The following is a 57,671-nucleotide window of genomic DNA, read 5'->3' as shown; positions in this document are numbered from 1 at the left end:
TACTTAGAACGGCCTTGGCGACGAGCACTAACGCCAGCACAATCTAATGCACCGCGGATAGTGTGGTAACGCACACCCGGTAGATCTTTAACACGACCGCCACGGATTAGAATTACACTATGTTCCTGCAAGTTGTGACCTTCACCACCGATGTACGAAGTAACTTCGAAACCGTTAGTTAAGCGAACACGTGCTACTTTACGTAGTGCAGAGTTAGGTTTTTTAGGTGTTGTAGTGTAAACACGAGTACAAACACCACGTTTTTGTGGACACGAATCCAACGCTGGCACATTAGTCTTTTCGACTTTTGGCGAGCGAGGCTTACGTACCAACTGGTTTACAGTTGCCATGAATAGCTCCGTTCAGTTGAATAATCTCAACAATTTTGTGTGAAAAATCTATATCCCACTATGATGGGACGCGAAAGTTTAGAAAGGTAATGGCCAACTGTCAAGAAATAGACAACTTTTCGTGCAATTTCCAATAAAAAAGGCGCCAAAGGCGCCTTTTTTTAACATAACGTTTACTTTAGTCGGCACTTCCGGCCAAGTTAAGTAAGTCGGCTAAGTTCTTCTCTGCTTCACTAGCAGTGATAACCGGTGCTTCAGCACCTTCATCTTTAACATTAGCACGCGCTTCGTTACGAGCAGTGTGATACGCATAACCAGTACCGGCTGGGATTAGACGACCAACGATAACGTTTTCTTTCAGACCACGTAATTGATCACTCTTACCACCAACAGCAGCTTCAGTTAGTACACGCGTCGTTTCTTGGAACGATGCAGCTGAGATGAATGATTCAGTAGCCAAAGAAGCTTTGGTAATACCTAATAATTCACGCTCGAACTTCGCAGGCGCTTTACCTTGAGCTTCAAGCTCACGGTTAGCAATCTTCACGCGAGAAACTTCAGCTTGTTCGCCTTCTAAGAAGTTTGAATCACCAGCATCAGTGATTAAACACTTACGTAGCATTTGGCGAATGATAACTTCAATATGCTTATCGTTGATTTTTACACCCTGTAGACGGTAAACGTCTTGGACTTCATCAACAATGTAGTTAGCAACATGATGGATACCACGTAAACGTAAGATGTCATGTGCAGCTTCTGGGCCGTCAGCAATAACTTCACCACGTTCAACTTTTTCACCTTCGAACACATTAAGATTACGCCACTTAGGGATCATCTCTTCGTAGTGCTCGCTACCATCAGCTGGGCTGATGACTAGGCGTACTTTACCTTTTGTCTCTTTACCAAACGAAATGGTACCTGAGATTTCAGCAAGAATAGCGGGTTCTTTTGGTTTACGAGCTTCGAACAAGTCAGCAACTCGTGGCAGACCACCGGTAATATCGCGTGTTTTAGACGATTCTTGAGGAATACGTGCTAATGCGTCACCAACGTTGATTTGCGCGTTATCATCTTTAGCTACAATCGCGTTACCCGGTAAGAAGTATTGCGCTGGTACATCAGTACCAGGGATCATAAGATCATTGCCAGCAGCGTCGATTAGACGGATAGCTGGACGCATTTCTTTACCAGCAGTAGGACGAGCACCTGGATCGATAACGACAACCGAAGAAAGACCAGTTAAGTCGTCTGTTTGACGCGTCATAGTAACGCCTTCAATCATATCGACAAATTTAACCGTACCCGCAACTTCTGAAATGATAGGGTGAGTATGTGGATCCCAGTTCGCAATAATTGCGCCTGAAGTCACTTCCGTATCTTCTAGTTGCTCTAGCACTGTACCGTAAGGTACACGGTAACGTTCTTTCTCACGACCAAGTTCATCAATAATCGCTACTTCAGAAGAACGCGATACGATAACCAGTTTGTTCTCGATGCTAGTAACGTGTTTAGCGTTATGTAGCTTCAGAGTACCACTGTTTTTAACTTGAACATTGTTGTCAGCTGAGTCACGAGATGCAGCACCACCAATATGGAAGGTACGCATCGTAAGCTGTGTACCAGGCTCACCAATTGATTGAGCAGCCACAACACCGATTGCTTCACCGTGGTTAATAATATGACCACGTGCTAAATCACGACCGTAACAAGCAGCACACACACCAAAGTCGGTTTCACAAGAAATAACAGAACGAACGATAACTTCATCGACGCTATGTTCTTCAAGAAGATCACACCATGCTTCATCTAGTAATGTGTTACGTGGGGCAAGTACTTTTTCAGTACCTGGCTCAAGTACGTCAACAGACACTACACGACCTAGAACACGTTCACGAAGCGGCTCTTTAACATCACCACCTTCGATCAACGGCTTCATAGTCAAGCCACCCACTGAACCACAATCATCTTCAATTACAACTAAATCTTGTGCAACATCAACAAGACGACGAGTTAGGTAACCCGAGTTAGCTGTTTTCAGTGCGGTATCGGCAAGACCTTTACGCGCACCGTGAGTAGAGATGAAGTACTGTGATACGTTCAAACCTTCACGGAAGTTAGCTGTAATTGGGGTTTCGATGATTGAGCCATCTGGCTTAGCCATCAGACCACGCATACCAGCTAGCTGACGAATCTGTGCAGCACTACCACGAGCGCCCGAGTCAGCCATCATATAGATGCTGTTAAACGAATCTTGCTCTTCTTCCTCACCATCACGATTAATAACAACTTCTTTTTTCAAGTTGTCCATCATCGCTTTAGAGATTTTATCGTTGGTGCTTGCCCAAATATCGATAACTTTGTTGTAACGCTCACCGGCGGTAACAAGACCTGATTGGAACTGCTCTTGAATTTCAAGCACTTCACGTTCAGCTTCTTCAACTAAAGTATATTTCTCATCCGGGATAACCATATCGTTGATACCAACAGAGGCACCAGAGATAGTCGCATAACGGAAACCGGTATACATTAATTGGTCAGCGAAGATAACAGTATCTTTAAGACCTAGTGTACGGTAACAAGTGTTCAGCAATTTCGAGATCTGCTTCTTACCCATGTTCTGGTTAACCAGTTCAAATGGTAAGCCTTCAGGCAGGATCTGTGATAACAACGCACGACCAACTGTAGTATCAACTACATTCAGTGTTTGTGTTTTCTCGCCGTTAGCATCAATCGTTGTTTCAGTTAAACGAACTTTAACGCGTGCGTGCAATTCTGCAGCGCCGGTAGCGTAAGCCTTTTCAACTTCATCAACTGACATAAATGCCATGCCTTCACCGCGACCGTTAACACATTCACGGCTTGTGTAGTAAAGACCTAATACAACGTCTTGTGACGGAGTAATAACAGGCTCACCATTCGCTGGAGAAAGAATGTTGTTAGTCGACATCATTAACGAACGAGCTTCTAATTGAGCTTCAAGCGTTAATGGTACGTGCACAGCCATTTGGTCACCATCGAAGTCGGCGTTATATGCCGCACATACTAATGGATGCAATTGGATTGCTTTACCTTCAATAAGAACAGGTTCAAATGCTTGAATACCCAGTCTATGAAGTGTTGGTGCACGGTTAAGCATTACTGGATGTTCACGAATAACTTCGTCTAGTACATCCCATACTTCAGCCTGTTCACGCTCAACCATTTTCTTAGCAGCTTTAATAGTCGTAGCTAAACCGCGACCTTCTAACTTGCCATAAATGAATGGTTTGAATAGCTCAAGCGCCATCTTCTTAGGAAGACCACACTGATGCAGACGTAAAGTAGGACCTACGGTAATAACCGAACGACCAGAGTAATCTACACGTTTACCAAGTAAGTTCTGACGGAAACGACCTTGCTTACCTTTGATCATATCGGCCAAAGACTTAAGCGGACGCTTGTTAGAACCTGTAATAGCACGACCACGACGACCATTATCTAATAGTGCATCCACAGACTCTTGTAACATACGCTTTTCGTTACGTACGATAATGTCTGGTGCAGCTAGATCTAATAGACGCTTAAGACGGTTGTTACGGTTGATTACACGACGGTAAAGGTCGTTCAAATCAGATGTAGCAAAACGTCCGCCATCTAGTGGAACTAGAGGACGTAAATCAGGTGGTAGAACTGGTAAAACTTTTAAGATCATCCACTCAGGCTTGTTGCCAGAAGTGAAGAATGCTTCCATCAGTTTAAGGCGCTTAGTGACCTTCTTACGACGGGTTTCAGAGTTAATTGACGGTAACTCTTCACGCATTTGATCGATTTGTTCTTCTAAATTGATTGCACGTAGCAAGTCTAAGACTGCTTCAGCACCCATTTTAGCTTCGAACTCGTCACCGTATTCTTCTAATGCATCAAGATATGTTTCTTCTGTCAGCATTTGGCCGCGTTCAAGGCTGGTCATGCCAGGCTCGATCACAACGAAAGATTCAAAATACAGTACGCGCTCAATATCACGTAACGTCATATCAAGCATCAAACCGATACGACTCGGAAGTGATTTCAAGAACCAAATATGTGCCACTGGGCTTGCAAGATCAATATGACCCATACGCTCACGACGTACTTTAGTCTGTGTAACTTCAACGCCACACTTCTCACAAATAACACCACGGTGCTTTAAACGTTTGTACTTACCACACAAACATTCGTAATCTTTTACAGGACCGAAAATACGCGCACAGAACAAACCTTCACGTTCAGGTTTGAAAGTACGGTAGTTAATGGTTTCTGGCTTTTTAACTTCACCAAAAGACCAAGAACGGATCAGGTCAGGCGAAGCCAAACCAATTTTGATGCCGTTAAATTCTTCAGTCTTGCTTTGCTGTTTAAGAAACTTTAATAAGTCTTTCACGTTTCTCTCCTGAAGGAGTTAAACCAGATGCTTTGCTAAGCAAAGCATCCTTGGTTACCAAACATTGCTTAAGAGCGATGCTTACTCTTGATCCAACTCGATATTAATACCAAGTGAACGAATTTCCTTCAACAATACGTTGAAAGACTCAGGCATGCCTGGGTGCATCTGATGGTTACCGTCGACGATGTTTTTATACATCTGAGTACGACCGTTAACGTCATCTGATTTAACCGTTAGCATTTCCTGTAGAGTATATGCAGCACCGTATGCTTCTAGTGCCCATACTTCCATCTCACCGAAACGCTGACCACCGAATTGAGCTTTACCGCCCAATGGTTGTTGTGTAACTAAGCTGTACGAACCAGTAGAACGGGCGTGCATCTTGTCATCAACTAAATGGTTCAGTTTGAGCATGTACATGTAACCAACAGTTACTTTACGCTCAAATTCGTTACCGGTACGGCCGTCACATAATGTTAACTGGCCTGAGTCAGGTAAGCCTGCAAGTTCAAGCATTTGCTTGATCTCTTTCTCTTTAGCACCATCGAAAGCTGGCGTAGCAACTGGTAAACCACCTTTAAGGTTTTTAGCCAGACGCAATACTTCATCGTCAGTGAATGAGTTGATGTCGACTTTCTGAAGAACTTCGTCACCTAATTCATATACCTGGCGGATGTAGTCGCGCAGTTCAGCAAGTTCACGTTGCTCTTCAAGCATAGCAGTAATACGATTACCAATACCCTTAGCAGCAGCACCTAAGTGAACCTCTAGTACCTGACCAATGTTCATACGCGATGGTACGCCCAATGGGTTTAGTACGATATCAACTGGATCACCAGTTTCATCGTATGGCATGTCTTCGATAGGGCAAATCTTAGAGATTACACCTTTGTTACCGTGACGACCCGCCATCTTATCACCAGGCTGGATAGTACGTTTAACTGCAAGGTAAACCTTAACAATCTTAAGTACGCCAGGTGCTAAGTCATCACCTTGGGTGATTTTGCGACGTTTAACTTCAAACTTCTTATCGAAGTCAGCTTTAAGCTCTTCATGTTGCTCAGCTAATTGCTCAAGCTCAGTTTGCTTAGCTTCGTCATCGATAACTTGAATTAATACATCTTTACGTGGTAACTCAGCTAATTTAGCTTGAGAGAAACCAACAGATAGTAATAAGTTACGTGCACGACTCAAAACACCTTCTTCAAGGATTTCGAACTCTTCGCCTAAATCTTTACGCGCTTGGCTAACATGCATCTCTTCAATTTCAAGCGCACGCTTATCTTTTTCGATACCGTCACGAGTGAAAACTTGAACATCGATGATAGTACCTTTAACTGAGTTAGGAACACGTAATGAGCTGTCCTTAACGTCAGAAGCTTTTTCACCGAAGATTGCACGCAAAAGCTTCTCTTCTGGAGTCAGCTGTGTTTCACCTTTAGGTGTCACTTTACCAACTAGAATGTCGCCGCCTTTCACTTCTGCACCGATGTAAACGATACCTGACTCATCTAGTTTAGACAGAGCAGATTCACCTACATTTGGAATGTCAGCAGTAATTTCTTCGCTACCTAATTTCGTATCACGAGCAATACATGAAAGCTCTTGGATATGAATAGTAGTGAAACGATCCTCTTGCGCTACGCGCTCAGAGATTAAGATCGAATCTTCGAAGTTATAACCGTTCCAAGGCATGAATGCGATACGCATATTTTGACCAAGAGCCAAGTCACCTAAATCGGTAGACGGGCCATCGGCTAATACATCACCACGAACAATTGGGTCACCAACAGAACAACAAGGACGTTGGTTAATACAAGTGTTTTGGTTAGAACGAGTGTATTTAGTCAAGTTGTAGATATCGATACCAGCTTCACCTGGAGTCAATTCTGCTTCGTTAACTTTCACTACGATACGGCTAGCATCAACATAGTCGATAACACCACCACGTTTCGCAGCTACAACAACACCTGAGTCAACAGCAAGAGTACGCTCAATACCAGTACCAACAAGAGGCTTATCAGCTCTTAAAGTAGGTACGGCTTGACGTTGCATGTTTGCACCCATCAATGCACGGTTAGCATCATCGTGTTCTAAGAACGGAATAAGTGATGCCGCAACAGAAATGATCTGTTGTGGTGATACATCCATATACTGAATGTCAGCAGCACGCATAAAGGTTGATTCACCTTTATGACGACAAGCAATTTGCTCTTCAAGCATTCTGTTTGAAGAATCAATTTCAATATTTGCCTGTGCAATCACATAACGGCCTTCTTCAATTGCTGACAAGTATTCAACTTCATCAGTAATCACGCCATCAACCACTTTACGATAAGGGGTTTCTAGGAAGCCATACGAGTTTGTACGTGCGAAACTTGCCAATGAGTTAATTAGACCAATGTTTGGTCCCTCTGGCGTTTCGATTGGACATAAACGACCGTAGTGAGTTGGATGTACGTCACGTACTTCGAAACCAGCACGTTCACGTGTTAAACCACCAGGACCAAGTGCCGAGATACGACGCTTATGCGTCACTTCTGACAACGGGTTGTTTTGATCCATAAACTGAGACAATTGCGAAGAACCAAAGAATTCTTTCACAGCCGCAGAAATAGGCTTAGCATTGATTAGGTCTTGTGGCATAAGCTCATTCAGATCGCCTAAAGATAGACGTTCACGAACAGCACGCTCAACACGAACTAGACCAACACGGAATTGGTTTTCAGCCATTTCACCAACGCTACGAATACGACGGTTACCTAGATGGTCAATATCGTCGACTTCATCGTAACCATTACGGATTTCGATGATTTTCTTCATAACGTGTACGATGTCTTCTTTAGACAGTACGCCAGCACCTTCATCTTCAGAGATCTCAAGACGACGGTTGAACTTCATACGACCTACTTTAGATAAGTCATAACGTTCTTCACTGAAGAACAAGTTCTGGAATAAGCCTTCAGCTGCATCTTTGGTTGGTGGCTCACCAGGACGCATCATACGGTAGATTTCAACTAAAGCTTCTAAGCGGTTAGTTGTAGAATCAATACGTAATGTGTCAGAGATGTATGCACCATGATCAAGATCGTTGATAAACAAAGTATCAACTTCTTTAATACCCGCTAAAGAAAGTTTAGCTAGATCTTCAAGGGTGATTTCAGCATTTGCGCTAACAAGTACTTCACCAGTATCTTCATCAATGTAATCTTGAGCAGCATATTTACCAACAATGTAATCAACTGGGACTTCAAGTTCAGTTGTGTTGGATTTTTCAAGCTGTCTGATGTGACGAGCAGTAATACGACGACCAGTTTCAACTAATAAGTTGCCATCTGTGTCTTTGATGTCGTAGCTTGCAGTCTCACCACGAAGGCGATCTGGCACAAGTGCCATAACAAGTGAATCTTGCTTAATCTTGAACTCAATACGTTCGAAGAATAAGTCTAAGATTTCTTGAGTAGAAAACTCTAATGCACGTAAGATGATAGTCGCTGGTAATTTACGGCGACGGTCAATACGTACAAATAAGGCATCTTTTGGATCAAATTCAAAGTCAAGCCATGAACCACGGTAAGGAATAATACGTGCGTTATAAAGCACCTTACCAGAAGAGTGGGTTTTACCACGGTCATGATCAAAGAATACACCTGGAGAACGGTGCAACTGAGACACGATAACACGCTCAGTACCATTGATAACAAAAGTACCATTATCAGTCATTAATGGGATATCACCCATGTAGACTTCTTGTTCTTTAATATCTTTAACTGTGCCTGGTGCAGCTTCACGGTCATATAAAACCATACGCAATTTAACGCGTAATGGAGCTGAATATGTAACACCGCGGATCTGACACTCTTTCACATCAAAAACTGGCTCGCCTAGCTTGTAACTGACATATTGCAGTTCAGAGTTGCCAGAAAAGCTCTTGATGGGAAAAACGCTACGGAATGCAGCTTCAAAGCCGCGTTCACCCGTAGGATCTTGATCGGTGAACTTCTTAAAAGAGTCTAATTGAATAGACAACAGGTACGGAATATCCAAAACTTTTGGACGTTTGCCAAAGTCTTTACGAATACGCTTCTTTTCAGAATAGGAGTAAACCATGGGTTTCCTCTACTTACGAGATGTGACCAAGACTGAAATAATACAAAGATTAAATCAGCACGTTTGCCCATCACCGTTGATGGCAAGAACCTAACCAGTAATCTCTGCTAGGAACTGCTAATAACTGGCGACAAACGGTGAATAAAAAATCGCCTGCGCATATAGCGCAAAAAAGGCCGACGGTTAAAAAACCGCCAGCCTCCACCCGATTTCTCGGGAGGTGGTAAGTTAGAGTATAACTTACTTAACTTCTACTTCAGCGCCAGCAGCTTCTAGATCGCCTTTAAGGGCTTCTGCTTCTTCTTTAGTGATAGCTTCTTTAACTGCAACTGGTGCAGATTCAGCCATAGCTTTAGCTTCTTTCAGGCCAAGACCTGTAGCGCCACGAAGTGCTTTAATAACAGCAACTTTGTTAGCACCGAAAGAAGTCATAACAACGTCAAATTCGGTTTGCTCAGCAGCAGCTGCGCCGCCTTCTGCGCCGCCAGCAACTACTGCTGCAGCAGCTGAAACGCCGAATTTTTCTTCCATTGCTTCGATAAGTTCAACAACTTCCATTACAGACATTTCTGCGAAAGCTTCTAAGATTTGGTCTTTTGTGATAGACATAACAAAAAATTCCTATTGTACTGAATTCAATAAATTTAAGCGGCTAATAAAATATTAAGCTGCTTCTTTTTGATCGCGAAGAGCGGCCAATGTACGAACAAACTTGCCAGCAGATGCTTCTTTCATAGTCATCATCAACTGAGCTAGTGCTTCGTCGTAAGTTGGTAATTTCGCTAAACGATCAATATCTGCTGCAGGGATTACTTCCCCTTCAAAGGCTGCTGCTTTAATTTCAAACTTTTCTTGTGCAGCTGCGAAATCTTTTAGAAGACGCGCTGCAGCACCTGGGTGCTCAGTAGAAAATGCAATTAAAGTAGGACCAGTAAACGTGTCAGACAGGCACTCAAAATCAGTACCAGCTACAGCGCGTTTAACTAATGTGTTACGTACTACACGTACATAAACACCAGCTTCACGAGCTGCTTTACGCAAACCGGTCATTTCACCTACAGTTACACCGCGTGAATCGGCAACAACTGCAGATAAAGCACCTTTGGCTGCTTCGTTGACTTCAGCAACAATCGCTTTTTTGTCTTCGAGTCTTAATGCCATTGGCTTTACTCCTGGATTCTACCTAGGGATATCCCTAGTATTTACCATATTAAACACTTGTGTGTTTAACGACTTACGGTGCAGATTTCCAGCAGAACAAATCTATCTGGGGGGTCTGACACCGTCTACGTAGGAAATTAAGTTATCCTAAGAAAACACCTACGGTCTTGGACGGAAATCTGTTTTTAACATTGTCAAAAACAGACCTCAACCCACAAAGTGCGCGGATTATACACTAACCCGCACCCTTTGTATATTACTTAGCTTCTTCCAGAGTACCCTGGTCGACAACTACACCTGCACCCATAGTGGTAGAGATGCTTACTTTTTTCACGTATACGCCTTTAGCAACTGCAGGCTTAGCCTTTTTCAGTGCTGCGACTAACGCTTCTAAGTTTTCTTTAAGCTGTGCTGGTTCAAAATCCACTTTACCGATAGTAGTGTGGATAATGCCATTCTTGTCGTTACGGTAACGAACTTGACCGGCTTTGGCATTTTTAACTGCTTCAGCAACATTTGGTGTTACTGTACCAGTTTTAGGGTTAGGCATAAGACCACGTGGGCCTAAGATTTGACCTAACTGACCAACAACGCGCATTGCATCTGGAGATGCGATAACTACGTCGAAGTTCATTTCGCCAGCTTTAACTTGTGCAGCTAGCTCGTCCATACCAACTAACTCTGCACCAGCTTCTTTAGCTGCTTCAGCGTTTGCGCCCTGTGTGAACACAGCAACACGAACTTCACGGCCAGTACCATGTGGTAATACTGTAGCGCCACGAACGTTTTGGTCTGATTTACGAGGATCAATACCTAGGTTAACAGCAACGTCAACACTTTCTACGAATTTAGCAGTAGCAAGTTCTTTTAATAAAGAAACAGCTTCATTGATATCGTAGCTTTTAGTTCCGTCGATTTTCTCGCGGATTACGCGCATGCGCTTAGTTAGCTTTGCCATTATATTAGTCCTCTACTACCAAACCCATTGAACGTGCAGTACCTTCAATTGAACGCATCATCGCTTCAACATCAGCACCAGTCATATCAGTCGCTTTTGTTTCAGCAATTTCCTGAACAGCGCTGCGCTTGATAGTTCCAACTTTCTCGGTATTTGGACGGCCAGAACCAGACTTAAGACCGGCTGCTTTCAATAATAAGAAAGATGCTGGAGGAGTCTTAGTTTCGAACGTGAAAGAACGATCGTTGTATACAGTGATAACAACAGGAATTGGCATGCCTTTATCGAACTTTTCAGTACGAGCGTTGAATGCTTTACAGAATTCCATGATGTTCACACCTTTTTGGCCTAAAGCAGGACCAACTGGTGGAGACGGGTTTGCAGCACCGGCTGCTACTTGTAGCTTAATATAAGCTTCAATTTTCTTTGCCATGTCGACATTTCCTCAATTTGGGTTCAAACGCTATCGGCTACATGCCAATGAGCTCCCCTTGAAAACAACGGGTGCGGATTATACTAAAATCCGCACCCGCAAACAAATACTATTTGTATTTAATTTAATCAGTTCTTTTCAACTTGTTGGAAGTCTAACTCAACAGGTGTAGAACGACCGAAGATCATTACTGAAACCTTAACGCGGTTTTTATCGTAATCAACTTCTTCGATGGTGCCATTAAAATCAGCAAATGGGCCATCGTTAACACGAACAACTTCACCAGGTTCAAACATAACGCGATGAGTTGGAGACTCAACGGTATCTTGTAAACGCTGAAGAATGGCATCCGCTTCTCTATCTGAAATAGGTGCTGGACGATCTGACGTCCCACCAATGAAGCCCATTACGCGAGGAATGCTTTTCACTAAGTGCCAGCTTTCGTCATTCATTTCCATTTGGACTAATACATAGCCTGGGAAGAATTTACGTTCGCTTTTACGACGCTGACCATCACGCATTTCAACTACTTCTTCAGTTGGTACTAAAACCTCTGCGAAGTAATCTTCCATGTTGTGCATCTTAATATGTTCAAGCAAAGTTTTAACTACTCGGCCTTCATAGCCAGAGAATGCTTGAATGACATACCATCTTTTTTTAGCTTCTGTTGCTTCAGTCATGTAAATGCCTATACGCCAGTAATTAGGTTAACAACGCGCAATAGTACCCAGTCGAAACCCCAAAGGATAACGGCTACGACAGCTGTTGCAGCAAGAACAATGAATGTTGTGTTTAGCGCTTCTTGACGCGTAGGCCAAACCACTTTACGTACTTCAATGTGAGCTTCACGAGCGAAAGATAAAGCTTCTTTACCTTTCACAGTTTGCAGAGCAATAAAGCCTGCAATAACAAAGGCAACAATTACGCCTAATGCGCGTACTACAACACTGGCTTCGCCAAATGCTTGGTTGCCAATAACAGCGGCGGCAATCAATATAACTGCAATGCCCCACTTAACAATATCCAGAGGATTTTTCTGGTTTTCAGTATTTGTCGTCATCGGTTGGTTCCGTTACTCACTAAGACCTGAGCTTAAATTTGATAAATATGTACCATTTTATCAAATAGTACTTCCGAGTTTAGCCACGAAAAGCATCAGCTCAGGGTCAAAAATCGGCCATAGATTGTATTCTTATTCTCGTAAGTTCGCAAGGTCGACACTGGATAACATAAGCAAAACTTAAAAAAATTTGTAAAACAAAAAAAGGAAGCCGAAGCTTCCTTTTTAAAGTGTTTACTAAAGGTCGCTATTAAGCAACGATTTTAGCTACAACACCAGCACCAACAGTACGGCCACCTTCACGGATAGCGAAACGTAAACCGTCGTCCATCGCGATTGGGTAGATTAGTGTAACAACCATTTTGATGTTATCACCAGGCATTACCATTTCTACGCCTTCTGGAAGCTCGATAGTACCAGTTACGTCAGTTGTACGGAAGTAGAACTGTGGACGGTAGCCTTTGAAGAATGGAGTGTGACGTCCGCCTTCTTCTTTGCTTAACACGTATACTTCTGATTCGAATGTAGTGTGAGGAGTGATAGTACCTGGCTGTGCCAATACTTGTCCACGCTCAACATCTTCACGCTTAGTACCACGTAAAAGAACACCACAGTTTTCGCCAGCACGACCTTCGTCAAGAAGCTTGCGGAACATTTCAACACCAGTACAAGTAGTCTTAGTCGTTTCTTTAACACCAACGATTTCAACTTCTTCACCAACGCGGATGATACCACGCTCAACACGACCAGTAACAACTGTACCACGACCTGAAATTGAGAATACATCTTCAATTGGAAGTAGGAACGGCTTATCAATGTCACGCTCTGGCTCTGGGATGTACGAATCTAACGCTTCAGCTAGTTCGATAATCTTTGGTTCCCAAGCTGCATCGCCTTCAAGGGCTTTAAGTGCAGAACCTTGGATAACTGGTAAGTCATCACCTGGGAAGTCATATTCAGAAAGAAGTTCACGAACTTCCATTTCTACTAATTCAAGTAGTTCTTCATCGTCAACCATGTCACATTTGTTCATGAATACGATGATGAAAGGTACACCAACCTGACGTGAAAGCAGGATGTGCTCACGTGTTTGTGGCATTGGACCATCTGTAGCAGCAACTACTAAGATAGCGCCATCCATTTGAGCAGCACCAGTAATCATGTTCTTAACATAATCGGCGTGACCAGGACAATCTACGTGTGCGTAGTGACGTGTAGGTGTGTCATATTCGATGTGAGAAGTATTAATTGTAATACCGCGCTCACGCTCTTCTGGAGCGTTATCGATTTGTGCGAAATCTTTAACTTCACCACCGTAAGTTTTGGTTAAAACAGCTGAGATTGCAGCAGTTAGCGTTGTTTTACCATGGTCGACGTGACCGATTGTACCCACGTTTACGTGTGGTTTATTACGTTCAAATTTTTCTTTAGCCATGATATTGCCTCAATCCAGAGTCTTGGTGATGAAAACACATATAGAAAAAGTCCGACGCATAGAATGACATCGAATTAATTAGTTTAGTTTTGGTGATTAAGTTTAGCATAAGACAGGACGTGCTGATTTAAAGGATTTGATTGACTTAATAGTTCTTTTAAACGAACTACTAAGCAATCAAGTCGTTCAGCAATTTGGAGCGGATGGCGGGAATCGAACCCGCGTTATCAGCTTGGAAGGCTGGAGTAATACCATTATACGACATCCGCGCAACCTGAATAAGGCTACCTAACTACCTTTAAAAATGGTGGAGGGAGAAGGATTCGAACCTTCGAAGGCTGAGCCGTCAGATTTACAGTCTGATCCCTTTGGCCACTCGGGAACCCCTCCAGAAAAATGGTGCCGGCACCAAGAGTCGAACTCGGGACCTACTGATTACAAGTCAGTTGCTCTACCAACTGAGCTATGCCGGCTAATCATTTCGGAAACGGATATTAGGTAAATGTTGGCGCAAGTGCAATAGGAAATGCATAAAAAAGCTAAAAAAAGTCTTAAATGTCGCTTTTTTGGGCTTTATTTCTGAAAGAAGGATAAAAATAAAGCGATTTACTCAAGTCTCTATAAGTAAGATGACTTTACCTATTGTTCAAAATAAATTGGTGGTGTACTGTGCCTGACCTAAGGAAAGGAAGATATGACAGCCAACAATACATTACATCAAGCACTTTATTTTTCATTTCTTCGCCAACAATGGGCTGAATTACGAAATTCTGTGCCATTAACACTCAGCGAAGAAGAGTTAGCCAACTTACGTGGCATGAACGAACAACTCTCATTAGATGAAGTTACTGACATATATCTTCCCCTTAGCCGCTTACTGAATCTTATAATTGATTCAAAACAACAACGCGGTGTTGTTCTTGACCAGTTCTTAGATCACAAGCCAACAAAATCACCCTATATTATCAGTATTTCTGGAAGCGTCGCTGTGGGTAAAAGTACCACGGCGCGAATTTTACAAACACTTCTACAACGCTGGCCAGAGCATCCAAAAGTCGAACTAGTAACCACTGATGGCTTTTTATACCCATTAGCTGAACTTACACATAACAATCTACTAAAACGAAAAGGTTTTCCTGAAAGTTATGACATGAAAATGCTCATCGACTTTATTTCCGCTGTCAAAGCTGGTGAACCTAATGTCAGTGCTCCTTTGTATTCTCATGTCACGTACGACCGATTAACAGATCAAGTTCAGAATATAAACCAGCCAGATATTTTGATCATTGAAGGCCTGAACGTACTCCAAACGGCATTAGACCCGAGTCCTGAGAGTCGAAGTAGTTTTCTGTCTGACTATGTAGATTTCTCAATATATGTAGATGCAGAAGAAACGCTATTAAAAGAATGGTATCAACAACGCTTCTTAAAGTTCAGGCAGGGGGCATTCAGTGACCCAAATTCATTCTTTCATCATTACTCACAGCTTTCTGATGACGAGGCCAATGCTACAGCGGCTCATATTTGGGATACCATCAATGGGCCAAACTTACAGACCAACATCAAGCCTAGTCGAGAGCGAGCTAATTTAATCCTAAAAAAAGCGGCCAACCATCTGGTCGACCGCGTTTTATTACGTAAATAGCTGAGTAGAGTAAGTAGAGTTGCACTACTTCGCTCGTAAACTAATCTCACCGCCAATGTAAGGGCTTATCACACCATCTGTTTCAACAAGGACGGCCCCTTGTTTGTCTATGCCTTTACAAATCCCAGATACCGACTGTGGGGCCATCAATAAGCTAATTTCTTTATCATAAAATAAATCGTGCTCTTGCCACTGAGGTATAAACGGCTCCAAGCCTTCCAATTCAAAGCGAGACAAGTCAACTTTTAGCTGCTTATGAATCGCGGTCAACATAGCAGTCTTATCAGGCATTGAATTTAAGGACGTTAAGTCACTCCATGGCTGATCAATCAATTGAGCATGTTGTTCTGACATGCTCATATTAATACCGAAACCAATCACTAAATTACACTCATCAATTGAATGACCAGAAAGCTCAATTAAAATACCTGCAAGCTTCTTATTGTCGCGATATATGTCATTCGGCCATTTAACGCCTAAACCATCAACACCAAACTCTTTTAGCGCGCTAACGATTGAACATGCAACAACAAGGCTCAAACCCATAGCGGCATTCATGCCCTGACTTAATCGCCAAAACATCGAGGCATAAACATGTTGCCCATAAGGAGAAACCCACTGACGCCCTCTTCTGCCCCTACCTGCTGATTGATACTCAGCGATACAGATATCGCCATTTTTTAATTCATCGGTATGCTGAAGCATAAACGCATTGGTACTTTCAATTTCGTTGAAATAGAAACAACGATTTTCGATGTTTTCTATTAGCTTAGTTTTATCAAAAAGCGGCAGCTGTTTAGGTAATTTATATCCCTTTCCCTTTACACTAAACACATCAACACCATAATCAGCTAATTGTGCAATATGATTATTAACAGCAGTTCTAGAAAGGCCGACTCTTTGCGCGATCAATTCACCTGAGATATATTCTTTATGATCTAATAATTCAATAATTTGTGTCTTTTTATCCCAATGTTCATTCATTACAAAGTGACCTCTCCTGTTGAACCAATGATTCTTGGTTCAGGTTCTAATTGAATTCCAAATTTCTTGAATACGATATCTATAATTGAGCTGGCCAGCTTACAAATATCAGCGCCTACTGCTGCATCTAAATTAACAAGCACTAGCGCCTGCTTATCATGTACTGCAGCTCGCCCTTGCATAAACCCTTTCAAACCCGCTTCGTCTATTAACCAACCTGCTGCAACCTTAATTTTCCCATCCACCTGCGCATAACCAACCAAGTCAGAATAGGTTTTTAATAACTCCAAATAGACGGAAGCTTCAATAATCGGGTTTTTAAAAAAACTACCAACGTTGCCAATTTGGGATGGGTCAGGCAATTTACTCATTCGTACTTCGCAAACGGCATCAAATACTGCTTCAGGTGTTACTGTTTCAATATTTAAATGCTGCAGCGGCCCGTATTTTAAATTCGGTTGCCAAAGTTTAGGCAGCTTAAATTGAACTTCAGTTATTAGCGCTTTGTTTTTAAGGTCACTCTTGAAAATAGATTCACGGTAACCAAAGTGACATTCATCTGAAGTTAACGTATAGCTGTCGAAACAAGCTAAATCTAAATAGGTTACTTGCTCGCAAAATTGATTCATTTCTACACCATAAGCACCAATGTTTTGAATCGGTGAAGCACCTACAGAGCCAGGAATAAGCGCTAGATTCTCTAAGCCATGAAAACCATTTTTCAAACAAAATTGAACAAAAGAATGCCAGTTTTCACCAGCTTGCACTGTCAGATAAACATATTCATTATCTTCATAAACCTCTATGCCTTTAGTATCAACTTTAATCACCACGCCATCAAAGTCACTGGTGAAAACGACATTGCTACCTCCACCTAAAATCATCACAGGTAAATTTTGGCTAATAGCATTTTGATATACACCCTTAAATTCATCAACGCTATTAACTTGAAATAGCTGTTGGCAATTTTGCGCTAAAGAAAGAGTGTTAAAGGATTTTAAGCTAACAGACATATACGAATACTTAGAAAAATGATGACCTATTGTACCTTGCCATTTTTAATAACACTATTAGGCAAAGTAATGGAGGATACCTTTTAAGATTTTGAACAATACTCTATCTAAGAATAGCTAAATTTAGACACAAAAAAGCCCGTTACGTAAGTAACGGGCTATCTGCTCTCAATTAAGAGAAATTAGGCGCTTGGTAATGACTCACTTTTACATGGGTATATCGACCACACTATCAGCTGTTGATGTGCCTAAACTTGTAGGTTAACTTTTGACAGACACAAAAAAAGCCCGTTACGTGAGTAACGGGCTATCTGCTCTCATTTAAGAGAAATTAGGTACTTGGTATTAACCCCTACTTACATGGGCATATCGGCCACGCTATCAGCAGTTAACGTGTCTAACCCTGCAGTTTACTTTTCTTCAGGCAAAGAAAAAGCCCTAACACATCGTGTTAGGGCTTTATCAGTATTAGGCGCTTGGCAATGACCTACTTTCACATGGGGAGACCCCACACTATCATCGGCGCTATTGCGTTTCACTACTGAGTTCGGGATGGGATCAGGTGGTACCACAATGCTATTGTCACCAAGCAAATTCGGGTGTTAATCGCTGTCGCAATTAACTAAATTCGGAAAGCTGTTTGTTTCTTTGAGTTTTCGACTTCATTAAGTGCTTAATATTCTTCACTAAGTCTTTCGTAATAAATCTAGTTACATCAACTCAGGTAAAACTTATCTGGGTTGTATGGTTAAGCCTCACGAGTCATTAGTACAGGTTAGCTCAACGCCTCACAACGCTTACACACCCTGCCTATCAACGTCCTAGTCTCGAACGGCTCTTTAGAGGAATTAAATTCCTAGGGATGACTCATCTTAGGACTCGCTTCCCGCTTAGATGCTTTCAGCGGTTATCGATTCCGAACGTAGCTACCGGGCAATGCTATTGGCATAACAACCCGAACACCAGCGGTTCGTCCACTCCGGTCCTCTCGTACTAGGAGCAGCTTCCTTCAATCATCCAACGCCCACGGCAGATAGGGACCGAACTGTCTCACGACGTTCTGAACCCAGCTCGCGTACCACTTTAAATGGCGAACAGCCATACCCTTGGGACCGACTTCAGCCCCAGGATGTGATGAGCCGACATCGAGGTGCCAAACACCGCCGTCGATATGAACTCTTGGGCGGTATCAGCCTGTTATCCCCGGAGTACCTTTTATCCGTTGAGCGATGGCCCTTCCATACAGAACCACCGGATCACTATGACCTACTTTCGTACCTGCTCGACGTGTATGTCTCGCAGTTAAGCTGGCTTATGCCATTGCACTAACCGTACGATGTCCGACCGTACTTAGCCAACCTTCGTGCTCCTCCGTTACTCTTTGGGAGGAGACCGCCCCAGTCAAACTACCCACCAGGCACTGTCCCGAACCCCGATAAGGGGCCGCGGTTAGAACATCAAAACTACAAGGGTGGTATTTCAAGATTGACTCCACTCCATCTAGCGACGAAGTTTCAAAGTCTCCCACCTATCCTACACATGTAGGTTCAATGTTCAGTGCCAAGCTATAGTAAAGGTTCACGGGGTCTTTCCGTCTAGCCGCGGGTATACGGCATCTTCACCGCAATTTCAACTTCACTGAGTCTCGGCTGGAGACAGCGTGGCCATCATTACGCCATTCGTGCAGGTCGGAACTTACCCGACAAGGAATTTCGCTACCTTAGGACCGTTATAGTTACGGCCGCCGTTTACTTGGGCTTCGATCATGAGCTTCTCCGAAGATAACCCAATCAATTAACCTTCAAGCACCGGGCAGGCGTCATACCGTATACGTCATCTTGCGATTTTGCACAGTACTGTGTTTTTGATAAACAGTTGCAGCCACCTGGTATCTGCGACTGCCAGCAGCTTAGAGAGCAAGTCTCATCACCGCCAGCAGCGTACCTTCTCCCGAAGTTACGGTACCATTTTGCCTAGTTCCTTCAGCCGAGTTCTCTCAAGCGCCTTGGTATTCTCTACCCGACCACCTGTGTCGGTTTGGGGTACGATTCCTACTAACCTGAAGCTTAGAAGATTTTCCTGGAAGCATGGCATCAACTACTTCATCCCCTTGGGGACTCGTCATCAACTCTCAGCCTAGTGTTCACCCGGATTTGCCTAAGTGAACAGCCTACAGTCTTAAACGCGGACAACCAACGCCGCGCTAGCCTAGCCTTCTCCGTCTCTCCATCGCAGTTAGCAGAAGTACGGGAATATTGACCCGTTTCCCATCGACTACGCCTTTCGGCCTCGCCTTAGGGGTCGACTCACCCTGCCCCGATTAACGTTGGACAGGAACCCTTGGTCTTTCGGCGTGGGGGTTTTTCACCCCCATTATCGTTACTCATGTCAGCATTCGCACTTCTGATACGTCCAGTGTGGGTTACCCCTTCACCTTCAACCGCTTACAGAACGCTCCTCTACCGCTTGCTCCTAAGAGCAAACCCATAGCTTCGGTGTATTGCTTAGCCCCGTTAAATCTTCCGCGCAGGCCGACTCGACTAGTGAGCTATTACGCTTTCTTTAAATGATGGCTGCTTCTAAGCCAACATCCTAGCTGTCTAAGCCTTCCCACATCGTTTCCCACTTAGCAATAACTTTGGGACCTTAGCTGATGGTCTGGGTTGTTTCCCTTTTGACGACGGACGTTAGCACCCGCCGTCTGTCTCCCGAGTAGTACTCACTGGTATTCGGAGTTTGCAAAGGGTTGGTAAGTCGGGATGACCCCCTAGCCTTAACAGTGCTCTACCCCCAGTGGTATTCGCTCGAGGCGCTACCTAAATAGCTTTCGAGGAGAACCAGATATCTCCGAGTTTGATTGGCCTTTCACCCCCAGCCACAAGTCATCCGCTAATTTTTCAACATTAGTCGGTTCGGTCCTCCAGTTGATGTTACTCAACCTTCAACCTGCCCATGGCTAGATCACTCGGTTTCGGGTCTACACCTTGCAACTAAACGCGCAGTTAACACTCGGTTTCCCTACGGCTCCGCTATTCGCTTAACCTCGCTACAAAATGTAAGTCGCTGACCCATTATACAAAAGGTACGCAGTCACGGTCTCAAGAACCGCTCCCACTGCTTGTACGTACACGGTTTCAGGTTCTATTTCACTCCCCTCACAGGGGTTCTTTTCGCCTTTCCCTCACGGTACTGGTTCACTATCGGTCAGTCAGGAGTATTTAGCCTTGGAGGATGGTCCCCCCATATTCAAACAGGATGTCACGTGTCCCGCCTTACTCGATTTCATCTATGGTTAGTTTTCATGTACGGGGCTATCACCCTGTGCCGCTGTGCTTTCCAACACATTCCACTAACACCCCATAGACTTAAGGGCTAATCCCCGTTCGCTCGCCGCTACTAGGGGAATCTCGGTTGATTTCTTTTCCTCTGGGTACTTAGATGTTTCAGTTCCCCAGGTTCGCCTCATAACGCTATGTATTCACGTTATGATGACCACTTATGTGGCCGGGTTTCCCCATTCGGACATCGTTAGCTCAAATGCTTGTTACTAGCTCGCCAACGCTTTTCGCAAGTTACTACGTCCTTCATCGCCTCTGACTGCCAAGGCATCCACCGTATACGCTTAGTCACTTAACCATACAACCCAAATAAGTTTCTATAAGAAACAAACTGTTGTTAAAGCGGGTAGCCTTAACAGTCGTATCGCAACTAGCTGGTTTATTACTAATTTGCATCTCTTACGAGTACACAAATTCGCCTTAGTTTTTAGAATATTCAAGACACTTAATAAAGTGTTTTGAGAACTCAATGTATTACTGAAAAGGGATTAACTTCCCAATAATACGATTTGTATTAATTAACATGACAGACTCATGCAATTAAATACTATCAGCTTTCCAAATTGTTAAAGAACGGGCTTAAAAAAGCCAAAGATAAAGCTGTCGCTTTATCTTTGGCGTCTCTATCCAAATATGCATGACTTACGATTTTATAAAAGTAAGTAAATGGTGGAGCTATGCGGGATCGAACCGCAGACCTCCTGCGTGCAAGGCAGGCGCTCTCCCAGCTGAGCTATAGCCCCATTTACATGCAGTCAAACAAATTTACGTTAATACAAAATCTTTCTTTAGGAGAAAATAAAGATTTTGGTGGGTCAGAGTGGACTTGAACCACCGACCTCACCCTTATCAGGGGTGCGCTCTAACCAGCTGAGCTACAGACCCAACGTAATTTGCTCTTTCTTTCTATCAAGTAATCTGTGTGAACACTCAACAAACATTAAGTTAGTCGTATAGGTAAGGAGGTGATCCAGCCCCAGGTTCCCCTAGGGCTACCTTGTTACGACTTCACCCCAGTCATGAACCACACCGTGGTAAACGTCCCCCCGAAGGTTAGACTATCTACTTCTGGTGCAGCCCACTCCCATGGTGTGACGGGCGGTGTGTACAAGGCCCGGGAACGTATTCACCGTAGCATTCTGATCTACGATTACTAGCGATTCCGACTTCATGGAGTCGAGTTGCAGACTCCAATCCGGACTACGACGTACTTTGTGAGATTAGCTAGACCTTGCGGCTTTGCAACCCTCTGTATACGCCATTGTAGCACGTGTGTAGCCCTACTCGTAAGGGCCATGATGACTTGACGTCGTCCCCACCTTCCTCCGGTTTATCACCGGCAGTCTCCCTAGAGTTCCCGCCATTACGCGCTGGCAAATAAGGATAGGGGTTGCGCTCGTTGCGGGACTTAACCCAACATTTCACAACACGAGCTGACGACAGCCATGCAGCACCTGTCTCAGAGTTCCCGAAGGCACTAAGCTATCTCTAGCGAATTCTCTGGATGTCAAGAGTAGGTAAGGTTCTTCGCGTTGCATCGAATTAAACCACATGCTCCACCGCTTGTGCGGGCCCCCGTCAATTCATTTGAGTTTTAACCTTGCGGCCGTACTCCCCAGGCGGTCTACTTAATGCGTTAGCTTGGGAGCCCAGTGCTCAAGGCACCAAACTCCGAGTAGACATCGTTTACGGCGTGGACTACCAGGGTATCTAATCCTGTTTGCTCCCCACGCTTTCGTACATGAGCGTCAGTCTTTGTCCAGGGGGCCGCCTTCGCCACCGGTATTCCTTCAGATCTCTACGCATTTCACCGCTACACCTGAAATTCTACCCCCTCTACAAGACTCTAGTTCACCAGTTCCAAATGCAATTCCCAGGTTGAGCCCGGGGATTTCACATCTGGCTTAATGAACCGCCTGCGTACGCTTTACGCCCAGTAATTCCGATTAACGCTTGGACCCCTCGTATTACCGCGGCTGCTGGCACGAAGTTAGCCGGTCCTTCTTCTGTAGGTAACGTCACAGTAACAACGTATTAAGCTGCTACCTTTCCTCCCTACTGAAAGTGCTTTACAACCCTAGGGCCTTCTTCACACACGCGGCATGGCTGCATCAGGGTTTCCCCCATTGTGCAATATTCCCCACTGCTGCCTCCCGTAGGAGTCTGGGCCGTGTCTCAGTCCCAGTGTGGCTGATCATCCTCTCAGAACAGCTAGGGATCGTCGCCTTGGTAAGCCATTACCTTACCAACTAGCTAATCCCACCTAGGTTCATCCAATCGCGAAAGGCCCGAAGGTCCCCTCCTTTCCCCCGTAGGGCGTATGCGGTATTAGCAGTCGTTTCCAACTGTTATCCCCCTCGACTGGGCAGATCCCTAGGCATTACTCACCCGTCCGCCGCTCGTCAGCAAAGAAGCAAGCTTCTTTCTGTTACCGCTCGACTTGCATGTGTTAGGCCTGCCGCCAGCGTTCAATCTGAGCCATGATCAAACTCTTCAATTAAAGTTTTTTGAGACTAAGTCTCGGCTCAATGAATTCTGATTACATTATGCAGACTCGGAAGAATCTACATCCTGTTTGTTACATATTGCTATGAACACTCATCACTTACGTGATTCAGAAAATATTGATAATAATTTTTGATTGCTACCTAAGTAGCAATTTCGATTAACTCAACACCTGTGAGTGTCCACACAGATTACTTGATAAATTGTTAAAGAGCGTTAGCGCATCTCGGTAAGCCCGAGTGGCTAGGGATGCGTATTTTACGCAATTCCCGTTTCGCGTCAAGTCATTTTTAAACTAATTTAAAAACTCTTTTCAGCGTCACTTTACAGTGAACTGATTTGGCGTGTACACCATGCTATTGCGTGGTTTGCCGTGTCAGTGGATGCGCATTATAGGCAGATTCTGAAACACCGCAAGGGCTTTTTATAATAAATAGATTCGAACGGAGATCTTTTGTTCAGATCGGTTTATTTTTGACTGCTATGGGTATTTTTGAAGCGATTTTATTCTACTTTAATATAGTGCAACGGAGTTTTTATTGTGTTTTGAGCTCATTTTTTCATCATAGTATGGTGAAAGCGCCAATAATTCATTACCATAGCAATGCTTTTTAACAGTTATTTATCATTTTTCATTTTTATTAGAGATAAACTTATGCAGAAGTCATTTGTTATTACCTTAGTTGTGGCGCTAATTGGCGCAGTCATCATTTACGCTCTTTCTACCAATGTTCAACTTGTTGTGTCTTTTATTGCAGGTGTAATGTTAGCTAGTCTTATTTTCACTTTCGTACCTTCTTCATCTGCTGCAGGTTCAAATGAACCTTATGTTGGACCAACAATGACTTTATATGTTGGTAACCTTCCGTATCGTGTTCACGAAGGTGAAGTAAAATCACTATTCGGTGAGTATGGTCCAGTAAATTCAGTGCGTTTAGTTCGTGATAGAAAAACAGGTCGTCGTAAAGGTTTCGGTTTCGTAGAAATGTCAGAAGCTGGTGCGAAGAAAGCGATGAACAAATTGAATGATTACAGTTTCCAAGAGCGTACCTTAAAAGTACGTGAAGCCAAATCACAAGAATCAGATCCAGCGGATCAAAATAAAGAAAGTTAGTAAGACCCTATTAGTTGGCTACGGTAATGCACTCTAACTGTGTAAACCCGTAGTCAGCTAATGTCATTTTAAGCCCTTCATCAATCCCTTTTGTAAAACCTGCTTTCAACTTCCCTTTCGCTATATCATTATCTTTTATCAGTGACATGACTCTAGTGGCAATTGCATCACCAGAATCCAGTAATTGCACAGGATGAGTTAATGCTCGCTTGATTTCTTGCTGTAATAGCGGGAAGTGAGTGCAGCCTAATACGAGTGTATCTATATTGCTGTCATTTATAGGCGATAGTATCTGTGCGATTTGATCTAAATTGATATCTTGTTTCTTTGCCTTAGTTTCTGCGATTAACACCAACTCTGATGAACCTATCAAAGTAACTTCACAGTCACCAGCAAAGGAGTTGATCAAATCTTGTGTGTACTGTCTTGTAACTGTACCTGGTGTTGCCAACAAACCAATATGTCGAGTCTTTGATATTTGCGCTGCAGGCTTAATTGCAGGTACGACACCTACAACAGGAATAGATAATTGATTTCTTAGTTCTGGTAATACTAAGGTACTTGCACTATTACATGCTACGACAACAACCGAAGCCTTAATTTTCTCGACCTGATTTACGATTAGCGCAACACAGCCTCTAATCAACTCTTGTTCTTCAAGATCGCCATACGGTAGACGCGCATTATCAAACAAATAGTAAATATCATGGTTGGGCAATCGACTGTGAATATGCTCAAACACAGATAAACCACCAATGCCTGAATCAAAAATGAGTATAGGACCGACCAAGATATTCTCCGATAAGAGTATTTATTAATAGGAATTCGAGGATATTTTGCTTTAATCAACCAAGAACACCCCAATCCGCTGGACATCAGCGGTATGTAGTATAATATTTGCGCCCTTAATTTACAGCCTATGGTGGAACAAAATGAATTTAGCTGCAATGGATCCTAAAAACTATGATGCGCAACTCGAAGAAAAGCGTATCAAGCTTGAACAGACCTTTGCCGAGTTTACTCCGCCTAGTTTAGAGGTTTTTGCTTCAGAACCTGCAAATTACCGTATGCGTGCAGAATTTCGAGTTTGGCATGATGGTGATGACTTATTCTATTACATGTTTGATAAAGTACTGAATGAAAAAGTGCGTTGCGAACAATATCTACCTGCAGGCAAACTCATTAATGAAGTGATGACAGCCTTAATGGAAGAGCTTCGTCCAAATCATGACTTGCGCTTTAAGCTTTTCCAAGTTGATTTTTTATCGACTCTTAGCGGCGAAATTCTAGTATCTCTGCTTTATCACCGTCAGCTTAATGATGAGTGGCGCCAGCAAGCTGAGCAAATGAAGCAACGTTTATCTGAAAAATTTAACGTTAACTTTATCGGCCGTGCACGTAAGCAAAAAATCGATTTAGATAAAGACTTCGTGGTTGAAACGCTAACTGTAGATGGCAACGAACTTAAGTATAAGCAAATAGAAAATAGCTTTACTCAGCCAAACGCTAAAGTTTCAGTCAAAATGCTTGAATGGGCGATATCTGCCACTAAAGACAGTACTGGCGACTTACTAGAATTGTACTGCGGTAATGGTAATTTCACTATTGCACTCGCGCCTAACTTTGATCGCGTACTCGCTACTGAACTGGCCAAACCGTCTGTTGATGCTGCACAGTACAATATTGCAATCAACAACATTGAAAACCTGCAAATCATTCGTATGTCTGCTGAAGACTTTAGTGATGCAATGGCTAAAAAGAGAACTTACCGTCGTTTGGAAGGTATCGATTTAGACAGTTATGACTGTAATACTATTTTTGTTGACCCACCACGTGCAGGTATTGATGACGATACGCTGTCGTTAATGCAAAACTACGACCGTATTTTATATATCTCTTGTAACCCTGACACGTTAAAAGACAACTTAGCAACCCTAAGCCAGACTCACGAAATTACTCGTTTCGCTTTATTTGATCAGTTCCCTTACACCCACCATATGGAATCGGGTGTGTTGCTTGAACGTAAAGCAAAAACCTAAGACCTCGAACTTAGCTACTCTAGTAAAGCCCTAAAATCAAAAAGGCGGTGTTGTGAAATCACAACACCGCCTTTTATGTTTGTAGAATAAACAAATTCTACAAACTATTTGGTTTCTACTTTATGTTGCAGCGCTTCAGCACCTTTGGCCACCATACGTAATTGCAACACTAAGTGGTCGGCGAGCACTTTTCGATCAGCACGTTTCATATCTAATGCAGATGCACCAGCATTAAACACTAAAGTTACCAAAGCTTCAGCTTGAACCCTTGCTAACATAGGAGTTCGACCAGCCGTGGCTTCAGTGTAATGTGACAGCTCTGAAATAAAGTGTTCAATTTCTCTGGCAACTGCAGCGCGAAAAGCAGCTGAAGTACCTGAACGCTCGTGTAATAAAATACGAAAAACGTTTGGGTTTGATTCCAGTACTTCGACAAAAGTATCCACAGAGATACGAATAACACTGCCACCAGCTTCAGCACGTTGACGGCCTTTACGCATCATTTGTCTTAGTGTTAACCCGCCTTCGTCAACCATAGTAAGACCTAATTCGTTCATGTCTTTAAAATGGCGATAGAAAGATGTCGGTGCAATCCCTGCTTCCCGTGCTACCTCACGTAAACTTAAACTCGAAAAACTACGCTCAGCACTGAGTTGATTAAAAGCGGCATCTACCAATGCACGACGGGTTTTTTCTTTCTGTAATGCTCTTACACCCATGTATAGAATCCATTTAGTAAATGTTAGTGCACAGATAATACCGTTTTTAACCAAGAAACACAGCCCTTCAAAGCTTGACCATGGAATGAGGGTAAGTTAAATTAGCGTACAACTGTACGCCCAATAAGTTTTTTGGATTATCTTAATGAAAAAACCACCGATTATTTGGTTAAATACATCTCTATTTGCACTCACTTTATTGGGTGCTATCACGCTTGTTCCTTGGCGTGGAATGACCCATGGCTTCGAGGCTATTGAATGGGTAGCCTTTGTAGTGCTCGCTTTTGCCAGTGGCTTATCAATTACTGCTGGATACCACAGGTTATGGTCACATAAAGCATATAAAGCTCATCCAGTTGTGCGTTTCTTATTTGCGCTTGGCGGAGCACTTGCCTTGCAAAATAGTGCATTGCATTGGTCATCTGATCATCGTATTCACCACAAGCATGTGGACAATAACGACAAAGACCCTTATTCAGCAAAAAAAGGCTTCTGGTATAGCCATATCGGTTGGATGTTACGTGAATACCAAGCTAGTCGTTACCATGACTACAACAACGTTCGCGACTTGCAAAAAGATGCCATCGTAATGTGGCAGCATAAACACTATCTCGCATTAGTGGTATTGATGAACATTGGTTTACCTGCGTTTTTAGGCTGGTTAAACGGCGATATTATTTCAATGGTACTGATGGCAGGACTACTTCGTCTTGTTGTTGTCCATCACTGCACCTTCTTTATTAACTCTCTTGCCCACATCTGGGGGAGCCAGCCATACACCAATAAAAATACCGCCCGTGATAATGGTGTGATTGCTTTATTAACCTATGGTGAGGGCTATCATAACTTCCACCATATTTTTGAAAACGATTACCGTAATGGTATTAAATGGTGGCATTACGACCCAACTAAATGGCTAATCAAGTCGATGCATTGGGTAGGGTTAGCATCAGATTTACGCGTTGTTCCACAAGAACGTATTGAAAGTGCAAAATTACAGATGCAGCTATTAAGAGCCCAAGACAAAGTCGCTCACTTACCTAACTGTGATGAAATTATTGCTAACTTCCAAGCTGAATACGATCTAATGAAGCAACATCTTGTTGAGTACTATCAAGCAAAGAAGAGTTTGATTGAAGCTAAGCGCAAGCAACTTAGCTACCAGCAACTCAATTTACAAGTTGAAGAGTTAAAAGCACGCCTGTTAGCTCAAAAGAAAAATTGGAATAACATTACAACGGCTTATTAAAACAAGTCATTGTGATTAATGTGAAACGGCTACCTTGCAAGGTAGCCGTTTGTGTTTATGATGGATAATCGACTTTCCAAACAGGTTATTCATTTCATGGCAGAAACCGATATTAAACTTACCGAATACAGTCATGGCGCTGGCTGCGGTTGTAAGATTTCGCCTCAAGTGCTCAGCACCATTCTTGCCAGTGATATTCCAGCCTTTACCGATCCCAATTTGCTTGTAGGTAATCAATCCCGTGATGATGCAGCGGTATACAAGTTAAATTCAAAACCGGCATTATCAGCACCACTGACTTTTTCATGCCGATTGTTGATGATCCTTTTACCTTTGGACGGATTGCAGCAACCAATGCTATAAGCGACATCTACGCCATGGGTGGTACACCTATTATGGCAATTGCGATACTGGGTTGGCCGGTGAATACCTTGTCTGCTGAAGTGGCTCAAAAAGTCATTGAAGGTGGACGGCAAGCCTGTGCTGATGCAGGCATTATGCTCGCAGGTGGTCACAGCATTGATGCACCAGAACCCATTTTTGGTTTAGCAGTTACCGGTCAAATACCCTTGGCTAAGCTTAAGCGAAATGATCAAGCGCAAGCTGGAGATAAACTCTATCTCACGAAGCCTATTGGTATAGGGATATTAACTACTGCTCAAAAACAAAAAAAGCTCGCGGATGAAGATAGCCACATTGCCATCAATGCAATGTGCCAACTTAATAAAATCGGCCAGAACATTTCCATCATTGAAGGCGTTAACGCATTAACTGACGTGACAGGTTTTGGTTTAGCAGGTCATTTAATCGAAGTCTGCCAAGGAGCCAACTTAGCAGCGACATTATCTTTTGATGAAATTCCTTTATTGGATAAAGCAGAGCACTATCTCAACCTAGGTTGCATTCCTGGTGGGACCCAGCGCAATTTTGACAGCTATAAACAACATTTAGGCCTGCTAACAGATAAACAAAAAGCCATTTTATGCGATCCACAAACCAGTGGCGGCTTATTAATATCGGTATCACCAAGTGCTGAACAGCAACTTATTGATTGCCTAAGTGAGCAAAATATAAAACCAATTTGTATTGGGCAGTTATCAGCAACAAGCACAAACCTATCCTTACCATTGGTGGCGTTAAACTAATGACCACCAATCTGATTAACAGTAGTGAATACCGACGCCTATTCCTAGATGATGTGCCTTTACTGGATGTGCGTGCACCAATTGAATTTAACAAAGGGGCATTTTCTCAATCAACCAATATTGGGTTAATGACTGATGATGAGCGCAAACAAGTCGGCACTTGCTATAAACAACAGGGGCAAGCTGCAGCCATCACCTTAGGTCATGAGTTAGTTAATGGCACGACTAAGCAACAACGTATAGAAGCTTGGCTGCAATACATACAAATTCACCCGCAAGCTTATCTGTATTGCTTTCGTGGTGGGCTGCGTTCTAAACTGACTCAGCAATGGATAAAAGAAGCAGGTATCGATATTCCCTTCATTGAAGGCGGATATAAAGCGATGCGCCAATATCTTCTTCAGACCATTGAGACTGCAACGGCTGAGCAGCCATTATTGATTCTCAGTGGTATAACAGGCAGCGGTAAAACCGATCTACTCATGCAACGTAGTGAGGCTATCGACTTAGAAGGTTTGGCCAATCATCGTGGTTCTAGTTTCGGGAAAAATATCGATCCTCAGCCAACTCAAATCAACTTTGAAAACAACTTAGCGGTTCAGTTGCTCAAACAACAAGAATTATCAAGCAAGTTTACCTTGTTAGAAGATGAGAGTTATTTAATTGGTCGCTCAGCTATTCCACAAGTATTTTATCAAGCGATGCAGCGCAGCCAAATAATCGTTTTAGAAGAAGATTTTGATAAGCGTCTGACTCGATTACACAAAGCCTATGTCGTCGATAAATCCACTGAATATATTCATCGCTTTGGCACAGAGCAAGGTAAAAAAGCCTTTAGTGAATACTTACTGAATAGTATTAACTGCATTAAAAAGCGTTTGGGCGGTAAAACACATGCAGAGCTCACGGTATTAATTGAGCAAGCCATCAATAGTCAGTTTAATCGAAACGACTTATCCGCTCACTTCGATTGGATATCAGCCCTACTTCGTCATTACTACGACCCAATGTATCAATACCAACTTAGCAAAAAACAACAACGGGTTATTTTCACTGGCGATCATCAGGCTATAAATGAATGGCTATCAAATAACAGTTCAAAATAAAAAGCGCACTCAACGATAAGTGCGCTAATTAATAATAGCTAGTATTACCGCTATATAAACCTAAAGCTTATTTTCAGCCGCTTGTTTCTGAAAGATTTCACTAACACTTTTATGTAAGCCATGACGCCCTAGTGCAACACCATCAACAGCTTCAGCAATATTCACTTCTACTTTTGACCAGAAACGTTTCGGACGTGTGGTCAGTGCGTGCCCACCCTTATGGCTAAAATAAGACCCCCACAAGCCACTTAATGCCATAGGGATGACGGTAACAGGGTCACGCTTTAATATGCGTTCAACCCCAGGTCTAAATTCAGCAATATCGCCATCGACTGATAATCTGCCCTCAGGGAAAATACACACAAGCTCATCATTGTTCAGTGCTTGATGAATTTGCTCAAAAGCTTGCTCATAGGTTTGCTCACATTGCTTAGGCGAACAAATAGGGATAACGCCCGCATGACGAAACAAATATTTAAGCAAAGGGATTTCACTAATAGACTTATCCATAACAAAGCGGATTGGTCTTGTTGAAGCGCCCATAATAATCAACGCATCGACATAGCTGACATGATTACACACAATCACACCGGCACCTTGAGCTGGGATCAGCTCCCGGCCATTTACCTTTACCCGATACATGAAGTGACTTAATAAGTAACTGATAAAGCGCTGCGCAAATTCAGGTACTTGCGAATACACATACAGTGCTACCACGGTATTCATTGCTGCCAACAACAAGAATAAATCAGGAATACTCCATTCAAGCACCCCGAGTAATATTATCGAAAGGATTGCCGCCACTACCATAAACAAAGCATTAATAATGTTGTTAGCTGCAATCGCTTGAGCACATTCATCTTTAGCAGCGCGGGATTGAATAAACGCGTATAGCGGCACAATGAATAAACCACCACTGAGACCTACCATGAATAAGTCGGCCATCACTCGAAAATGCTGCGAATCGCTAATAAAACTGCTGAAGCCATAAACAAAACTAAGATCTGCTGGTGCAGGTGGAATAGCAAAAATTAAATCGACACCGAATACCGTCAAACCTAAAACGCCGAAAGGTAAAACACCTAACTCAACATGGCCATATGACACCCGCTCACAAACCCACGAACCTACCGCTATACCAATAGAAAATAGTGCCAGCAATAAAGACACCACTGTAGCATCGGCATGTAAGTGTAATTTGGCAAAGTTAGGAAATTGCGTCAGGTAAGTCGCACCTAAAAACCAAAACCAGCTAATAGCTAAAATAGCCATCCAAATACCCGGTGTTTTTCTAACTTTAGCAATACTGCGCCATGTACCAGATAACGGAGTGAAGCGAATCTTGTCAATTTTTCCTTGAGGCGGCAGCGCAGGTATCGCGCGACTTGAAAGGTAACCAATTGCCGACAGTGTCACTACAATCGTCGCTGCACCAACTAAGCTGTGGTCACTGGCTACGATCAATCCAGCTGATAATGTGCCGACTAAAATTGAGATAAATGTCCCCATTTCTACCCAAGCATTACCAGTGACTAGCTCACTCTCTTTCAGCGTTTGCGGTAATAACGAATATTTTACTGGACCAAAATAAGCAGACTGACTGCCCATCATGAATAACAGCAATAACATCACTAAGTAGCTCTGGGATAAAATTGCGACTGCTGCGCATGACATAATGATCAGCTCCAGTAATTTTAGCCTGCGGATCAGCATTGCTTTATCCATGTTATCGGCAACCATACCTGCATGAGCTGAAAACAAAAAGAACGGCAGAATAAATACGCCAGCTGCGAGGTTCACAAACATGTTCACGCTAATCGGTAGCTCACTGACTTGGCTATAAGTCACTAGCAGTAGTAATACATTTTTATAGATATTGTCGTTCAAGGCCCCTAGGCACTGAGTGACGAAATAAGGTAAAAAACGTTTAGTTAACAACATGAAAAATCCTTTTCTTGTGCCATGCCTAATAAATATCCATGAACATGACTACTGAGCATGGCGGGTAACGCTGCTTGTTCGGTAAATAATTTTCCATCTATAGCAAGACAGGTTAAACCGTGGATCCCGCCCCACAACACCCTACTCATCAAAATAATATCCGCTTGATTGGCTGAAGCAAAAAGCACCCTTAACTGCTCAGCAATTAAATTAAACAGTTTATCAATAGCAAGCTGATGATTTGATGACAGTTCTATTCCTTCAGGCGCTGACAGTTCAAAAACGAGTTTAAAACATGCAGGATGCTCATGAGCAAATTGAAAGTATTGGTGTGCCATCTGTTCAATTGCCTTTTGAGCCTGACCTTTGTTGAATGAGCTAAGGTCTAGTTCACTAGCAGGATGACTATCAATCTCTGCAGTAGATAACTGCTGATATAAATCTGTCAGCACTTGTTCCGATACTGATAACAACAATTGTTGATAGCTACCAAAAATATTTATCAAGGTGCTGGGCGCATAACCTATTTGTGTCGCTACCTTACGAAGACTCAAGCTTTCAAGCTTGGCAGTTTGTAAGTATTCCATGACTGATTTAATGGCCATATCATGGATTTCACCATGGGTATGCTCTTTCCTTCTTGCCATCAGATTGCCCTATTACATGTTTAAGTGTGTCTAACCTAACAACAAACAAAATAAAAAACAATGTTCACAATAAGTTTATTTTTCATCAGTAACTCAATATCGCCAAAATGAAGATACAAAAAAGCCCTCAACTGAGGGCTTAGTGTTACTTGCGAATTATGCAGTTACTCAATTAATTAGTGAGAATGTCATCCCACGCTAAACTTGGACTGCCTACAACAATAAAATTAGGGTTTTCTAGAGTTTCACGCTCGTTATAGCTCATTGGCTGCAGGTTAATATCCATCAGTGAACCTCCAGCTTCTTCTAAAATAATCTGCGCAGCGCCTGTATCCCATTCTCCAGTCGGCCCAAGGCGAACATAACAATCAGCTCTTCCTTCTGCCACTAGACAGCTTTTCAATGCCGCGCCACCTAAAACGACTAACTCACAGCTTTTAGGGTGGCTTAATAATTTCAATACCGATTGAGGGTCTTGTCGGCGACTTACCGCCAACTTCAAGCCAGATTCTTCAATATTGTCAATCTGTCTACTGGTGATACGCACTTCATTTTTACTGTCACGCTTATACGCACCTAAACCTGCAATTGCGTAGTAACACACTTTGGTCATTGGCGCATACACCACACCCATCACAGGTCGGTTATGTTCAACCAATGCAATAATGACCGAGAAATCACCACTACCTGCAATAAATTCACCAGTGCCATCAAGCGGATCGACAAGCCAGTATCGTTGCCATTCGGCACGCTCAGAAAAAGGGATATCAGCAGCTTCTTCACTCAGAATTGGAATATCAGGGGTCAATGCAGCAAGGCCTGCACAAATGATTTCATTGGCTGCCAGATCTGCAGAAGTCACCGGCGTATTATCTGATTTAATTTCTCGATCAAAATCGCCTTTGACATAAATGTCGCGAATTTTTTGACCTGCCTCGATGGCAATTGTGATGACTTGTTCAATAACTTCTTCTGGCTTCATAACGACTCCAATCGCCAAATAATACGCTGAATACTGTCAAGTTAGACCAAATTAAGGATTTTTTGTAGTTAACTTAGGCTAATATTTTGTTTTTATTTTAATTTATAACGACTATTTTGCTAAAAACTGCTGTGCAAGAAATAATGCACTAACACTTCTCGACTCCGAAAAATCATCATTATCGAGTAAAGTTTGCCATTGTTCTAACGGATAAGGAATAACTTCTATTGGCTCAGGTTCATCGCCTTCAAGCGTGCTTTCATACAAATCTTCTGCGATGAAGATCTGCATTTTACTGGCAAAATAACCCGGGGCTAGACTCAGCTCTTTTAATAAAGTCAGCTTATTACTGGCAAAACCTATTTCTTCTTGAAGTTCACGATTAGCCGCTTCACTAGCTTCTTCTCCTGGGTCAATTAAGCCTTTAGGAAAACCTAGTTCGTAATTATCTGTGCCTGCCGCATACTCTTTGGCTAACAACAACTTACCTTTATGCACCGGAACAATCATTACCGCACCACGACTGGCACCACTCATTCTTTCGTATTGACGTTCAACACCATTTGAAAACTTAAGATGGAGTTGTTCAACTTGAAACAAGCGACTTTTCGCAACAATCTCACGATGTAATATTTCAGGCTTTTTGTGCCGAGTTGTCATTAAGACCTCATATATGACGAATTTCGTTAGACAAGTTACAATCTTACTACCCTAGCTATATTCTACAACTGGAATTTTCATGTTTCCTTGGCATAAGATAGACACGGTTTTACTCGATATGGATGGCACTTTGCTTGATTTGCACTTCGATAACCATTTTTGGTTAACTTTAGTGCCACAGCAACTTAGTCAACAAAGACAGATTTCAGTGGCTGAAGCACAGCAACTCGTCGAGCAGTCATACCATAAAGTGGAAGGTACGTTAGATTGGTATTGCATTGACTATTGGCAGCAACAACTTGGATTAGACATTTTAACCTTGCACTACTCCCTTGTTGAGCGGATTCAAATGCGTCAAGACAGCATGCCTTTTTTACAGGCACTTCATCGTGCAGGTAAACAGCGGATCTTAATGACCAACGCACATCCCAAAAGCCTGGAGTTAAAACTCGCTCATACCGATTTAGGTCACGGCTTAGATGCCACCTTCTCAAGTCATGAAACAGGTTACCCTAAAGAACACCCATTATTTTGGCAGCAGGCGATTACACAATTTAATTTAGATCCAAGCCGCTGCTTATTTGTTGATGATAATGAGCATATTCTTGAGGCTTCAAAAAAGGCGGGGATTGGTTTTCAGTTGGGTATTTCAAACCCCGACAGCCAAAAGCCTCATAAGGAATTTTTTGACTTTCCAGCCATTCACGATTATCAAATGCTACATCAGGACTTATTGGGCAATATCAAAGCCCCTTAAACGCTATGATCAAAAAAGGCATGTTATCCACATGCCTTTTCATTAAATTACAACTTAAGCTGATTCAGTTATAACCCTGGAATCACCCCATTATAATTAATTGGGTAAAAGCCTTGGCTATCTTGTTTACCTAAGAATGACAGTGCTTGAGTCAAATCTTCAGGTTGTTCTGGTGTTGGCTTAATTTTAGCGCTAACTGAAAAACGATTATTCTCGCCAAGTGATGCTGTGCCTTCGATACCCATCGTGTTCATTGAGTCATCGGTATTCAATTGCACCATGCCATCAATACAACTTAGCCCTAAAGCAATATCGCCAAGTGGATATTCACCAAACTGATTTTTTACATCAATACTATTCAAAAATAGTTTGCCAGAGAGTTGCTCACACCAAGGTTCACCTTGCTCAAGACGCTCAACTATCAAACTCACATCACCATCGACTTTCGTTCTGAATGGTAAGCGAGCATTACCTAATAAAAATTGATTAGGTGCTTCAAAACGTAAATTGTCTGCCGAAATACCTGACAGTGACCAACTAATATCACCTTGGCCACTAACTGCAGTCGCGCGGCTGCCGATTTGCAAATCAACATTAGCGGTACCGATGAGTAACGCCCACGGGTTTAAATCCCATTTAACTTGCTCAATCAGGCGGCGATCAATAGATACAAGATCCGCACTGCCTTGCCACAAAGTCCCCGTAACACCACTTATTTTGATGTTATTTGGTAACGGCGCAATGCCCACTACCCAATTTGCAGGAATATAAACCACCATGAAAATAAGGTAGATAAATACGCCAATGATAATTTTCTTAATCAAACTCACTACAATACCTGCTTACTTAGACAGCTGAATACGACGTACTTTGACGAAACCTGCGATATCAGACTCAGATAAATCGACACTTTCCAGTGTTAAGCCTTTCTCTTCTACAAGTTCGTGTAAATAATTTAATAAACTGTCAAACGGTACATCATCCATCCACAATTGAATCTTATCCCCTTGTGGCTGCATACGAGTAATCTCTAACTTATATTGACCCGCTAACTGATTCACAACCGAACTCAAACTACCACTTGATGTCGGTCTTGAGCCTGACTGCTTCAAACCTGCAATCTTATTCGCCGTTTGCTTTACATAGCTTAAGGTTTGTAATTCTGATTGGTGTCTCATCTCAGCATCTTCAGCAGCTTGAGAAATTGGACTCCAAATGCCCCAATACAAAATACCGATAATCACAAACACACCACAACTGGCAACCAATTGTTGCTCACGTAGGGCTAAGCCTTTCCACCAGGTCTGCAAATTTTCCATCTTATTTGCCTCTCAATGTCAGGGTTGTGTTCACTTCATCTTCACCGCTATTAATCGCACCCATGTCTAAGTCATAACGTGTTTCAACTAACTCTTTAAACTTATCGACTTGATCGTAAGTTTTAGCTGTCACCTGCATACGAAGTTCGTTACGGTTGGCATCAAAACGCAAAGAATTAGGTTTTAAATCTGGGACTTGTTCAAACGAACCGCGTAAACCATCTAGCATTTCAAAAAATGCAGCTCCGCCACCTTGACCTTGCATACTTCGCAGTTGCGAGTCCATTTGACTTCGAATGTTAACGATACGGTTCACACTAGGAATAACCCGTTTAAAGATAGCTTCACTTTGTTGTTTAACTTCAGCAGTCTGATTTTCCAATTGATGTATAGTCAGCCCTTTATTAACCAGCGAAAGCACAATGGCAACGACTGCAATAATCGCGACATTTTTCCAAAGCATTAAATGCTTGCTGTATTCCCGCTTAGGTAAATACACGCCGCTTAATAAGTTAATTGGCGCTTGTAAGATACCTTTGGCTAATACCATCATAGGTAAATCGAGTGGTTTAGGCTCGACTTCAGCATCCATAAACACTAAGTCTTCACTGTAGGCAGCAATATTTAAAGGCGCTTCATCTTCTTGCTTTTCAGGCATCAATTTCGGCAACGCAAAGTCTAACCATGTTTTTGGTAAGCTAACACCACTTCCTTCGCCTGTTCTTAGCAGTAGCTCATCACCCATATCGAGTGCAGCCCAACGGCACTGCTCTAATGGCAAGGCTAAACAGTCTGGCACGATACGTTTGACCTTAATGCCAGCATCCATCAACCATGACATCCAATCTTGCATCTGCTCATGAGCTACAGCAACAACATTAAGATGCTCTCCCTCTCTTGGGCCAACGACAAAATGCATGTCTTCAACATTAGAGGCGATAGTTTCTTCCAGCATAAATGGCAAAGCCTTTAATGCTTGGCGCTGATTCTTTTCTGGCAATTCAATTTGCGTCAATGTCATGCTGGATGCAGGAACTAAAACATCAACCGGACGGTTGCCGGCACGCTCAGTTAAACTGGTTAAGCTTGCAGCATCACTTAACTCACCTGAGGCAATAATTTCTTGCTCCTGTTCTGACCACACTAGCCAAGAACAAGGGCTTTCTGATGTTTTTCCTAATCGGATAAAAAGCCGTTCAGACACTGTTATTCTCCACAAGCTGCAACAGCTGTATTGCTAATTGCAGCGGGTTGTTTCGCTTATTCATTATTGCTGCCCGCCATATTGACGAGTCAGTACTTCAAAATTGGTACCGCTTCGCTGTAATACGCTATCCATTCTAAAGGTTGCGTTATCGACTCTAGCGCCAGCTTTCAGTAAAAAGAAATTACTGTCGACGACGATGCTCGATTTCATATTGCTTTCAGTCGCTATGCTAGCAAGAGTATTATTTTCCCAAAACTCAGCAGCGGTTTCGAAACCATCGGCCGGTCTTTGGTTAATGACACTTTCAGCATCACTTTGGCTAATTTTATTGTCTAGCATGCCAACTAATAATGCTGCTTGTTCAACTTCAATAGTATTCACATTCAGCACTTGCTGATTATCGCCAGGGATTGCACAAATATACGGTAATAATGTCATATACACTTGCTGGTTGTATCCCATCACTGCTCTGAGCTCACTGCGATGATTCATCAATGTATTGGCTGTACGATACGGCACATTACGTGACTCGTACTCTGCATCTTCAGCGCCATAAGGCATTGATGTTGTATCGTCGTCAAGATAGTCAATTAAGGTATGGGTCAGTCTTTCTGCACCAAAATCATCCATACCTAAAGCCACTAACAAAGCTTTATATTGGCTAGCAGCAAGCGTTAACTTGGGCTGACCATTCTCTATTTCAGATGATGTCACCGATAACGCGTTAATGTTGAAACAAGAACGCATATCCATAATTTCGCCGCCGATTTCACCATACTCGGCTGGGAAAATCACATCGGCAAGAGCCCAGTATTGCTGAAGATGCACCGTACCGTCGCTGTCTTCCATATCTTGTTTCAAGGTCTTTTTCGACAACTCTTCTGCCGACATCGCATACCAATATGCTTGGTCATATTGGGCTAAATTCAACGTTCGACGCATCGACAGTTGATTACGGCTAGTAATATTAGTCGCGATAATGACCACCAAAGCGACAATGAGCAATACCACTAGCAACGCCACCCCGCGCTGCTTACGAATACCAGGTAGTTGTTGCTTCATCATATGTCGTCACCCGACTTACTGCCGCTGTTACCACTATTGTTGCTACCACCACTATTACCATTGTTATTAGTGTTACCACTACCGTCGTTACCACTGCCACTATTGCTATCATCAGAGCTACCGCTAGTACTACCGCCTTTCGGTAATAAGAAGCGACGCTCAATAGTCCCTAAGCCTTCAATCTCAAGTTCCATCGCAATACCAAGTGGTAACGAAGAAGCATCCACTTTTCGCTCCCACTTATCACCGACAAAAAAGGAATACTTAATATCAATCACATCTTCAATGATTAGGCTTTTTAGTGGTTCAGCACCCACTACAGGTTCAGGGTATGGGTAATACCAACGTTCTAATCGACCATCTTGAACAATATAAGCCACAGACTGCAGGCTGCCACGAGGCAACATGCCATCAGGGTTAAGCCAACCTAAGCGAAAGAATACTAATGCTTCGGTTTCAGAATCCAGCATATTGTCGCCAGTTTGAAATACTGAACTGGTTCGCTCGCCATCAAGCCCACGCTGGGTTCTAGCTACGATTTGACCAAGATCTCGCTCAATCACTCCAAAACCCTGTTGCAAGGCTTTTAACCTTACTGAAAACTCTTTTGTGGCTTCATCATTTTTCATTACCGTTGACAGTACAGCATTTGCAGCAAGTCCTATCATGGCAAAAATAGCAATTGAAATGAGCATTTCAAGCAAGGTAAAACCTGCTTGTTTACGTTGATTTAGGTTAGCCTGCGTTGTGAACATAACTACTCACTTGGGCAACAGTTCGGTTAAACCGATCTTCATCGCTGACTAAGACTCTAATCATTCTAAAATTGTCGTCGGTGGTTTTAATCACTTCTTGACGCCAATACCAATCTTTTCCTGCCAGCTCTACCTGACCATTTTTAGTGCCAAGTTCTGGAAATGTTTCTATTAATCTCGCTTCAACCATCTGATTACTTGCAACCCACTGGGCTAAGGTGCGTTCTTCCAATATAGGAAGATTAGCCATTTGGTCGCCTATACTTTTTGTGACTGCAACGGCTGCTATTGAAAACACCGCTAAAGCAACGATGACTTCAAGCAAGGTCATGCCTTTACTGATCTTCATCGAAGCTTCCTATTGCTAAACGACCCATGGCATCGCCGACCACTAATACTTCAACTTCTTTGCCGTTTTGGTCATCGGTTAAAAAGCTCAGTTCGAATGTCGTCATTTCACCACTTGGGAACAGCAGTATCTGTGGTTCAGGGTTTTTCTTCTTGTCTTCTTTTGACTCATCAATCAATGGCTCGTCGAACCATGATTCATCTTCTTCATCTTCTTGTACTAACGGCAAGCCATCGAGCAATAAGCTCAAGCTAACTTCTTCTTCCATTTGTTGCGGAGCAAGTTGTCGGTCGCCAGTTAATGGCTCCCACTTACCGTCTTTGTAGTAGACGAATTCGTACTCATCTTCTTCCACTACAATACCTAAAAATTGGCCACTAAGAATGGTTTCTTCAATGACCAATTCGGTAGTCGCAATGAACTTTCTTGCCGTCTTTGTTAACTCCTGCTCAGGTCCCGATGTACCAGAAGTCATTGTGACTGCTGCGGCAGTTAAGCCCATCAGCAATGCCACAAGTAATACTTCTAATAGGGTGAACCCAGCTTGGCGTTTAAAGTTCATGATGCGTTGTCAGCTAAACGACCATTACTGGAAGTTTTGAAGATTCCAGTTACCAATATCGTCTTCAGTACCTACTTGAGCATCAGGACCTGCACTGAAAATATCAATACGGCCATTTTCACCTGGGCTTAATAGGTAGTAATCATTACGCCAAGGATCCTGAGGTAAACGTTTTAGGTAACCATCTGGACGATAGTTACGTGGCTCTGGAGACGATGTTGGTTTTTGCACTAATGCATCTAAACCTTGATCAGTCGTTGGATACACGCTGTTATCAAGACGGTACATGTCTAGCGCATTTTCTAAAGCAACAATGTCAGATACCGCTTTTTGTAAATCAGCTTTATCTTTGTTTCCCATAAGGTTAGGTACAACCATTGACGCTAAAATACCTAAAATCACGATAACGACCATGACTTCTAATAGAGTAAAACCACGTTGTTTACGATTGACTTGCATTGACGACTTCCTCCGGTACACACCACTTAGTGCGTGACAAAAAATAATATCTACAACTCGTTGCGTTAGCCGCTAATCAAGTTATTCAATTCTAAAATAGGTTGTAAAATGGCCATGACAATGAACAGTACGACTGATGCCATGCTCACAACCAGCATAGGCTCAAACACACCTAGAGCAATGTTTACATTCGACTCAAATTCACTGTCTTGGTTATCTGCAGCGCGTTCAAGCATTTGCTCTAACTGACCACTTTTTTCACCTGATGCAATCATATAGAGCATCATAGGCGGGAAAAGTTTAGTATTTGTGAGAGCCGCGCCTAAACTCGTACCCTCGCGTACTCTTGCTGTTGCATCATCAACGGCTGCGCGTACCTTTACATTAAGTAGTACTTCACTTGCGATACGCATGCCTTCTAGTAGCGGCACCGAACTGGCAGATAAGATACTTAAAGTTCGGGCAAATCGCGCAGTATTAATCCCTTTACTTACCTTACCAATCACTGGTGCTTTTAACAGCCAAGTATCAAATAGCATTCTAAAGTTAGGCTTTTTCAGCATTTGCTTAAACAACACAAATGAGGCAAACAAGACACCTAGCACGACTAAACCATATGACTGCACAAAGTCTGATGCCAGAATCAAAAACTGGGTGGTGCCAGGCAACTCTTGGCCCATATGTTCAAACTGGCCGACAACTTTTGGTACCACGGCGGCAAGTAAAACAGCAATAACACCAATCGCAACCACTGTTAGTACGATTGGATAGATCATGGCTTGAGTAAGCTTTGACTTGAGTTGTTGACGACGTTCGGTGTAGTCAGCAAGACGGTTCAATACCACTTCTAAATGGCCAGACTTCTCACCCGATGCCACCATTGCGCGGTATAAGTCGTCAAAAACGTGAGGATATTCAGCGAGTGAATCAGCAAAACTATAACCTTCAACAACGCGTGAACGCACCGCCATCACTAAGCTTGCAAGACGGTCTTTCTCACACTGTTGACCTACAGCTTTTAGTGATTCTTCAATCGGCAAGCCCGCCGCGACAAGTGTCGCGATTTGACGAGTGATCAGCGCAAGCTCCGCTACAGAAATGCCGCGTTGGAATAATTTTAAACCACCACTTTTCGCTTTAGCTTCTTTTTCTGCAACAGGTTGCAGTTCAAGTGGCATGAGTCGCTGTTCGCGTAGTTGGCTGCGAGCGTGACGAGCAGTATCTGCTTCTATGACACCTTTTTGCTGTTTGCCATTGGTATCAAGGGCTTTATATTCAAACGCTGCCATTGATTATTCCTCGCGTGTCACACGCAGTACTTCTTCTAAAGTGGTAACCCCATCAAGTACTTTGCTCATACCATCATGTCGAATACTTGGGATTGTTTGACGCACGTATTTTTCAATCGCGAGTTCACCACGACCGCCGTGGATCAATTCACGAACATTATCATCAACGACTAACAGCTCATGAATACCAGTACGGCCACGATAGCCGTTATTACCACATTCTTTACAGCCATTAGCGCGGTAAATTACTCGCGTATCATTAGCTGTAACGCCGAGTAGTTCACGTTCACGTTCATCAGGTTCATGTGGGATCTTACATTCATTACATAAAGTACGAATAAGACGCTGCGCCAAAACCCCTAATAAACTTGAAGAAACAAGGAAAGGCTCAACACCCATATCTTGTAAACGTGTAATAGCACCTGAGGCGGTGTTGGTATGCAAGGTAGATATTACCAAGTGACCTGTTAACGAGGCTTGAACCGCAATTTGTGCGGTTTCTAAGTCACGGATTTCACCAATCATGACCACATCAGGATCTTGACGTAGAATCGCACGTAAGCCACGAGCAAAGCTCATATCGGCTTTCATGTTCACTTGCGTTTGACCGATACCTTCGAGTTCATACTCAATAGGATCTTCTACAGTCAAAATGTTAGTGTCTTTTGAGTTAATCTCAGTTAAGCCAGCATACAAGGTAGTACTTTTACCAGAACCTGTAGGACCTGTTACCAAGATAATACCGTGAGGCTTACGGATAATGGCATCAAACTGTTCACGGATAGCTAAGGTCATACCTAGCAATTTCAAGTCGAGGTTACCGGTGTTCTTATCCAATAGACGTAACACCACACGTTCGCCATGACTTGAAGGCATGGTTGATACACGCACATCGACTGCGCGACCTGCAATACGTAATGAGATACGACCATCTTGTGGCACACGTTTTTCAGCAATATCCAAACGCGCCATCACTTTAATACGTGAAACAAGTAATGAAGACAGTTTACGATTCGGTTTTAGAACCTCTTTGAGTACACCGTCAATACGGAAACGAACAATTAGTTGCTTCTCATAAGTCTCGATGTGGATATCAGAGGCTTCTTCTTTAATCGCTTCAGACAGTAATGCATTAATTAATTTAATAATTGGCGCATCATCATCGCCTTCTAACAAGTCTTCAGTCTGCGGTAGTTCTTCAGCAAGAGTGAATAAATCCATCTCGTTGCCAATATCTTCCATCAACTGTTGTGCTTCAGATGAATTGGCTTGGAAGGTTTGAGTAAGTTTGGCTTCAAACTCTTCGACAGGCAACTTACACAGCACCAGTTCTTCACCAGCATAACGACGTACTTCTAACATCGCGTCCAATGGGGTTTCACTGGTGTAATACAGTTTTAGCGCGTCAGTTTCTTTAGCCAGTGCCAAATTAAAACGGTGGGAAAAAGCAAAAGGCAAGCGCTCACGACTGGTGGAATGAAAAACCTCATCATTGAGCTCTTCCGTTTCCAAGCCTAAGTCAGTGGACACTTGTGCCAATTGCTCAGTCATCTCTGCTTCACTCATTGGCATCGTCTTCTTGTTCAGCATCGACAGCGTCTTCAGTTACATCTACTGGTTGCTTATCTTTATCTTTGCTATCACTAATGTGCTTTAGTGCTGGGTCTGTTTCACGCATCTTGGTTTCTAAGCCTTTACCTTCTTTATAACGATTAAGTACTTCGTTAACTTCATCTGGTAAATATGCATCTTGATCCCACTCTTCTAGAACAGGCACTTCACTGTCAGGCATTAAGTTAACGCCACGCTCTTGTTGTTCCATTTGTAGAGCACGGAAGTAGTTATATTTACGCCCTGCAATACCTTCCATCGTAATGCCATCACGAATAATCGTCGGCTTGATGAAAATCATTAGGTTTTTCTTTTTCACGCCACTTGAAGATGACTTAAATAAATGGCCAATAATCGGCAAGTCACCTAAGAAAGGAACCTTTTGCACTGACTCTTGAGTTTCTTCACTAATCAAACCACCTAGCACCACAATTTGACCAGAATCAGCCATAACCGTCGTAGTCAGTCGACGTGTAGCAAAAGTGACATCTACACCCGTTTTACCATTAATACCTGAGGTTTCTTGTTCAATGGTCAGTTTAACTGCATTACCTTCGTTAACCTGAGGAACAACTTTAAGTTTCACACCCACTTCTTTACGTTCAACCGTTTGGAATGGGTTACTATTACCGTTACTTGAGTTCTGGCTACCGGTTAGAATTGGTACTTCATCACCAACAATGAATGAGGCTTCTTGGTTATCAAGCGTGGTAATTGACGGTGTCGCTAGTACGTTTGACTTTGTATCACTTGATACCGCTTGGATTAAAGCCCCGAAATCACCCATCGCGATTCCCCAAGCCATACCATTTACCTTACCTAGTGACTGCGCAAGTAAAGTAATGTCACCATCAGTATCTGGGTTTTCTGTACAAGTACCATTCTCGGTACAAACAGTAGTCCCTTCTTGACCTTGAGCTTCCCAGACACCTGCACCAATTTCACCAATGGTTGGGCCTAAGTTATTAAACTGGGTACCACCACCTGAAGCCGATGCCCATTGAATACCAAAACCAACGTCATCACCTTCAGCGACTTCAACAATAATCGCTTCAACTAATACCTGCGCACGGCGAATATCGAGCTGATTGACCACACTTTCAATCGTGCGCATTTGATCGGGTTCTGCACTAATCACTAAGGCATTAGTATCAAGATGCGCCATAATATTAATTTCTTTACGGCGTTTATTACTGCTTTGACCTGAATCTTGATCCGACTGTAATTGCTCAGCAAAACCAGTGAGCACTTCAACTAAATCTTCCGCTTTTGCGTAGCGTAAATATCTTACTTTAGTGTTGCCTGTCGATGCTTGTTCAGCATCCAAACGTCTTACTAACTCAACCACACGTTGGCGACTTTTTTCATCACCACTGACAACCACTGAGTTAGTACGTTCATCGGCAACGACTTTAGGTGCTTGGCCTGGCATTTGCGCTTGGTTAGCCGTTGAGCGATATAAAGTATCGATAATACGAACAATTTCACCAGCTGAAGCGTATTCAAGAGAAACAACCTGAACTTCTGTATCACCTTGTTTATCAACGCGGCGTACGATTTCTACTAATTTGTTTACAACGGCTGCACGACCAGAAATCATCAATACATTTGACGGATCATAGTTAACAACGTTACCGCCACCAGCATTATCATTTAGCTGACGTAATAAAGGCGCAAGCTGCTTTGCTTCAGTGTTATACAAGGCAACAATGCGCGTAACCATCTCGTCGCCTAAGCCAGGGCTACCATCGTCAGCAACACGGATAGCTGCAGTTTTTGCATCTTTGTCCTTAATCACTTTAATAACGCGGTTTTCCATTTCTACAACGGCGTAACCATACACTTGCAATACATTAAGGAAGAATTGGTAATACTGCTCATCGTCTAATAAATCGTAACTACGTACATTGATTTTTCCGCGTACAGTCGGATCCACGATGATAGTCTTATTGAGGTTTTTACCTACAATATTGATGAATTCTTGAATATCGGTGCCTTTAAAATTGGCAGCATATTGCTCCGACCAAGCCGCTTGAGATGCAAGCATTGCTATACCAGCAATCATCCCTGCTAATAACTTGCGTCGAATTCCATAACTCTTCATTATTTTCAATCCTCTACTGCCGGTACTATTCTGGCAAACTAAAAATTATTTCTACTAACTGTCCATCACGTTCAACCATGACGCCAATTTCTGTTAATTCTGGTAATTGCGCCATCACTTCTAATGATTGTCCCATGTCGGTTAAATCATATCCGTTAATGGATTTGGCTAAATCATTTGCTTTAAAACCTGCAGCCGCAAATAAAGTTTGATCTTTACCTGGATTGAGGCGATAGCCGCTAACACCCTCTGGTCCGCGAACTGGAGAAATGGCTAAGTAGTCTGTGAGTTTGCTCGGATCAGCAAGCAGCTCATCACGTGAGTCACTTAACTCTTGAGCAATTTGGGCATTTTGACGACGATCATCACGCTGTACAGCGCGATCTTTCTTTGCTTGCTGCAAAGATGCGTTTGCTTGGCTTTGTGTGGTATAGCTTAACCCATCTAACATTAGGGTTTCATAGCGGCCAGCGTTAGTAATAATGATTCGGTCGGCATACACTTCTTTCAATGACGCTGAAGTGCCTTTAATTTTGTCACCTAATCCGTAGGTTTCTTGATTACCTTTAGATTCAATGACAGCAAGACCATTAGTATCAGAAGTCGACGCCACTACACCCGTTAATAAAATCGATAGGTTGGTTTTAGGTGCATCGGTAATTTGTTCAACTGGAGCAGGTTTATTTGGTCGACCTTCAGCATTGGCGTCTTTTTCACCAAATAACGACAATTTCTGGACACTACTTAGCTCAACCCGCTTAGCACTTGCTACCGAAGTTGGCGAAGGTTGCCATGCAACCGCCTGAGAATTTACTGGCATTAACTTCCACGAGATCTGCGCAGTTAGTAATAGCACAATCACTAATCCTAACCAGAATACAGCTGTGCTTAATGGCTTTTGGGGAATTCCCGCTGCCTTAGTTATAATTTTATCTAATACATCCATATTCGGCTTTGACCCTCTAGCAGGTCGCTGTTCTAATTCTGTTAATTTAGGAAATACTGCATCATGCTAACTCACCCAGCTTATTGCAACAAGCCCGTAGCATATGGATTGGCGAAATTGCACCGGATATGCTACATTTGCGCGCCTAAAAAGGCTGTGAGAAACGCCACGATATTAGGCTCTTTCCATCATTTTACATGTTAAAAATGTCAACGGTGTGAAGTCATACCACTTTTGGGGGTGTTAGATGAGCCAGACTCCATCTAAAGCAGTCACAGTTAGACTCGATAAATGGTTATGGGCAGCTCGTTTTTACAAAACTCGCTCAATAGCCAAAGAGATGATCAATGGTGGAAAGGTGCACTATAACGGTCAACGCGCTAAATCCAGTAAGCAAGCTGAAGTCGGTGCCAAGATTCGTTTACGCCAAGGCCATGATGATAGGGAAATAATTATTGCTCAGTTGTCGGAACATCGACAAGGAGCTGCAATAGCGCAAACGCTATATGAAGAAACTGCCGAAAGCATTAACAAGAGAGCGTTTAATGCTGAAGCCAGACGTTTAAATATATTGAACAATCCTGCACCTGAAAATAAGCCGGATAAAAAACAACGTCGCCAACTCATTCGCTTTAAAGATCTATAACGATATTTACGGCACAACACACGAGATTAAACATGAGCAAAGATATATTACATCGCTACTTATTTGATAATGCCGATGTTCGCGGTGAAATGGTGCAACTTGATCAAAGCTATCAAGATATCCTATCGGCGCATGACTACCCAAAAGCACTACAATTGATTATTGGCCAGCTTATGGCTGCCACTTCACTATTAACGGCGACTATCAAATTCACTGGCGATATCAGCGTGCAATTACAAGGTGACGGCCCAGTTTCTGTTGCTGTCATTAATGGTACAAACTTACAAGCGCTTCGCGGCGTTGCCCGCTGGAATGGCGACCTTGCAGACGACGCATCATTAAGTGATTTATTCGGTAAAGGTGTCATGGTGATTACTCTGACGCCTGATGAAGGTGAACGCTATCAAGGTATCGTGTCGCTAGATCATGAAAACTTAGCAGCTTGTTTAGAAGAGTACTTTAATCAGTCAGAACAATTGCCTACACATATTTCGTTATTTGCTGATGGTAAGCAAGCAGCGGGTATGCTGCTGCAAGTGTTGCCAACTAAAACTGAAGAAAATGAAGACTTCAATCACTTATTGGCATTAACTGAAACCATTAAACAAGAAGAGTTGTTCACGTTATCAGCCGAAGATATTTTGCACCGCCTTTATCATCAAGAAGATGTGCGTCTATTTGACCCTGTTGAAGTGAGCTTCAAATGTACTTGTTCAAGAGAGCGAAGCGCTAAAGCACTTGCAACAATTGACCAAAGTGAAGTTGAAGAAATTCTTGCAGAAGAAGGTAAAATCGAAATGGGCTGTGAATATTGCCCTAAAATGTATACCTTCGACAGTATCGATATTGCCGCAATTTATGCCGGTAACTTAGAAGCTGGTCAACAGCAATAACTGATCGATACCACATACAAACTTTCATAAAAAAGCGCCTTTGGCGCTTTTTTTATGTAAAAAATCTATCTTAAAACTAAAAAATTGGCTCAACTTACAAAAAAGTTACCAAACTGTTAGTTACCTGTATTGTTTATTACGTTACAATCACTGAACACAGGCATTGCTAATTTAGCGTTAACCTAAGCATATGTCTCTGAGCAAGCGATAACGTAAGTCATCCCAAACTATAAATCGGCAATATAGACCGATAAACGACCTATTTAAACGGAGAAGCACCCGATGACAGATGGAACAAACAGCGTACACTTCAACCTTACTAGCGCTGAGTTAATTGAACTTGCTTTACAACGTAATGAAGGGCAGTTAACCGCAAATGGCGCATTAGTCGCGAAAACTGGCGAGCGCACAGGCCGCTCCCCCAATGATCGTTTTATTGTTCAAGAAGCTAATACCCAAGATGAAATTGATTGGGGTTCAGTCAACAAAGGCATTGCCGCAGATACCTTTGATGCTCTTTGGGGGCGTGTTGAAGCCTATCTATCTGAAAAGGATATATTTGTTTCTGAACTTGAAGTCGGTGCTGACGACGCGCACTACCTTCCAGTTCGTGTTACAACTGAATATGCTTGGCATCAAATCTTTGCTCGTAACTTATTTATCACCCCTGAACATTTTAACCGTGGTGATAAAGACGTTTGGCAAATCATGAATGCTCCTGAGTTTGTCTGTGATCCTGCCCGTGATGGCACACACTCTGATGCTGTGGTGATGATCAACTTCGAAGCTAAAAAAGTTCTACTTGCTGGACTTAAATATGCTGGCGAAATGAAAAAATCGATGTTCTCTGTACAAAACTTTTTGTTGCCTGCCAAAGGCGTACTGCCGATGCATTGTTCTGCAAACGTAGGCCATGATGGCGATACCACCCTATTCTTCGGCTTATCAGGCACAGGTAAAACAACTTTATCAGCTGATCCAAAACGTTTTCTTATTGGTGATGATGAGCATGGCTGGGCACCCGGTGGCGTATTTAATATTGAAGGCGGCTGCTATGCAAAATGTATCGACCTAAGCCAGAAGAACGAACCCGTTATCTGGGATGCAATCCGTTTTGGTACTGTGCTTGAAAATGTCATGCTGGATGAAAGCCGTGTACCTGATTACAGCAATACCACATTGACAGAAAACAGCCGTGCAGCTTATCCGCTTGAACATATTGCCCAGCGTAAAGAAGAAAACCGCGGCGCTGAACCTAACTCAGTGGTATTTTTAACTTGTGATGTATCAGGTGTATTACCGCCTGTTTCTGTCCTCACAAAAGAGCAAGCTGCTTACCATTTCTTATCTGGCTACACTGCAAAAGTGGGGTCGACTGAAATGGGCTCAACTTCAGCAATTCAATCAACCTTCTCTACTTGTTTTGGTGCACCGTTCTTCCCACGTCCAGCTGGTGTATATGCTGAGCTATTGATGAAACGTATTGAGTCATTTGGTAGCCGAGTTTATTTAGTCAACACAGGTTGGACTGGCGGCCCTCACGGAGTCGGTAAGCGTTTTGATATTCCTACGACTCGTGCAATTGTCGATGCAATTGTTAGCGGTGAACTAAAAGATGTTGAAACACAGCATATTGATAAGCTTAACCTAGCAGTACCTGTTGCGGTTTCTGGTGTTGATACTCAACTTCTTAACCCAGTAAATACTTGGGCTGATAAAAATGAGTATGCCAAATACGCCCAGCAATTAGCTGAAGAGTTCACGGCAAACTTTGCTAAGTATCAGGTATCTGATGCAATCAAAGCTGCGGGTCCAAACAGCTAAGTTTGTAAAACTGCATTCAGCACAAATATATTGCTGTTTACCTTAAAAGCCTCAAACGACATTGAGGCTTTTTTATTGCCAGTCAAAAAATTAGCTTTGTTACATTTTAAAGCGCTATAACCTCAATTACTTAACGCTAAGCTCTTGTCACAATGGCAATTTGATTTAAGATAAAACAACATTCTATTTGCTCATACCATAGGGATATCTATGCGCCGCGCCATACTCGCCAGCTTCATTATCAATTCACTATTTTCATTTTCTAGTGTGGCCGAAATATCTAAACAGGAAGTAAATGAGCAAATAGAAAAGCCTCACAGTACTCGCTTTGCGCCAGACACTTTTATTAACGATGTTATTTTACCGCCGATTCAACCATGGCAAGGTCAAAGCGAAACTCTTATTTTAGATGCCTCTGCCCCATGGTCGACGCCATTTGAGCAAAACGGCTTAACCACCAGCCCTAATTATCATGACACCCATCAATGGCTAACAAAGCTCGTCGAGAATAGTGATTCATTGTCACAGGTATCCATAGGTAAAAGCCCTCAAGGTCGAGATATTTGGATGGTGGTAGCTTCTGAATCTGGCGCTTCAACTCCTGAAGCCCTTCGAGAAAGCAACAAGCCAACCGTTTTAGTGCAAGCAGGTATTCACTCTGGTGAGATAGACGGTAAAGATGCTGGCATGATGCTACTCAGAGATATAACTCAAGGTGATAAACAAGCGCTACTCGATAAAGTAAATCTGTTATTTGTTCCAATATTGAGTGTCGACGGCCATGAACGTAGTAATGAGTTTAATCGAGTCAATCAACGTGGACCTATTGATATGGGTTGGCGAACAAATGCAAGAAACCTTAATTTAAATCGAGACTATGCCAAGTTAGACACCCTTGAATTACAGCACATGATCAGAGCCATCAATGTTTGGCAACCTGACTTATATATTGATGTGCATGTTACCGATGGTATTGATTACCAGTACGATGTGACCTTTGGATATAACGTTAAACAAGGATATAGCCCTGCAAGCTTTGAGTGGTTAGAAAAATACTATCGTCCTGAAGTTGAGGCAGCCCTTTCCAACAATGGTCATGTACCGGGTCCATTAGTTTTTGCTATAGACAATACTGACCTTTCAAAAGGTTTGTCTTACTGGAACCCAAGTCCACGGTTTTCAAATGGATACGGCGACGCTCGCCACTTGCCAACAATTTTAATTGAAAACCATAGCCTAAAGCCGTTTAAGCAACGTGTTCTAGGTACATACGTGATGCTGGAGCAAACCTTAAAAACAGTGGCAACTCATGGTACAAAATTAAAAGCTGCAATTTACGAGGATAAATACCAGCGCCAACAACAAATCCCATTAACCTGGAATACTGTTGAGCAAGCTGGTTGGGATTTCAAAGGCATTGGTTATTCACTCGAAACGAGTGAGATTAGCGGCACGGAGGTAGTGCGTTGGAATGGTCAGCCAATGTTGTATCCAAACTTACCTGTGATGGGGAATACCGAAGCGAATATTAAAACTCAGCGTCCTAAGTTCTACTATGTACCTGCGCAGTGGCATCAAGTAATTGATCGTCTGTCGATACATGGCGTACGTATGACTCCATTAACTGAAGCTAAAACGGTTAAAGTCAGTCAGTATCAATTTACTGAGCCGAAATTTTACGCTAAAGACTATGAAGGCAGACAACGTGTCACAGCCACCAGCGAAAAAGTGAAAATCGAAACCACCTTGCCTGTTGGTACCATCCAAATCTCTACCAACCAACCTTTAGGTGATTTAGCAATTCTATTGCTTGAACCTCAATCTGCTGATTCATTTTTCCAATGGGGCTTTTTTAATAGCATCTTCACTCGTACTGAATACATCGAAGATTATGCAGTAGAACCACTGGCAGCAAAAATGTTGGCTGAAGATGAAACCTTAGCGGCTGAATTTAGACTCGCTTTAGAGGATGAAAGCTTTGCTAATGATTCAAAAGCAAGACTGCGCTGGTTTTATGAAAGAAGTCCGTATTTCGATGAGCAATATATGAAATATCCGGTATTACGCTCCCAATAAGCAATTGTAAAAAAGCCACTTTATCAAGTGGCTTTTTTAGCTCTATAGATGGCACTCGTCATACTGATCGTGTTGATAAGACGCGATTAAGGCTAATTTCTTGTCACGAGTTAACTTTTTAACCGCTAGCTCTCGTTTTGTCGCAGCGCTTCTATCAACTGCATTTTCTTGGTAAACCAAGGTTAGTGGTCCTTTGCCTTTTAAATATTTAGCCCCTTTGGCACCACCTGCTTGATGCTCAGCAAAACGCCTTTTCACGTCTGTCGTAATACCTGTGTATAAATGACCGTTATGACATTTCACTATATAGAGAAACCAGTCGACCTTTTTTGATGAAAGCCCTGTGGTTTTCTCTGTTGTATCACTACTCTTGCTGGTCATAGATATAAAAAACCTTCGGTCTGATCATAGTTATCTGTGGCTATCATGGCATAATGCGGTATCAAAAATGAATCTTATTATCTAAGTCAGTCTTAGACGAACCACAACATGGCAAATGTCATGTGAGGAGCAACGATGTCAACAAAATCTGATGCCTGTGCACAGCCAGGATTAATGCACCCAACTGACGCCATTAAAGCTTTACTTGATCAGGTAAATGTCATCGATGACAGTGAAATGGTGAGCTTAAATGAAGCCGTTGGCCGCATATTATCTGAAGATTTGGCATCATGTATCGACCTGCCACCATTTGATAACTCATCGATGGACGGTTATGCGTTTAAATTCGACGAGCTTACTGGCGATACAGCAACGACCTTAAACCTAGTCGGTACTTCTTTTGCTGGCCACCCTTACAAAGGTAAGACCCCAGCCAATAGCTGTATTCGCATAATGACAGGCGCACCAGTCCCAGCGGGGTACGACACGGTTCAAATGCAAGAAAAGACTTCGGCTGATGGCGACAACATCACCATCGAGCACCCTAAAGCCAAAGGTAATAGCATTCGTTATCGTGGTGAAGAGTTAGTTGCTGGAACCAATGTACTCAAAAGTGGCACCCAAATTCGCGCAGCAGAAATGGGCGTACTAGCGACTATCGGTATTAGTAAAGTTCGCGTTAAAGCCCGTCTTAAAGTGGCTTTTTCTCCACAGGTGATGAATTACGCCCTGTGGGAAGCGACCTTGCTCCCGGACAGATTTACGATTCCAATCGTTACTCCATCAAAGGCCTGCTTACCCAAGCTAATGTTGAGTGGATTGACTTAGGTGTTATCGAAGATGACAAAGAAGCCATTCGTGGCGCATTTAAAGAAGCCGCTAGCAAAGCAGATATGGTTCTGACATCGGGCGGCGTTTCAGTCGGCGATGCGGATTACACCAAGCAGATACTGTCTGAAGAAGGTGAAATCACCTTTTGGCGCTTAGCAATTAAACCAGGTAAGCCATTTGCCTTTGGTAAGTTAGGCAAAGCGGTATTTTGCGGGTTACCGGGTAACCCGGTTTCATCTATGGTGACCTTTTACAAACTTGTGTGGCCAATCGTCAATAAGATGCAAGGCTTAACGGTTAAAGAGCCGTTAATTGTAAAAGCGACACTGACGACTCCAATTCGCAAACAACCGGGGCGTGCGGAATACCAGCGCGGTATTTTAAGTCGTGATGAAAATGGTGAGCTTGTGGTTGCCTCAACCGGTGGTCAAGGTTCAGGTATGTTGACTTCAATGAGCTTAGCAAATTGCTTTATTAACTTAGAGCAAGAACAAGGTGATGTCGCATCGGGCACAACCGTTAATGTTGAACCATTCAACAGCGTATTGTGTTAATCACGAAGGAAATTTGATGACTAATTTACCTAAAAACGCAGCTGATGATGTTGAGATTTTGTCTGATAACGAAATGCTTCGTTACAGTCGCCAAATATCAATTAAAGCGATGGATATTGAAGGCCAAGAAAAACTTAAACAAGCTAAAGTACTGGTTATCGGCGCCGGTGGTTTAGGTTGTACCGTAACGCAATACCTTGCTGTTGCTGGCGTAGGTGAAATGACCATCGTGGATTTCGACACGGTTGAACTGTCGAACTTACAACGCCAAGTATTGCATCATGATGAAAATGTTGGCCAAGCCAAAGTTGATTCAGCAAAGCAAACTTTAGCTCAATTAAACCCGCTGATCACCATCAATACCATCAACGAATTCCTTGATAAAACGCGTATTGAGCAATTGGTTTCTGAGCACATGTTAGTACTAGACTGCACTGATAATGTTCAAGTCAGAGAACAACTTAACCAGAGCTGCTTTAACCACAAAGTGAGTTTTATCTCTGCTGCGGCTATTCGTATGGAAGGCACGGTAACGGTATTTGATTATCAAGCATCATCACCTTGTTATCACTGCTACAGCAGTTTATTTGGCGAGCAGCAACTCACCTGTGTCGAGTCAGGCATTTTAGCCCCCGTTGTCGGTTTAGTCGGTTGTATTCAAGCGACTGAGGCCATTAAAGCGATTAGTCATATGGGTGAAGGCTTAAATGGCCGTATTTTGATGATTGATGCTATGACGATGGAGTTTCGTGAAATGAAACTTCCAAAACAAGCTAACTGCTCTGTGTGCTCGGCATCTGAGTAACGGTTTTCAATCAGCAAGTTTCAATAATCAAAGTTTTACTAAAAGTTGTAATCTTGGCTATAGTTGATAAAAGAAAAATCGCTGTGTTATCAGCATTCTTTTATAAGGCTCTTTCATAGATCTTGTTAACGGAACCCTGTTATAGGAACACACTATGTTTGCTCAATCGACTATAGCCAATTTTAGTAAAGCGATATTCAGTACTGCACTTGTCATGAGTTTAACCGCCTGTTCGGGTGATGACATTAAGCCACTAAATATGACCAATCCTGCTGCTGATTACTGTATTGATAACGGCGGGACACGAGAAACGGTTGAGCATATTAATGGCGATGTTTCTCTGTGCACATTACCAGATGGTGAAGTGATTGAAGAGTGGGAATTGTTTAGGCGAGACCACCAAAAAAGTTAGCTCTTTCTGCTAAATGCTTTTTATTTAAATGCTTTCAATAACCATTGCGATTAAACGGCTTGCTCTGTGGTAGGTTCCGCTCCGATAAGCACATCTTGACTCTGTTCATTAGCCACTTCAACTAACACGCGATCAGCTTTAGCGATATATTTAGGCTTATTGCTGCCCGCTTTTTTTGCATTGGCTTTTTTGGCTTTACCTTTGAGTGTTTGGTTAATCTTTTTACGTCTGTTCATATCAATGTCACCTTAAACTCTCTGATAATACACTCATGGAATACAAGCGGGATAAATCGGAGTGCGATTCTACAATTGTAGCCATAAAAATACCAACTCCAAATAAGTCAGAGTTGGTATTGTTATCACAGAACTCATCACAACTTCATTCAGTTAAACAAGCTCGATTTTATTGCACGTAAATAGTTAATCTCACCTATTCACCTCTTAGCCCGAGTTGAGCTGAGTGCGATTAATCTTGTACTACCACCCAAATAGCGTGGATCAAACCCGGAACAAAAAAGAGTAAACACAAAATAATATTTATCAGTAAGTCTTTGCCCATGCCTTTTTTAAGAAACACAGCCACAGGCGGCAAGAGGATTGCGATAACAATGAGCAGTAGTTTATTTGTATCCATAATTCTTTTTTATCCTTTTAATTTTAAACAAATTAATCAATCAAACTGCGCAATAAATGCAACAACTTGTGAAACAGATCAAATATTATTATGTTAGATTAAATCAACTTATCCTTAATTTTTAATCATTTAATGCAGGCTTAATGATAGAAAATAGTAGCAGTCTCATTTTAATTCAAGTGATTTGTATCTTGTGCTTCGCAGGAACAATCGCATGGACAGTAATGGTTGCCCCTATGCGGGTAGCACCCAGTGCTAGCTGGCGCTTTGCGTTAGCCAACTTTTGCGTTTTACTTGGCATGCTGCTTTACACTCAACGAACCCAAGAACCAAGTTACCTTCATTGGCTAGTGGCTGACAATATAATTCTAGTCGGTTTTTGCTTTTTACGCTGGGGAGCACAGCGACTTTACCATTTAACATCAAGCCATCGATTTGATTTGGCACTCATTCTTAGCTCAATCGGCTTGATGCTATTAGTAAAACCGCAAACCTCTAGCTCTGCATACCTAATGATTATCCTATCTTTGGCTGCTGCGGTTTGTTTTATCATGTTGGCCAAAGATCATTACGATGCATTTAAAGACAATTTTACCGCTTTTGCCACTTATTGGCTGGTTGTCCCAATTGCGCTTATTGGCATGATGTTTTTAGTTAGAGCATTAATCCTAGTTATCTACCCTGAAAAAGTCGCCACCTATGCTGCATTTAATACTGAAGAATCAATACCAATATTGTGGGTTTATATTGTATTAATTCTATTGGTGAATATTCTAATTATTGGCAACACCATCAATCGCCTTGTAGTAAAAATCATGACTCTGGCGAACAAAGATGCCTTAACTGGGCTTTGGAACCGCAATGCCCTGCAAGCAAAGCTCGCATTAGAGCATGCTCGTTGGCTAAGAGATAAAGTCAGCTACAGTGTCATTTTGATTGATTTAGACCACTTTAAACAAATTAACGATGCCCATGGCCATACGGCGGGTGATGAAGTATTAAAACTTGCAGCTAAACAACTTAATAGCGTTACCCGTAAGATTGATTACCTATGCCGATATGGCGGCGAAGAGTTTGTATTGATATTACCACTAACCACAGAACAGAAAGCCCTTTGCGTTGCCGAAAAGCTCCAGCAAACCTTAACAGAAATAAACTTTACATGGCATGACACACCTATTGCCATTCAGGCCA

46 protein-coding genes, 5 tRNA genes, 3 rRNA genes and 2 pseudogenes (2 of these 56 only partly in view) are annotated in these 57,671 nt (G+C 42.6%); 15 read left to right on the top strand and 41 right to left on the bottom strand.

Annotated features, from left to right (window positions below; all coding sequences use genetic code 11):
- The 13 genes from rpsL to AC0L4E_RS20030 form a co-directional block, all read right to left on the bottom strand.
- On the bottom strand, window positions 1–350 hold the 5' portion of the coding sequence (gene rpsL / locus AC0L4E_RS20090) for a 30S ribosomal protein S12 (protein WP_102529393.1). The gene continues 25 nt to the left of window position 1, outside the view; the window shows 350 of its 375 coding nt (coding positions 1–350); the start codon lies at window positions 348–350; its stop codon lies off the left edge, out of view.
- Window positions 351–528: 178 nt separating this feature from the next.
- Window positions 529–4,749, bottom strand: coding sequence for a DNA-directed RNA polymerase subunit beta' (rpoC, locus tag AC0L4E_RS20085; RefSeq protein WP_473681402.1), 4,221 nt, complete (start codon window positions 4,747–4,749; stop codon window positions 529–531).
- Window positions 4,750–4,830: 81 nt separating this feature from the next.
- Window positions 4,831–8,862, bottom strand: a complete 4,032-nt coding sequence (rpoB, locus tag AC0L4E_RS20080; RefSeq protein WP_473681400.1) for a DNA-directed RNA polymerase subunit beta — start codon at window positions 8,860–8,862, stop codon at window positions 4,831–4,833.
- Window positions 8,863–9,102: 240 nt separating this feature from the next.
- A complete protein-coding gene (gene rplL / locus AC0L4E_RS20075) occupies window positions 9,103–9,471 on the bottom strand; it encodes a 50S ribosomal protein L7/L12 (RefSeq protein WP_102529396.1) in 369 nt (122 codons plus the stop codon).
- Window positions 9,472–9,525: 54 nt separating this feature from the next.
- Window positions 9,526–10,023, bottom strand: a complete 498-nt coding sequence (rplJ, locus tag AC0L4E_RS20070) for a 50S ribosomal protein L10 (protein WP_473681398.1) — start codon at window positions 10,021–10,023, stop codon at window positions 9,526–9,528.
- A 256-nt stretch (window positions 10,024–10,279) separates the two neighbouring features.
- Window positions 10,280–10,981: a 50S ribosomal protein L1 gene (rplA, locus tag AC0L4E_RS20065; RefSeq protein ID WP_371998535.1), complete on the bottom strand. Its 702-nt coding sequence runs from the start codon at window positions 10,979–10,981 to the stop codon at window positions 10,280–10,282.
- Between the two features lie 4 nt (window positions 10,982–10,985).
- Window positions 10,986–11,414, bottom strand: a complete 429-nt coding sequence (gene rplK / locus AC0L4E_RS20060) for a 50S ribosomal protein L11 (protein ID WP_102529399.1) — start codon at window positions 11,412–11,414, stop codon at window positions 10,986–10,988.
- Between the two features lie 128 nt (window positions 11,415–11,542).
- On the bottom strand, window positions 11,543–12,094 hold the full coding sequence (nusG, locus tag AC0L4E_RS20055; protein ID WP_153916628.1) for a transcription termination/antitermination protein NusG: 552 nt from the start codon (window positions 12,092–12,094) through the stop codon (window positions 11,543–11,545).
- An 8-nt stretch (window positions 12,095–12,102) separates the two neighbouring features.
- Complete coding sequence (gene secE, locus AC0L4E_RS20050; protein ID WP_473681393.1) at window positions 12,103–12,474, bottom strand: preprotein translocase subunit SecE; 372 nt, start codon at window positions 12,472–12,474, stop codon at window positions 12,103–12,105.
- Between the two features lie 250 nt (window positions 12,475–12,724).
- Entirely contained in the window at window positions 12,725–13,909 is a 1,185-nt protein-coding gene (tuf, locus tag AC0L4E_RS20045) for an elongation factor Tu (RefSeq protein WP_473681391.1), read from the bottom strand.
- A gap of 195 nt (window positions 13,910–14,104) precedes the next feature.
- Window positions 14,105–14,178: transfer RNA gene (locus tag AC0L4E_RS20040), tRNA-Gly, on the bottom strand.
- 36 nt (window positions 14,179–14,214) lie between these two features.
- Window positions 14,215–14,299 (bottom strand) — tRNA-Tyr (locus tag AC0L4E_RS20035).
- A 7-nt stretch (window positions 14,300–14,306) separates the two neighbouring features.
- Window positions 14,307–14,382 (bottom strand) — tRNA-Thr (locus AC0L4E_RS20030).
- A 221-nt stretch (window positions 14,383–14,603) separates the two neighbouring features.
- Here AC0L4E_RS20030 and coaA point away from each other — a divergent pair.
- Entirely contained in the window at window positions 14,604–15,554 is a 951-nt protein-coding gene (gene coaA, locus AC0L4E_RS20025) for a type I pantothenate kinase (RefSeq protein ID WP_299574553.1), read from the top strand.
- A 24-nt stretch (window positions 15,555–15,578) separates the two neighbouring features.
- Here the strand turns inward: coaA and birA are convergent, their stop codons facing one another.
- The 7 genes from birA to AC0L4E_RS19990 form a co-directional block, all read right to left on the bottom strand.
- Entirely contained in the window at window positions 15,579–16,538 is a 960-nt protein-coding gene (birA, locus tag AC0L4E_RS20020) for a bifunctional biotin--[acetyl-CoA-carboxylase] ligase/biotin operon repressor BirA (RefSeq protein ID WP_473681389.1), read from the bottom strand.
- Window positions 16,538–17,551 carry a UDP-N-acetylmuramate dehydrogenase gene (gene murB, locus AC0L4E_RS20015; protein WP_473681387.1) on the bottom strand — a complete coding sequence of 338 codons (1,014 nt, stop codon included), beginning with the start codon at window positions 17,549–17,551 and terminating at the stop codon, window positions 16,538–16,540. Before murB ends, birA begins: the two co-directional genes overlap by 1 nt.
- Window positions 17,552–18,025: 474 nt before the next feature.
- Window positions 18,026–18,141: ribosomal RNA gene (gene rrf, locus AC0L4E_RS20010) — 5S ribosomal RNA — on the bottom strand.
- A 154-nt stretch (window positions 18,142–18,295) separates the two neighbouring features.
- A 23S ribosomal RNA gene (locus AC0L4E_RS20005) occupies window positions 18,296–21,187 on the bottom strand.
- A gap of 369 nt (window positions 21,188–21,556) precedes the next feature.
- A tRNA-Ala gene (locus tag AC0L4E_RS20000) sits at window positions 21,557–21,632 on the bottom strand.
- Window positions 21,633–21,697: 65 nt separating this feature from the next.
- Window positions 21,698–21,774, bottom strand: a tRNA-Ile gene (locus AC0L4E_RS19995).
- A gap of 73 nt (window positions 21,775–21,847) precedes the next feature.
- Window positions 21,848–23,389: ribosomal RNA gene (locus AC0L4E_RS19990) — 16S ribosomal RNA — on the bottom strand.
- The 16S, 23S and 5S rRNA genes sit together here with 2 tRNA genes alongside, the layout of an rRNA operon.
- A 660-nt stretch (window positions 23,390–24,049) precedes the next feature.
- On the opposite strand from AC0L4E_RS19990, the gene AC0L4E_RS19985 reads away from it, so the two are divergent.
- A complete protein-coding gene (locus AC0L4E_RS19985; RefSeq protein WP_473681385.1) occupies window positions 24,050–24,508 on the top strand; it encodes an RNA recognition motif domain-containing protein in 459 nt (152 codons plus the stop codon).
- A 10-nt stretch (window positions 24,509–24,518) separates the two neighbouring features.
- Here AC0L4E_RS19985 and murI read toward each other — a convergent pair whose 3' ends face one another.
- On the bottom strand, window positions 24,519–25,298 hold the full coding sequence (gene murI, locus AC0L4E_RS19980; RefSeq protein ID WP_473681383.1) for a glutamate racemase: 780 nt from the start codon (window positions 25,296–25,298) through the stop codon (window positions 24,519–24,521).
- Between the two features lie 142 nt (window positions 25,299–25,440).
- On the opposite strand from murI, the gene trmA reads away from it, so the two are divergent.
- Window positions 25,441–26,547, top strand: a complete 1,107-nt coding sequence (trmA, locus tag AC0L4E_RS19975) for a tRNA (uridine(54)-C5)-methyltransferase TrmA (RefSeq protein WP_473681381.1) — start codon at window positions 25,441–25,443, stop codon at window positions 26,545–26,547.
- A gap of 104 nt (window positions 26,548–26,651) precedes the next feature.
- On the opposite strand, the gene fabR is transcribed toward trmA, so the two are convergent.
- Window positions 26,652–27,266: an HTH-type transcriptional repressor FabR gene (gene fabR, locus AC0L4E_RS19970; protein ID WP_102527639.1), complete on the bottom strand. Its 615-nt coding sequence runs from the start codon at window positions 27,264–27,266 to the stop codon at window positions 26,652–26,654.
- 145 nt (window positions 27,267–27,411) lie between these two features.
- Between fabR and AC0L4E_RS19965 the strand changes: the two genes are divergently transcribed.
- The 3 genes and pseudogenes from AC0L4E_RS19965 (at window position 27,412) to mnmH (ending at window position 30,766) form a co-directional block, all read left to right on the top strand.
- Window positions 27,412–28,515 carry an acyl-CoA desaturase gene (locus AC0L4E_RS19965; protein WP_473681379.1) on the top strand — a complete coding sequence of 368 codons (1,104 nt, stop codon included), beginning with the start codon at window positions 27,412–27,414 and terminating at the stop codon, window positions 28,513–28,515.
- Between the two features lie 96 nt (window positions 28,516–28,611).
- Window positions 28,612–29,660, top strand: a pseudogene (gene selD, locus AC0L4E_RS19960) (selenide, water dikinase SelD).
- On the top strand, window positions 29,660–30,766 hold the full coding sequence (gene mnmH, locus AC0L4E_RS19955; RefSeq protein ID WP_473681377.1) for a tRNA 2-selenouridine(34) synthase MnmH: 1,107 nt from the start codon (window positions 29,660–29,662) through the stop codon (window positions 30,764–30,766). Before selD ends, mnmH begins: the two are co-directional and overlap by 1 nt.
- A 60-nt stretch (window positions 30,767–30,826) precedes the next feature.
- On the opposite strand, the gene AC0L4E_RS19950 is transcribed toward mnmH, so the two are convergent.
- The 4 genes from AC0L4E_RS19950 to nudE all read right to left on the bottom strand — a co-directional run bounded on the left by AC0L4E_RS19950 (window position 30,827) and on the right by nudE (window position 34,996).
- On the bottom strand, window positions 30,827–32,707 hold the full coding sequence (locus AC0L4E_RS19950) for an MFS transporter (protein ID WP_473681375.1): 1,881 nt from the start codon (window positions 32,705–32,707) through the stop codon (window positions 30,827–30,829).
- Window positions 32,698–33,354, bottom strand: a complete 657-nt coding sequence (locus AC0L4E_RS19945) for a TetR/AcrR family transcriptional regulator (RefSeq protein ID WP_473681373.1) — start codon at window positions 33,352–33,354, stop codon at window positions 32,698–32,700. Before AC0L4E_RS19945 ends, AC0L4E_RS19950 begins: the two co-directional genes overlap by 10 nt.
- Window positions 33,355–33,526: 172 nt before the next feature.
- Complete coding sequence (gene cysQ, locus AC0L4E_RS19940) at window positions 33,527–34,336, bottom strand: 3'(2'),5'-bisphosphate nucleotidase CysQ (protein WP_473681371.1); 810 nt, start codon at window positions 34,334–34,336, stop codon at window positions 33,527–33,529.
- A gap of 111 nt (window positions 34,337–34,447) precedes the next feature.
- A complete protein-coding gene (gene nudE, locus AC0L4E_RS19935) occupies window positions 34,448–34,996 on the bottom strand; it encodes an ADP compounds hydrolase NudE (protein ID WP_473681369.1) in 549 nt (182 codons plus the stop codon).
- A gap of 79 nt (window positions 34,997–35,075) precedes the next feature.
- Here nudE and yrfG point away from each other — a divergent pair, with 79 nt between their 5' ends.
- Window positions 35,076–35,753, top strand: a complete 678-nt coding sequence (yrfG, locus tag AC0L4E_RS19930; RefSeq protein ID WP_473681367.1) for a GMP/IMP nucleotidase — start codon at window positions 35,076–35,078, stop codon at window positions 35,751–35,753.
- 68 nt (window positions 35,754–35,821) lie between these two features.
- Here yrfG and AC0L4E_RS19925 read toward each other — a convergent pair whose 3' ends face one another.
- From AC0L4E_RS19925 to gspC, 12 genes are all read right to left on the bottom strand, one after another.
- On the bottom strand, window positions 35,822–36,583 hold the full coding sequence (locus AC0L4E_RS19925; RefSeq protein ID WP_473681366.1) for a type II secretion system protein N: 762 nt from the start codon (window positions 36,581–36,583) through the stop codon (window positions 35,822–35,824).
- 12 nt (window positions 36,584–36,595) lie between these two features.
- On the bottom strand, window positions 36,596–37,072 hold the full coding sequence (locus AC0L4E_RS19920; protein ID WP_473681364.1) for a type II secretion system protein M: 477 nt from the start codon (window positions 37,070–37,072) through the stop codon (window positions 36,596–36,598).
- A gap of 1 nt (window position 37,073) precedes the next feature.
- On the bottom strand, window positions 37,074–38,276 hold the full coding sequence (gene gspL / locus AC0L4E_RS19915; RefSeq protein WP_473681362.1) for a type II secretion system protein GspL: 1,203 nt from the start codon (window positions 38,274–38,276) through the stop codon (window positions 37,074–37,076).
- Between the two features lie 63 nt (window positions 38,277–38,339).
- Window positions 38,340–39,341 carry a type II secretion system minor pseudopilin GspK gene (gene gspK / locus AC0L4E_RS19910; RefSeq protein ID WP_473681768.1) on the bottom strand — a complete coding sequence of 334 codons (1,002 nt, stop codon included), beginning with the start codon at window positions 39,339–39,341 and terminating at the stop codon, window positions 38,340–38,342.
- Entirely contained in the window at window positions 39,341–40,099 is a 759-nt protein-coding gene (gene gspJ / locus AC0L4E_RS19905; protein WP_473681360.1) for a type II secretion system minor pseudopilin GspJ, read from the bottom strand. The genes gspK and gspJ overlap by 1 nt, the downstream gene beginning before the upstream one ends.
- On the bottom strand, window positions 40,080–40,448 hold the full coding sequence (gene gspI / locus AC0L4E_RS19900) for a type II secretion system minor pseudopilin GspI (RefSeq protein WP_473681358.1): 369 nt from the start codon (window positions 40,446–40,448) through the stop codon (window positions 40,080–40,082). Before gspI ends, gspJ begins: the two co-directional genes overlap by 20 nt.
- Entirely contained in the window at window positions 40,435–41,010 is a 576-nt protein-coding gene (gene gspH / locus AC0L4E_RS19895; protein WP_473681356.1) for a type II secretion system minor pseudopilin GspH, read from the bottom strand. Before gspH ends, gspI begins: the two co-directional genes overlap by 14 nt.
- Before the next feature lie 24 nt (window positions 41,011–41,034).
- On the bottom strand, window positions 41,035–41,469 hold the full coding sequence (gspG, locus tag AC0L4E_RS19890) for a type II secretion system major pseudopilin GspG (RefSeq protein WP_473681354.1): 435 nt from the start codon (window positions 41,467–41,469) through the stop codon (window positions 41,035–41,037).
- A gap of 65 nt (window positions 41,470–41,534) precedes the next feature.
- Window positions 41,535–42,758: a type II secretion system inner membrane protein GspF gene (gene gspF / locus AC0L4E_RS19885; RefSeq protein WP_220754035.1), complete on the bottom strand. Its 1,224-nt coding sequence runs from the start codon at window positions 42,756–42,758 to the stop codon at window positions 41,535–41,537.
- Between the two features lie 3 nt (window positions 42,759–42,761).
- A complete protein-coding gene (gene gspE / locus AC0L4E_RS19880; RefSeq protein WP_473681766.1) occupies window positions 42,762–44,309 on the bottom strand; it encodes a type II secretion system ATPase GspE in 1,548 nt (515 codons plus the stop codon).
- A 7-nt stretch (window positions 44,310–44,316) separates the two neighbouring features.
- Window positions 44,317–46,473, bottom strand: coding sequence for a type II secretion system secretin GspD (gene gspD / locus AC0L4E_RS19875; protein ID WP_473681352.1), 2,157 nt, complete (start codon window positions 46,471–46,473; stop codon window positions 44,317–44,319).
- Between the two features lie 25 nt (window positions 46,474–46,498).
- Window positions 46,499–47,419, bottom strand: a complete 921-nt coding sequence (gene gspC / locus AC0L4E_RS19870) for a type II secretion system protein GspC (protein WP_473681350.1) — start codon at window positions 47,417–47,419, stop codon at window positions 46,499–46,501.
- 247 nt (window positions 47,420–47,666) lie between these two features.
- On the opposite strand from gspC, the gene hslR reads away from it, so the two are divergent.
- The 4 genes from hslR (at window position 47,667) to AC0L4E_RS19850 (ending at window position 52,858) form a co-directional block, all read left to right on the top strand.
- The gene (gene hslR, locus AC0L4E_RS19865) at window positions 47,667–48,065 is read left to right on the top strand and encodes a ribosome-associated heat shock protein Hsp15 (protein WP_473681348.1); all 399 of its coding nucleotides are present in this window, start codon (window positions 47,667–47,669) and stop codon (window positions 48,063–48,065) included.
- A 32-nt stretch (window positions 48,066–48,097) separates the two neighbouring features.
- Window positions 48,098–48,958, top strand: a complete 861-nt coding sequence (hslO, locus tag AC0L4E_RS19860; RefSeq protein WP_473681345.1) for an Hsp33 family molecular chaperone HslO — start codon at window positions 48,098–48,100, stop codon at window positions 48,956–48,958.
- 282 nt (window positions 48,959–49,240) lie between these two features.
- Window positions 49,241–50,782 carry a phosphoenolpyruvate carboxykinase gene (locus AC0L4E_RS19855; protein ID WP_299572680.1) on the top strand — a complete coding sequence of 514 codons (1,542 nt, stop codon included), beginning with the start codon at window positions 49,241–49,243 and terminating at the stop codon, window positions 50,780–50,782.
- 210 nt (window positions 50,783–50,992) lie between these two features.
- The gene (locus AC0L4E_RS19850; RefSeq protein ID WP_473681343.1) at window positions 50,993–52,858 is read left to right on the top strand and encodes a M14 family metallopeptidase; all 1,866 of its coding nucleotides are present in this window, start codon (window positions 50,993–50,995) and stop codon (window positions 52,856–52,858) included.
- Window positions 52,859–52,900: 42 nt separating this feature from the next.
- Here AC0L4E_RS19850 and AC0L4E_RS19845 read toward each other — a convergent pair whose 3' ends face one another.
- A complete protein-coding gene (locus AC0L4E_RS19845; protein WP_473681341.1) occupies window positions 52,901–53,239 on the bottom strand; it encodes a GIY-YIG nuclease family protein in 339 nt (112 codons plus the stop codon).
- A gap of 135 nt (window positions 53,240–53,374) precedes the next feature.
- Between AC0L4E_RS19845 and moeA the strand changes: the two are divergent.
- The 3 genes and pseudogenes from moeA to AC0L4E_RS19830 all read left to right on the top strand — a co-directional run bounded on the left by moeA (window position 53,375) and on the right by AC0L4E_RS19830 (window position 55,841).
- Window positions 53,375–54,624, top strand: a pseudogene (gene moeA, locus AC0L4E_RS19840) (molybdopterin molybdotransferase MoeA).
- A gap of 16 nt (window positions 54,625–54,640) precedes the next feature.
- Window positions 54,641–55,429: a molybdopterin-synthase adenylyltransferase MoeB gene (gene moeB, locus AC0L4E_RS19835; protein WP_473681339.1), complete on the top strand. Its 789-nt coding sequence runs from the start codon at window positions 54,641–54,643 to the stop codon at window positions 55,427–55,429.
- A gap of 154 nt (window positions 55,430–55,583) precedes the next feature.
- Window positions 55,584–55,841, top strand: a complete 258-nt coding sequence (locus AC0L4E_RS19830; protein WP_473681337.1) for a putative hemolysin — start codon at window positions 55,584–55,586, stop codon at window positions 55,839–55,841.
- 50 nt (window positions 55,842–55,891) lie between these two features.
- Here the strand turns inward: AC0L4E_RS19830 and AC0L4E_RS19825 are convergent, their stop codons facing one another.
- Both AC0L4E_RS19825 and AC0L4E_RS19820 read right to left on the bottom strand, forming a co-directional pair.
- A complete protein-coding gene (locus AC0L4E_RS19825; protein WP_473681335.1) occupies window positions 55,892–56,077 on the bottom strand; it encodes a DUF2986 domain-containing protein in 186 nt (61 codons plus the stop codon).
- Window positions 56,078–56,309: 232 nt separating this feature from the next.
- Window positions 56,310–56,477: a YqaE/Pmp3 family membrane protein gene (locus AC0L4E_RS19820; RefSeq protein ID WP_220754022.1), complete on the bottom strand. Its 168-nt coding sequence runs from the start codon at window positions 56,475–56,477 to the stop codon at window positions 56,310–56,312.
- A 143-nt stretch (window positions 56,478–56,620) separates the two neighbouring features.
- Between AC0L4E_RS19820 and AC0L4E_RS19815 the strand changes: the two genes are divergently transcribed.
- Window positions 56,621–57,671, top strand: the 5' portion of a protein-coding gene (locus AC0L4E_RS19815; protein WP_473681333.1) for a GGDEF domain-containing protein. It continues 140 nt past the right edge of the window; 1,051 of the gene's 1,191 nt are visible here — the first part of the coding sequence; the start codon lies at window positions 56,621–56,623; its stop codon lies beyond the right edge, outside the window.

Source organism: Shewanella sp. GJ50-10 (assembly GCF_055808815.1).
Note: the sequence above shows the minus strand (reverse complement) of the source record. Positions and strands in the feature narration are given on the sequence as shown.

What these genes read in the sequence shown, in the direction of transcription:
- rpoB (WP_473681400.1), bottom strand. Translation starts at nt 8,862, where the DNA reads ATGGTTTACTCCTATTCTGAAAAGAAGCGTATTCGTAAAGACTTTGGC.
- rplL (WP_102529396.1), bottom strand. Translation starts at nt 9,471, where the DNA reads ATGTCTATCACAAAAGACCAAATCTTAGAAGCTTTCGCAGAAATGTCT.
- rplJ (WP_473681398.1), bottom strand. Translation starts at nt 10,023, where the DNA reads ATGGCATTAAGACTCGAAGACAAAAAAGCGATTGTTGCTGAAGTCAAC.
- rplA (WP_371998535.1), bottom strand. Translation starts at nt 10,981, where the DNA reads ATGGCAAAGCTAACTAAGCGCATGCGCGTAATCCGCGAGAAAATCGAC.
- rplK (WP_102529399.1), bottom strand. Translation starts at nt 11,414, where the DNA reads ATGGCAAAGAAAATTGAAGCTTATATTAAGCTACAAGTAGCAGCCGGT.
- nusG (WP_153916628.1), bottom strand. Translation starts at nt 12,094, where the DNA reads ATGACTGAAGCAACAGAAGCTAAAAAAAGATGGTATGTCATTCAAGCA.
- secE (WP_473681393.1), bottom strand. Translation starts at nt 12,474, where the DNA reads ATGACGACAAATACTGAAAACCAGAAAAATCCTCTGGATATTGTTAAG.
- tuf (WP_473681391.1), bottom strand. Translation starts at nt 13,909, where the DNA reads ATGGCTAAAGAAAAATTTGAACGTAATAAACCACACGTAAACGTGGGT.
- coaA (WP_299574553.1), top strand. Translation starts at nt 14,604, where the DNA reads ATGACAGCCAACAATACATTACATCAAGCACTTTATTTTTCATTTCTT.
- birA (WP_473681389.1), bottom strand. Translation starts at nt 16,538, where the DNA reads ATGAATGAACATTGGGATAAAAAGACACAAATTATTGAATTATTAGAT.
- murB (WP_473681387.1), bottom strand. Translation starts at nt 17,551, where the DNA reads ATGTCTGTTAGCTTAAAATCCTTTAACACTCTTTCTTTAGCGCAAAAT.
- AC0L4E_RS19985 (WP_473681385.1), top strand. Translation starts at nt 24,050, where the DNA reads ATGCAGAAGTCATTTGTTATTACCTTAGTTGTGGCGCTAATTGGCGCA.
- trmA (WP_473681381.1), top strand. Translation starts at nt 25,441, where the DNA reads ATGAATTTAGCTGCAATGGATCCTAAAAACTATGATGCGCAACTCGAA.
- fabR (WP_102527639.1), bottom strand. Translation starts at nt 27,266, where the DNA reads ATGGGTGTAAGAGCATTACAGAAAGAAAAAACCCGTCGTGCATTGGTA.
- AC0L4E_RS19965 (WP_473681379.1), top strand. Translation starts at nt 27,412, where the DNA reads ATGAAAAAACCACCGATTATTTGGTTAAATACATCTCTATTTGCACTC.
- mnmH (WP_473681377.1), top strand. Translation starts at nt 29,660, where the DNA reads ATGACCACCAATCTGATTAACAGTAGTGAATACCGACGCCTATTCCTA.
- AC0L4E_RS19950 (WP_473681375.1), bottom strand. Translation starts at nt 32,707, where the DNA reads ATGTTGTTAACTAAACGTTTTTTACCTTATTTCGTCACTCAGTGCCTA.
- AC0L4E_RS19945 (WP_473681373.1), bottom strand. Translation starts at nt 33,354, where the DNA reads ATGGCAAGAAGGAAAGAGCATACCCATGGTGAAATCCATGATATGGCC.
- cysQ (WP_473681371.1), bottom strand. Translation starts at nt 34,336, where the DNA reads ATGAAGCCAGAAGAAGTTATTGAACAAGTCATCACAATTGCCATCGAG.
- nudE (WP_473681369.1), bottom strand. Translation starts at nt 34,996, where the DNA reads ATGACAACTCGGCACAAAAAGCCTGAAATATTACATCGTGAGATTGTT.
- yrfG (WP_473681367.1), top strand. Translation starts at nt 35,076, where the DNA reads ATGTTTCCTTGGCATAAGATAGACACGGTTTTACTCGATATGGATGGC.
- AC0L4E_RS19920 (WP_473681364.1), bottom strand. Translation starts at nt 37,072, where the DNA reads ATGGAAAATTTGCAGACCTGGTGGAAAGGCTTAGCCCTACGTGAGCAA.
- gspK (WP_473681768.1), bottom strand. Translation starts at nt 39,341, where the DNA reads ATGAAGCAACAACTACCTGGTATTCGTAAGCAGCGCGGGGTGGCGTTG.
- gspJ (WP_473681360.1), bottom strand. Translation starts at nt 40,099, where the DNA reads ATGTTCACAACGCAGGCTAACCTAAATCAACGTAAACAAGCAGGTTTT.
- gspI (WP_473681358.1), bottom strand. Translation starts at nt 40,448, where the DNA reads ATGAAGATCAGTAAAGGCATGACCTTGCTTGAAGTCATCGTTGCTTTA.
- gspH (WP_473681356.1), bottom strand. Translation starts at nt 41,010, where the DNA reads ATGAACTTTAAACGCCAAGCTGGGTTCACCCTATTAGAAGTATTACTT.
- gspG (WP_473681354.1), bottom strand. Translation starts at nt 41,469, where the DNA reads ATGCAAGTCAATCGTAAACAACGTGGTTTTACTCTATTAGAAGTCATG.
- gspF (WP_220754035.1), bottom strand. Translation starts at nt 42,758, where the DNA reads ATGGCAGCGTTTGAATATAAAGCCCTTGATACCAATGGCAAACAGCAA.
- gspE (WP_473681766.1), bottom strand. Translation starts at nt 44,309, where the DNA reads ATGACTGAGCAATTGGCACAAGTGTCCACTGACTTAGGCTTGGAAACG.
- gspD (WP_473681352.1), bottom strand. Translation starts at nt 46,473, where the DNA reads ATGAAGAGTTATGGAATTCGACGCAAGTTATTAGCAGGGATGATTGCT.
- gspC (WP_473681350.1), bottom strand. Translation starts at nt 47,419, where the DNA reads ATGGATGTATTAGATAAAATTATAACTAAGGCAGCGGGAATTCCCCAA.
- hslR (WP_473681348.1), top strand. Translation starts at nt 47,667, where the DNA reads ATGAGCCAGACTCCATCTAAAGCAGTCACAGTTAGACTCGATAAATGG.
- hslO (WP_473681345.1), top strand. Translation starts at nt 48,098, where the DNA reads ATGAGCAAAGATATATTACATCGCTACTTATTTGATAATGCCGATGTT.
- AC0L4E_RS19855 (WP_299572680.1), top strand. Translation starts at nt 49,241, where the DNA reads ATGACAGATGGAACAAACAGCGTACACTTCAACCTTACTAGCGCTGAG.
- AC0L4E_RS19850 (WP_473681343.1), top strand. Translation starts at nt 50,993, where the DNA reads ATGCGCCGCGCCATACTCGCCAGCTTCATTATCAATTCACTATTTTCA.
- AC0L4E_RS19845 (WP_473681341.1), bottom strand. Translation starts at nt 53,239, where the DNA reads ATGACCAGCAAGAGTAGTGATACAACAGAGAAAACCACAGGGCTTTCA.
- moeB (WP_473681339.1), top strand. Translation starts at nt 54,641, where the DNA reads ATGACTAATTTACCTAAAAACGCAGCTGATGATGTTGAGATTTTGTCT.
- AC0L4E_RS19830 (WP_473681337.1), top strand. Translation starts at nt 55,584, where the DNA reads ATGTTTGCTCAATCGACTATAGCCAATTTTAGTAAAGCGATATTCAGT.
- AC0L4E_RS19825 (WP_473681335.1), bottom strand. Translation starts at nt 56,077, where the DNA reads ATGAACAGACGTAAAAAGATTAACCAAACACTCAAAGGTAAAGCCAAA.
- AC0L4E_RS19820 (WP_220754022.1), bottom strand. Translation starts at nt 56,477, where the DNA reads ATGGATACAAATAAACTACTGCTCATTGTTATCGCAATCCTCTTGCCG.